55 protein-coding genes and 3 pseudogenes (1 of these 58 running past the window's edge) are annotated in these 57,671 nt (G+C 43.2%); 17 read left to right on the top strand and 41 right to left on the bottom strand.

From position 1 onward, the window contains the following. Positions 1-315: the beginning of a response regulator transcription factor gene (locus tag V7K76_RS01060; protein WP_334779461.1), read on the bottom strand. Its footprint begins 459 nt before the window's first position; only the first 315 of its 774 coding nucleotides appear in the window; the start codon lies at positions 313-315; its stop codon lies off the left edge, out of view. 585 nt (positions 316-900) lie between these two features. On the opposite strand from V7K76_RS01060, the gene V7K76_RS01055 reads away from it, so the two are divergent. Continuing rightward, positions 901-1,149 (top strand): DUF6761 family protein, encoded by a 249-nt coding sequence (locus V7K76_RS01055; RefSeq protein WP_292743052.1) that lies wholly within the window; start codon positions 901-903, stop codon positions 1,147-1,149. 685 nt (positions 1,150-1,834) lie between these two features. On the opposite strand, the gene grxD is transcribed toward V7K76_RS01055, so the two are convergent. The 7 genes from grxD to V7K76_RS01020 all read right to left on the bottom strand — a co-directional run bounded on the left by grxD (position 1,835) and on the right by V7K76_RS01020 (position 5,887). Next, on the bottom strand, positions 1,835-2,158 hold the full coding sequence (gene grxD / locus V7K76_RS01050) for a Grx4 family monothiol glutaredoxin (RefSeq protein ID WP_334779462.1): 324 nt from the start codon (positions 2,156-2,158) through the stop codon (positions 1,835-1,837). A gap of 106 nt (positions 2,159-2,264) precedes the next feature. After that, entirely contained in the window at positions 2,265-2,522 is a 258-nt protein-coding gene (locus V7K76_RS01045; RefSeq protein ID WP_179067608.1) for a BolA family protein, read from the bottom strand. Positions 2,523-2,762: 240 nt separating this feature from the next. After that, complete coding sequence (locus V7K76_RS01040; RefSeq protein ID WP_334779463.1) at positions 2,763-3,371, bottom strand: hypothetical protein; 609 nt, start codon at positions 3,369-3,371, stop codon at positions 2,763-2,765. 411 nt (positions 3,372-3,782) lie between these two features. Continuing rightward, positions 3,783-4,538, bottom strand: coding sequence for a lysophospholipid acyltransferase family protein (locus V7K76_RS01035; protein WP_334779464.1), 756 nt, complete (start codon positions 4,536-4,538; stop codon positions 3,783-3,785). Between the two features lie 113 nt (positions 4,539-4,651). Then, positions 4,652-5,137: a tRNA adenosine(34) deaminase TadA gene (tadA, locus tag V7K76_RS01030; RefSeq protein WP_292853655.1), complete on the bottom strand. Its 486-nt coding sequence runs from the start codon at positions 5,135-5,137 to the stop codon at positions 4,652-4,654. Between the two features lie 163 nt (positions 5,138-5,300). Continuing rightward, entirely contained in the window at positions 5,301-5,615 is a 315-nt protein-coding gene (grxC, locus tag V7K76_RS01025) for a glutaredoxin 3 (protein WP_334779465.1), read from the bottom strand. A gap of 143 nt (positions 5,616-5,758) precedes the next feature. Continuing rightward, positions 5,759-5,887 carry a hypothetical protein gene (locus V7K76_RS01020; RefSeq protein ID WP_334779466.1) on the bottom strand — a complete coding sequence of 43 codons (129 nt, stop codon included), beginning with the start codon at positions 5,885-5,887 and terminating at the stop codon, positions 5,759-5,761. Between the two features lie 209 nt (positions 5,888-6,096). Here V7K76_RS01020 and glpX point away from each other — a divergent pair, with 209 nt between their 5' ends. The 4 genes from glpX to V7K76_RS01000 all read left to right on the top strand — a co-directional run bounded on the left by glpX (position 6,097) and on the right by V7K76_RS01000 (position 9,956). Further along, positions 6,097-7,134 (top strand): class II fructose-bisphosphatase, encoded by a 1,038-nt coding sequence (gene glpX / locus V7K76_RS01015; protein WP_334779468.1) that lies wholly within the window; start codon positions 6,097-6,099, stop codon positions 7,132-7,134. 231 nt (positions 7,135-7,365) lie between these two features. Next, on the top strand, positions 7,366-8,652 hold the full coding sequence (locus V7K76_RS01010; protein WP_334779469.1) for a glutamyl-tRNA reductase: 1,287 nt from the start codon (positions 7,366-7,368) through the stop codon (positions 8,650-8,652). Positions 8,653-8,752: 100 nt separating this feature from the next. Then, positions 8,753-9,319 (top strand): DUF2087 domain-containing protein, encoded by a 567-nt coding sequence (locus V7K76_RS01005; protein ID WP_334779470.1) that lies wholly within the window; start codon positions 8,753-8,755, stop codon positions 9,317-9,319. 46 nt (positions 9,320-9,365) lie between these two features. Next, a complete protein-coding gene (locus tag V7K76_RS01000; protein WP_334779471.1) occupies positions 9,366-9,956 on the top strand; it encodes a Uma2 family endonuclease in 591 nt (196 codons plus the stop codon). A 143-nt stretch (positions 9,957-10,099) separates the two neighbouring features. On the opposite strand, the gene V7K76_RS00995 is transcribed toward V7K76_RS01000, so the two are convergent. From V7K76_RS00995 to V7K76_RS00970, 6 genes and pseudogenes are all read right to left on the bottom strand, one after another. Continuing rightward, the gene (locus tag V7K76_RS00995; RefSeq protein WP_334779472.1) at positions 10,100-10,813 is read right to left on the bottom strand and encodes a Uma2 family endonuclease; all 714 of its coding nucleotides are present in this window, start codon (positions 10,811-10,813) and stop codon (positions 10,100-10,102) included. Between the two features lie 394 nt (positions 10,814-11,207). After that, positions 11,208-11,345 (bottom strand): annotated as a pseudogene (locus tag V7K76_RS00990) (ABC transporter ATP-binding protein); the annotation flags it as partial. Then, the gene (locus V7K76_RS00985) at positions 11,341-11,565 is read right to left on the bottom strand and encodes a type II toxin-antitoxin system HicB family antitoxin (RefSeq protein ID WP_334779473.1); all 225 of its coding nucleotides are present in this window, start codon (positions 11,563-11,565) and stop codon (positions 11,341-11,343) included. The pseudogene V7K76_RS00990 and the gene V7K76_RS00985, both read right to left, overlap by 5 nt. Further along, positions 11,562-11,792, bottom strand: coding sequence for a type II toxin-antitoxin system HicA family toxin (locus V7K76_RS00980; protein ID WP_334779474.1), 231 nt, complete (start codon positions 11,790-11,792; stop codon positions 11,562-11,564). The genes V7K76_RS00985 and V7K76_RS00980 overlap by 4 nt, the downstream gene beginning before the upstream one ends. Positions 11,793-11,846: 54 nt before the next feature. Next, the gene (locus V7K76_RS00975) at positions 11,847-12,629 is read right to left on the bottom strand and encodes an ABC transporter ATP-binding protein (RefSeq protein WP_334952270.1); all 783 of its coding nucleotides are present in this window, start codon (positions 12,627-12,629) and stop codon (positions 11,847-11,849) included. Then, positions 12,619-13,752: a branched-chain amino acid ABC transporter permease gene (locus V7K76_RS00970; protein WP_334779476.1), complete on the bottom strand. Its 1,134-nt coding sequence runs from the start codon at positions 13,750-13,752 to the stop codon at positions 12,619-12,621. The genes V7K76_RS00975 and V7K76_RS00970 overlap by 11 nt, the downstream gene beginning before the upstream one ends. Before the next feature lie 370 nt (positions 13,753-14,122). Here V7K76_RS00970 and V7K76_RS00965 point away from each other — a divergent pair, with 370 nt between their 5' ends. The 3 genes from V7K76_RS00965 (at position 14,123) to V7K76_RS00955 (ending at position 16,339) form a co-directional block, all read left to right on the top strand. Then, positions 14,123-14,320, top strand: coding sequence for a hypothetical protein (locus tag V7K76_RS00965; protein ID WP_179067621.1), 198 nt, complete (start codon positions 14,123-14,125; stop codon positions 14,318-14,320). Between the two features lie 62 nt (positions 14,321-14,382). Continuing rightward, positions 14,383-14,640, top strand: coding sequence for a cytotoxic translational repressor of toxin-antitoxin stability system (locus V7K76_RS00960; protein ID WP_334779478.1), 258 nt, complete (start codon positions 14,383-14,385; stop codon positions 14,638-14,640). A 112-nt stretch (positions 14,641-14,752) separates the two neighbouring features. After that, complete coding sequence (locus V7K76_RS00955; protein WP_334779479.1) at positions 14,753-16,339, top strand: glucose-6-phosphate isomerase; 1,587 nt, start codon at positions 14,753-14,755, stop codon at positions 16,337-16,339. A gap of 400 nt (positions 16,340-16,739) precedes the next feature. On the opposite strand, the gene V7K76_RS00950 is transcribed toward V7K76_RS00955, so the two are convergent. The 7 genes from V7K76_RS00950 to V7K76_RS00920 all read right to left on the bottom strand — a co-directional run bounded on the left by V7K76_RS00950 (position 16,740) and on the right by V7K76_RS00920 (position 28,415). Next, positions 16,740-18,134, bottom strand: a complete 1,395-nt coding sequence (locus V7K76_RS00950) for a cytochrome P450 (protein ID WP_334779480.1) — start codon at positions 18,132-18,134, stop codon at positions 16,740-16,742. 74 nt (positions 18,135-18,208) lie between these two features. Beyond that, positions 18,209-19,024 (bottom strand): TIGR01548 family HAD-type hydrolase, encoded by an 816-nt coding sequence (locus V7K76_RS00945; RefSeq protein WP_334779481.1) that lies wholly within the window; start codon positions 19,022-19,024, stop codon positions 18,209-18,211. Positions 19,025-19,845: 821 nt separating this feature from the next. Further along, entirely contained in the window at positions 19,846-21,540 is a 1,695-nt protein-coding gene (locus V7K76_RS00940; RefSeq protein ID WP_334779482.1) for an alpha/beta hydrolase, read from the bottom strand. Between the two features lie 336 nt (positions 21,541-21,876). Beyond that, positions 21,877-25,101 carry an efflux RND transporter permease subunit gene (locus V7K76_RS00935; protein ID WP_334779483.1) on the bottom strand — a complete coding sequence of 1,075 codons (3,225 nt, stop codon included), beginning with the start codon at positions 25,099-25,101 and terminating at the stop codon, positions 21,877-21,879. An 86-nt stretch (positions 25,102-25,187) separates the two neighbouring features. Next, positions 25,188-26,603 (bottom strand): efflux RND transporter periplasmic adaptor subunit, encoded by a 1,416-nt coding sequence (locus V7K76_RS00930; protein WP_334779484.1) that lies wholly within the window; start codon positions 26,601-26,603, stop codon positions 25,188-25,190. 205 nt (positions 26,604-26,808) lie between these two features. Continuing rightward, complete coding sequence (locus V7K76_RS00925; protein WP_334779485.1) at positions 26,809-27,093, bottom strand: hypothetical protein; 285 nt, start codon at positions 27,091-27,093, stop codon at positions 26,809-26,811. Between the two features lie 50 nt (positions 27,094-27,143). After that, positions 27,144-28,415 carry an NAD(P)/FAD-dependent oxidoreductase gene (locus V7K76_RS00920; RefSeq protein ID WP_334779486.1) on the bottom strand — a complete coding sequence of 424 codons (1,272 nt, stop codon included), beginning with the start codon at positions 28,413-28,415 and terminating at the stop codon, positions 27,144-27,146. Between the two features lie 141 nt (positions 28,416-28,556). Here V7K76_RS00920 and V7K76_RS00915 point away from each other — a divergent pair, with 141 nt between their 5' ends. Then, positions 28,557-29,186 (top strand): TetR/AcrR family transcriptional regulator, encoded by a 630-nt coding sequence (locus tag V7K76_RS00915; protein WP_334779487.1) that lies wholly within the window; start codon positions 28,557-28,559, stop codon positions 29,184-29,186. Here V7K76_RS00915 and V7K76_RS00910 read toward each other — a convergent pair. Both V7K76_RS00910 and V7K76_RS00905 read right to left on the bottom strand, forming a co-directional pair. Further along, the gene (locus V7K76_RS00910) at positions 29,181-29,651 is read right to left on the bottom strand and encodes a DUF29 domain-containing protein (protein WP_334779488.1); all 471 of its coding nucleotides are present in this window, start codon (positions 29,649-29,651) and stop codon (positions 29,181-29,183) included. The two genes, V7K76_RS00915 and V7K76_RS00910, sit on opposite strands and share 6 nt — an antisense overlap. Before the next feature lie 34 nt (positions 29,652-29,685). After that, positions 29,686-30,156, bottom strand: coding sequence for a DUF29 domain-containing protein (locus V7K76_RS00905; protein WP_334779489.1), 471 nt, complete (start codon positions 30,154-30,156; stop codon positions 29,686-29,688). Between the two features lie 138 nt (positions 30,157-30,294). Between V7K76_RS00905 and V7K76_RS00900 the strand changes: the two genes are divergently transcribed. Next, positions 30,295-30,594: a 30S ribosomal protein PSRP-3 gene (locus V7K76_RS00900; protein ID WP_094333099.1), complete on the top strand. Its 300-nt coding sequence runs from the start codon at positions 30,295-30,297 to the stop codon at positions 30,592-30,594. A gap of 9 nt (positions 30,595-30,603) precedes the next feature. Here V7K76_RS00900 and V7K76_RS00895 read toward each other — a convergent pair whose 3' ends face one another. From V7K76_RS00895 to atpD, 5 genes are all read right to left on the bottom strand, one after another. Next, a complete protein-coding gene (locus V7K76_RS00895; protein ID WP_334779530.1) occupies positions 30,604-32,367 on the bottom strand; it encodes a serine/threonine-protein kinase in 1,764 nt (587 codons plus the stop codon). Between the two features lie 187 nt (positions 32,368-32,554). Beyond that, complete coding sequence (locus V7K76_RS00890; RefSeq protein WP_334779490.1) at positions 32,555-33,760, bottom strand: hypothetical protein; 1,206 nt, start codon at positions 33,758-33,760, stop codon at positions 32,555-32,557. Between the two features lie 176 nt (positions 33,761-33,936). Then, positions 33,937-36,054 carry a flotillin family protein gene (locus V7K76_RS00885; RefSeq protein WP_334779491.1) on the bottom strand — a complete coding sequence of 706 codons (2,118 nt, stop codon included), beginning with the start codon at positions 36,052-36,054 and terminating at the stop codon, positions 33,937-33,939. A gap of 153 nt (positions 36,055-36,207) precedes the next feature. Next, on the bottom strand, positions 36,208-36,621 hold the full coding sequence (atpC, locus tag V7K76_RS00880) for an ATP synthase F1 subunit epsilon (RefSeq protein ID WP_094348863.1): 414 nt from the start codon (positions 36,619-36,621) through the stop codon (positions 36,208-36,210). 95 nt (positions 36,622-36,716) lie between these two features. After that, entirely contained in the window at positions 36,717-38,165 is a 1,449-nt protein-coding gene (gene atpD / locus V7K76_RS00875) for a F0F1 ATP synthase subunit beta (RefSeq protein WP_334698122.1), read from the bottom strand. 406 nt (positions 38,166-38,571) lie between these two features. On the opposite strand from atpD, the gene V7K76_RS00870 reads away from it, so the two are divergent. Beyond that, on the top strand, positions 38,572-39,396 hold the full coding sequence (locus tag V7K76_RS00870) for a SirB1 family protein (protein WP_334779492.1): 825 nt from the start codon (positions 38,572-38,574) through the stop codon (positions 39,394-39,396). A gap of 91 nt (positions 39,397-39,487) precedes the next feature. Here V7K76_RS00870 and V7K76_RS00865 read toward each other — a convergent pair whose 3' ends face one another. Further along, a complete protein-coding gene (locus tag V7K76_RS00865; protein WP_334779494.1) occupies positions 39,488-39,928 on the bottom strand; it encodes an SRPBCC family protein in 441 nt (146 codons plus the stop codon). Positions 39,929-40,179: 251 nt separating this feature from the next. Here V7K76_RS00865 and V7K76_RS00860 point away from each other — a divergent pair, with 251 nt between their 5' ends. Next, positions 40,180-41,832 carry a mechanosensitive ion channel gene (locus V7K76_RS00860; protein ID WP_334779495.1) on the top strand — a complete coding sequence of 551 codons (1,653 nt, stop codon included), beginning with the start codon at positions 40,180-40,182 and terminating at the stop codon, positions 41,830-41,832. A 232-nt stretch (positions 41,833-42,064) separates the two neighbouring features. On the opposite strand, the gene V7K76_RS00855 is transcribed toward V7K76_RS00860, so the two are convergent. From V7K76_RS00855 to V7K76_RS00845, 3 genes are all read right to left on the bottom strand, one after another. After that, positions 42,065-42,262, bottom strand: coding sequence for a hypothetical protein (locus tag V7K76_RS00855; RefSeq protein WP_334952279.1), 198 nt, complete (start codon positions 42,260-42,262; stop codon positions 42,065-42,067). Beyond that, complete coding sequence (locus V7K76_RS00850) at positions 42,259-45,159, bottom strand: glycerol-3-phosphate acyltransferase (protein ID WP_334952281.1); 2,901 nt, start codon at positions 45,157-45,159, stop codon at positions 42,259-42,261. Before V7K76_RS00850 ends, V7K76_RS00855 begins: the two co-directional genes overlap by 4 nt. Positions 45,160-45,509: 350 nt before the next feature. After that, positions 45,510-45,650 (bottom strand): hypothetical protein, encoded by a 141-nt coding sequence (locus V7K76_RS00845; RefSeq protein ID WP_041565237.1) that lies wholly within the window; start codon positions 45,648-45,650, stop codon positions 45,510-45,512. Between the two features lie 511 nt (positions 45,651-46,161). Here V7K76_RS00845 and V7K76_RS00840 point away from each other — a divergent pair. The 3 genes from V7K76_RS00840 (at position 46,162) to murD (ending at position 50,982) form a co-directional block, all read left to right on the top strand. Beyond that, positions 46,162-47,124 (top strand): SGNH/GDSL hydrolase family protein, encoded by a 963-nt coding sequence (locus V7K76_RS00840; RefSeq protein WP_334952283.1) that lies wholly within the window; start codon positions 46,162-46,164, stop codon positions 47,122-47,124. 105 nt (positions 47,125-47,229) lie between these two features. Then, positions 47,230-49,383, top strand: coding sequence for a glycine--tRNA ligase subunit beta (glyS, locus tag V7K76_RS00835; RefSeq protein ID WP_334779503.1), 2,154 nt, complete (start codon positions 47,230-47,232; stop codon positions 49,381-49,383). A gap of 84 nt (positions 49,384-49,467) precedes the next feature. Beyond that, positions 49,468-50,982, top strand: coding sequence for a UDP-N-acetylmuramoyl-L-alanine--D-glutamate ligase (murD, locus tag V7K76_RS00830; RefSeq protein WP_334779504.1), 1,515 nt, complete (start codon positions 49,468-49,470; stop codon positions 50,980-50,982). Positions 50,983-51,215: 233 nt separating this feature from the next. Here murD and V7K76_RS00825 read toward each other — a convergent pair whose 3' ends face one another. From V7K76_RS00825 to V7K76_RS00800, 6 genes are all read right to left on the bottom strand, one after another. Next, complete coding sequence (locus V7K76_RS00825; RefSeq protein WP_334779506.1) at positions 51,216-51,362, bottom strand: hypothetical protein; 147 nt, start codon at positions 51,360-51,362, stop codon at positions 51,216-51,218. 88 nt (positions 51,363-51,450) lie between these two features. Further along, positions 51,451-51,675, bottom strand: a complete 225-nt coding sequence (locus tag V7K76_RS00820; protein ID WP_289796608.1) for a type II toxin-antitoxin system HicB family antitoxin — start codon at positions 51,673-51,675, stop codon at positions 51,451-51,453. A 23-nt stretch (positions 51,676-51,698) separates the two neighbouring features. Next, positions 51,699-51,857 (bottom strand): type II toxin-antitoxin system HicA family toxin, encoded by a 159-nt coding sequence (locus V7K76_RS00815; protein WP_334952287.1) that lies wholly within the window; start codon positions 51,855-51,857, stop codon positions 51,699-51,701. A 275-nt stretch (positions 51,858-52,132) separates the two neighbouring features. Continuing rightward, positions 52,133-52,741 (bottom strand): hypothetical protein, encoded by a 609-nt coding sequence (locus V7K76_RS00810; RefSeq protein WP_334952289.1) that lies wholly within the window; start codon positions 52,739-52,741, stop codon positions 52,133-52,135. A gap of 43 nt (positions 52,742-52,784) precedes the next feature. Continuing rightward, positions 52,785-52,994: a hypothetical protein gene (locus tag V7K76_RS00805; protein WP_334952291.1), complete on the bottom strand. Its 210-nt coding sequence runs from the start codon at positions 52,992-52,994 to the stop codon at positions 52,785-52,787. Between the two features lie 113 nt (positions 52,995-53,107). Continuing rightward, entirely contained in the window at positions 53,108-53,695 is a 588-nt protein-coding gene (locus V7K76_RS00800) for a thylakoid membrane photosystem I accumulation factor (protein WP_334779511.1), read from the bottom strand. Positions 53,696-53,982: 287 nt separating this feature from the next. Between V7K76_RS00800 and V7K76_RS00795 the strand changes: the two genes are divergently transcribed. Beyond that, on the top strand, positions 53,983-55,320 hold the full coding sequence (locus V7K76_RS00795) for a Mur ligase family protein (protein ID WP_334779513.1): 1,338 nt from the start codon (positions 53,983-53,985) through the stop codon (positions 55,318-55,320). Positions 55,321-55,448: 128 nt separating this feature from the next. Then, a complete protein-coding gene (locus V7K76_RS00790; protein ID WP_334779515.1) occupies positions 55,449-56,264 on the top strand; it encodes a type 1 glutamine amidotransferase in 816 nt (271 codons plus the stop codon). 303 nt (positions 56,265-56,567) lie between these two features. On the opposite strand, the pseudogene V7K76_RS00785 reads toward V7K76_RS00790, so the two are convergent. The 3 genes and pseudogenes from V7K76_RS00785 to V7K76_RS00775 all read right to left on the bottom strand — a co-directional run. Beyond that, positions 56,568-56,723 (bottom strand): annotated as a pseudogene (locus V7K76_RS00785) (four helix bundle protein); the annotation flags it as partial. Between the two features lie 203 nt (positions 56,724-56,926). Further along, positions 56,927-57,143 (bottom strand): annotated as a pseudogene (locus V7K76_RS00780) (four helix bundle protein); the annotation flags it as partial. 223 nt (positions 57,144-57,366) lie between these two features. Then, positions 57,367-57,549, bottom strand: coding sequence for a hypothetical protein (locus V7K76_RS00775; protein WP_334779516.1), 183 nt, complete (start codon positions 57,547-57,549; stop codon positions 57,367-57,369). Between the last annotated feature and the right edge of the window lie 122 nt (positions 57,550-57,671).

Here is a 57,671-nt window from a genome sequence, read left to right as displayed (position 1 = left end):
AAAAGGTTTGCTCAAATAATCATCTGCACCCGCCTTTAAACCTGCAACGATATCAGCTTCACTATTACGAGCAGATAGCATTAAGATTAGAGGCTGTTGCTGACGATGCAACCAACGACAAAACTCAATGCCATCACCATCAGGTAGGTCTGCATCTAAAATTACCAGTGTTGGTTGGTGGCTTAAAAATACTTCCCTTGCTTGATAAATACTGGCAGCTTGATGCACACGGTATTCCAGTTGTTGCAAGTGCCAACCCAACAACGACCTCAGATGGGGATTCCCCTCAATGATTTCTATACAAACCGAACCCACGGTGGCAAGACCCCTTAGCGTCTGATGACTTTCAAAGTAACAAGCCCATCTCTAAGGTTTTGTAGCCTTTGTTACTTCAATTGCGATTAACTTTACATTTCCTAATAAAAAGGGTGTCAATATCTTTAATTTATGCCTTGCCGAAAGGGTATTAGAAATATTATTAAATTTTTATTAAATTTATCGAAAGTGTTGTTAGACTTATCAAAAGTTCTTTTAGCGTAACATTTGCATGGAAATGGATGTAATGTGGCAAATATCCATAACCTAACCAGCTAACCGTTAATACAACAGCTTTTTAACTTGATGGCAAAAGTAGATTTTTTCGCAAAAATTTAGTTCCCACATCCAGGAACATAACACCAATACAATTGGGCTGTTGATCGTGAAAATTAGAAAAATAACTTAGCAGCTAACTAGAATCGATGTTTTCTGGAATAGGATTAAAGTAGCTTGTACCTGCTACGAGGGTACTACCCAAAAGTAGATGTGTTGACTTTGAGTTGATGCGAAAGTGAAATTACAGTTCACTTTCGAGCGTGAATCATTTACAATTCTCATTCCAAAGAGATTAATACAGCAGTTATGCTCCAAGACACACAAACCATCCGCTATTACCAAAGACTTACCGATGCCTTCATCGAGCTATGGAATCGCGGTTATCGCACGGATGATATGCGGATGTATTTGGATGGATATCTAGCCGCACTGCGACATAGTAATGTCATTGAACCTTTCCTGATTCATCGCCTAGAAGAGGAAGCCAGCCGCTACTTGTACGATGGGTCAAATTTTGCAGTGCCGCAACCACAGCCACAGCCAGATTACTACTAAGTACCATTTGCTTGGTCATTGATAGTAACCGCTAATTACCGCAGATAATTATAGCATATTATCTGTATTGGTCAACGGGTTGCCGTGGTGTGAGATTTTGGAGATATTGTATTGATTAAACGCGTCCCCTCAGCCCCATATTGGTTTTGCCAATGTGACTGAGGGGATTGTTGACGTAACCATAAATGTATTTGGATTAAGACTCTATCCTCCCTCACTCTTCCTAAATTGAATACCTTGATTTTGTCAAGAGTATGAGTGAGAAATTTAGGGAAGTTAGTAATTGAAAAATTATCATCTCAACGAGCAATCTATTTTTGTCAGAAACCTATAGGACTTAGGCACTTTACACATTGATCATTATGTGAAAAGTCAGCTTGTTAAACTAAAAGTCTTACCCTGCCTCGTTCCCAGGCTGTGCCTGGGAATGCGATCGAGTAGGCTCTGCCTACTTGTTTGACGGGAGGCAGAGCCTCCCATAAGAGCATTACAAGGCAGAGCCTTGTAACGAGAGTTAATCCACAGTTGGCTGTCTTTATCAATGCGTAAGTTCTAAGCTATTAAAAAACCTTGAAAGGGGAGATAAATAGTATTTCCCCTTTCAAGGATATTAAAAACAGTACATTGCCTTGATTACAAAGCGCTAATTCAGTAATACACCCTCTAGTTTGTTGTAAACAGGACTTTATGAGGCTATAGCTACTTCTACCTTTTCCTGCAATTCACCTTTCTGGTATAGTTCAATCAAGATGTCAGAACCACCAACGAATTCACCATTGATATACACTTGGGGAATTGTGGGCCAGTTAGAGTATTCTTTAATTCCTTGACGGATTTCAGAGTCTGATAGAACGTCAATCGTCTCGAAGGGAACTCCCAAGGTATTGAGAATCTGCACAACGTTGTTGGAGAAACCACATTGGGGCATTAACTTGTTTCCCTTCATGAAAACCAAAATCTTGTTATCTTTTACCAACTTATCAATTTTGTCTTTGAGTTCTGGCGTCATGGTATTTGTATTTCCTATGTTGCATTAATTAGAGTGAGGAGTGAAGAGTAGGGAGTGAGGGGTTAAAAATTCATAATTCATAACTCCTAACTCATAACTCATAACTTTAGGAACTTGCTGTTGCTTGCCATGCTTCAGGAGTGTATGTTTTTAATGCCAAGGCATGAATCGCTTCAGTTGACATAGCTTGCCCCAACGCACCATAAATTAACTGATGCTGTTGCACTAGTCCTTTACCTGCAAAGCGCGATGAAACTACTGTCACCTGATAGTGGTCTCCGCCACCAGTCAAGTCTTGCACCTGAACCTGGGCGTCTGGCAGTTCCGCCTTGATCATTGCCTCAACCTGCTGCGGACTAATCATCGCAATTCCTGAAAAAACTTACTTTTCTATTATTAACAGATATAGAGCAAATACCTGTGCCAATTTCAGGTTTTCGCAAGGACAGTAATAAATGCGCCTCAGAGGTACATTTATGAGAATGCTGGGGAAAGCTATGGCAGATAATCCTATCCTAGCACTGGGCGTTCTACGGTGCTGTTCAGGGAGAGAATGATGGAAAAGATGAGGGAGATGGGGAAAAACAGGTAACAAAAATTTAATTTATTTTTTTGGGGATGAGGAAGATGAATCACTACCTTCTTTAGGATAGGGAGAATCGACAAAACCCAATTCAAACAACTGTTTATAGGCTTTCTTGCCTAAATCCCGCGTTGGATTTTGACTCTTAATTATTTGAATCAACAACGGTACAGCTAATTCTGGCTGATTTTGTGCGCGATGTACCAATGCTAGCTGAAAGGTGGCTTCGTCTCGTTTTTGGGCTGTTAATAGAGCTTTTTGACGCTGAGAATCAGAAACTCTATTGTCAATTCCCGAAAAGCTAGAATTTAACTCTTGATAAAAATTAGATAGCTGATTATAAACCTGACGTGCTTCTTGCAGTTTCTTGGTAGCTAAGGGGTAGTTTTGAGCAGCAACGGCTTGATCTGCCTCTTTGACGAGGCGATCGCCTCCTGCAATGCTCAAAATGCTGTTACTTTCGGTTACGGGGCGAAGATTATTAGGATCGTTGGGGTCAATGGGTTGTGGTTGGCTGGTAGTGCCTGGTAACTGTGGTACCTGAGCATTCACAGGTGATAGCAGACTCAGGACTGCTATAACTGATAAAACAGTACGGTGCATCAAGGTAACAGCGGCAGCAGTGTTCATGGGATCAATTAGTGCGACAACTAGATAAAAGAGTTATGGAAACTTCGGGTATCTTAACTCTGTTTTGGTCTTGGACAAAGCAAAGTTACATCCTAAGTATCTCTGATTTAGACTAAAAATCGGTTTAATAGAGTTCCCTTAGCCCTGTATACCAATTAACTTCTATCGCAGTGACGAGCGATACCTATAGTACAATACAGTTCCGTTAGCGCCAAAAACCTTAAGTTGTGTAGGTTGGATTGAGGAAGGAAACCCAACATTTTCATAGCTTTGTTGGGTTGCGCTTTGCTTCACCCAACCTACAATTTTTCTTAACTTTTTTATTCTAAGCCGAGTTACTCAGCACTGTTTCGGTGATTTCTCCAGTCCACGCTTCCGAAAATTTTGTTTTTACCAGTAATACTTACGACATTAAGAATTAGTAATTTCTGCAAATGCGTGATTAGTAACTTTTGTTTCTTGATGACTTAATTGTTGCAGTGCCTTGGCTAAATCAGCTGTAATGCTTTTGGCATCTTGTTTTATACAGCCACTCATGTAATCCGTTACTCTGATTGGAGAGCCAATGTCAATACTCACATCTGTACCCCAATTGGGATAAGGTTGGCTGTAGTTAATGCCTATGGGTATAATTTTCACTCCCAGCCCTGAATGACTAGATTCAGCATTCAAAGCAAGACGAGCAATTCCTGGTTTCAACTGGTGAACTTGACCATCACGAAAAATGTTACCTTCTGGGAAGATTACCAGGGTTTTTTGCTGCTGAAGTAGCTCGACTCCATGTCGCAGCGTGCGGATTGATGGATGCTTTGAATTTACAGGAAACCCACCCAAACGTCGGACAAACCAGCCTTGCAAACCTTGGCATTCGTCAATCGTCACCATAAACCGCAAGTCTTGTTTTCTCAGAGAAGCGGTAGCATAGGGTACGAGCAAGGCATCCCAACGCGCCCGATGGGTAGGCGCAAGGATCACAGGCCCAGTTGTGGGGATATTTTTTTGTCCGGTTATTCTAATTTGGCCAAAGAATAATGGTAATAGGCAGTGACGCCCTAATAAATGTGCCAGAGGACTTAACCAAGGAGAAACCCTTGAGGTAGCACTATCTACCTGAGGATTTGCTGGTGTGCGCTGGCAGTTATCGGATGAAGAATAAAATTCCATCATGACGGATGCAGCTGATTGACAGGTAAAAATTTAACGGAAAGTCTGATTAGTTACACCGTAGATTCTCTTGCGTGAATTGTGGCGTAGTAGATGGACAGTTTTACCTCTGTCCGTTATTTTCCCCGACGCCGCCTAGTGGCAAACCAAGCCTGTAATTGCTGACGACAAGCCGACTCCAGAATGCCTCCGATTACTTGTAAGCGGTGATTTGAAGCAGCGCTATCGGGTATGTTAATAACAGTACGAATTGCGCCAGTTTTTGTATCGTCTACTCCATATACAAGTAGTCCTAGACGCGCTTGCAAAATAGCACCTGCACACATCGGACAAGGTTCCAGAGTTACGTAGAGGGTGCATTCATTAAGATGCCAATTTTGTAAAGTTGTTGCAGCTGTCTTGAGAGCGAGAATTTCCGCATGAGCGGTAGGATCTTTGTCGCGCTCTTTTCTGTTTTCTCCTTGTGCTAGCAATTTGCCTGTTGAATCAATGATAACAGCACCGACAGGGATTTCACCTGCATCACCTGCGGTTTTTGCTAATTCTACGGCACAACTCATCCATTTTTGATGTATAAGATATTCTGTATACTTAGTTAGCATCTTCTTATCAATGCATGATGTGCAACTTAATATTCTGATCTCTCTCCAAATCACCAATACTGTTTGGTTAAGGCAAGAGACGCGATGAATCGCCGTCTAATCAGAGACGCGATGAATCGCCGTCTCTACAATAATCTTTCGTATTGACGGCGATTTATCGCGTCTAAATAGCGGCTTGGGCTAAAAGGGAATCGAGTTGACTTTGTGTGTCTAGTTGATAAAGGTCATCGCAGCCGCCAATGTGCTGGTTATTGATAAAAATTTGTGGTACTGTACGGCGGCCGTTGGCGCGTTCTGCCATTTTGGCTCTGGCTGCTTCGTCGCCGTCGATTTTGTATTCAGTAAAATTTACGCCTTTCCACCACAGCAGTATTTTGGCACGAATGCAGTAGGGACAAGTTTGCCATGTGTAAAGTTCGACGTTGGCTTTGACTCGCTCTGGATGGCGATTTAAAAGGGGATTAAGAAAGTCCAGCATATTGATCTTAAGCAAGGTTTTAACTATGTCTCTAGCCTAGATCATTCATTAGACATCTCCAGAAATTAAATATGCGTTATCCAGAACCCTTGTAGAGACGTAGCACTGCTACGTCTCTACATTCATTTTCACTCCTATGTCTATTAATTCAAATTGATGATGCGGATACCGACTACGATCGCAACTGCACCAGCAAAGATGCCATAAATTGCTATTAGTCTATAAATCCCAATTTTGTACCTGAAAATAGATACTGAAGAACTGCTACCCATTTGTAACAGTTTTTAACTTAGTTAATTTTGAACACGCTTTATACTGAAGTACTAAGGGTAAAAAACCAGAATGTCTTAAATGGCACTTTTGTAACCAGTTAGCAGTAAAACTTAACTTTCCTCCACGTGTATCCGCCCTTTGGTAGACTTGAGAACTGAAATAGGCAGATGAAACGACGCAAATTCAAGCAGCTGAGAGGGTAGACTCTGTGGAAAATACACTTGGGTTAGAGATTATTGAAGTAGTAGAGCAAGCCGCGATCGCATCCGCAAAGTGGATGGGGAAAGGCGAAAAAAATATCGCTGACCAGGTAGCTGTGGAAGCGATGCGGGAACGGATGAATAAAATCCACATGCGCGGTCGCATCGTGATTGGGGAAGGCGAACGTGACGACGCGCCGATGCTATATATCGGGGAAGAAGTTGGTATCTGTACCCAACCAAATGCTGAAAGCTTGTGTAACCCAAATGAACTAATTGAAATTGATATCGCAGTTGACCCCTGTGAAGGTACGAACTTGGTAGCTTATGGACAACCTGGTTCGATGGCTGTGTTGGCAATTTCTGAAAAGGGCGGATTATTTGCTGCTCCTGACTTTTACATGAAGAAGTTAGCAGCACCTCCCGCAGCTAAGGGCAAGGTAGACATCAACAAGTCAGCCACGGAAAACCTGAAGATTCTCTCTGAGGTTTTAGACCGGGGTATTGATGAACTTGTTGTAGTAGTCATGAAGCGCGAACGCCACAACGATTTAATTAAAGAAATTCGTGAGGCTGGAGCGAGAGTCGCCCTAATTTCCGATGGTGATGTGGGTGCAGCTATTAGCTGTGGTTTTGCTGGAACTAATATCCACGCGCTGATGGGTATCGGTGCGGCTCCTGAAGGTGTAATCTCGGCAGCAGCAATGCGTGCTTTGGGTGGACATTTCCAAGGTCAACTGATCTATGATCCAGCAGTCGTAAAAACAGGTCTGATTGGAGAAAGCAAAGAAGCCAATATTGAGCGTTTAACCTCTATGAATATCAATGACCCCGATAAGGTCTATGATTCTCATGAACTAGCATCTGGTAAAACTATTCTGTTTGCTGCTAGCGGCATTACCAGTGGTAATCTCATGCAGGGTGTACGTTTCTTCAAGGACGGGGCAAGAACTCAAAGCTTAGTTATTTCTAACCAGTCAAAAACGGCTCGATTTGTTGACACAATTCACTTGTTTGGTGAACCAAAAGTTCTTCAACTGCACTAATTTTTAGGGAATGGGGAATGGTAAAAGTAGGGGCAAAGCATAAGGAAAAAATCTTTCTATAAAACAGAAAAATAGTCACCAAAATGCTTTACCCTTACAGTAGTTAGTAGTTAGTAGTTAGTGATTAATTATTGGTTGCAAAAATATCAACCAAGAAACAAAAATTCCCCATTCCCTATTCTCACTTAATGCCAGATTGCCAACTACCAACTAGTAACTACGATTTAGCAAATGAATATAGCAGTGGTGGGGTTAAGCCATAAGACAGCCCCAGTAGAAGTCCGGGAAAAACTGAGCATTCCAGAATCACAAATTGAAAGTGCGATCGCTCAGTTGGCCAGCTATCCCCATATAGACGAAGTTGCAATTCTTAGCACTTGTAACCGCCTGGAAATCTATATTGTTACCAGTGAAGCAGACCAAGGTATCCGGGAAGTAACGCAGTTTCTTGCAGAATTCAGTAAATTACCCGTGCTTTCTCTACGACAACACTTGTTTATGTTGCTCCATGATGATGCAGTGATGCACGTTATGCGGGTAGCCGGTGGTTTAGATAGTCTGGTACTCGGAGAAGGTCAAATTCTGGCTCAGGTGAAGACTACTCACAAACTGGGACAGCAATATAGCGGTATAAAAACCATTTTGAATCGATTATTTAAACAAGCGCTAACAGCTGGTAAGCGGGTTCGCACTGAAACTAGTATTGGTACTGGGGCTGTCTCGATCAGTTCGGCAGCTGTGGAGTTAGCACAGATCAAAGTGGCAAATTTAGCTGCTTGCCGAGTGGTAATTTTAGGCGCTGGTAAAATGTCGCGGCTGCTGGTGCAACACTTACTTTCTAAAGGTGCTGTACAAATTAGTATTGTAAATCGCTCACGCGATCGCGCCCAAGAATTAGCCAAGCAGTTCCCTCAGCAACCGATCCAAATTCATCCACTATCGGAAATGATGGCAGTAATTGCCGATAGTGATTTGGTGTTTACAAGTACTTCGGCAACAGAGCCAATCCTTGACCGCGCCAAATTGGAAATGGTTTTAGAAGTTCAGCGCTCTTTAATGTTATTTGATATTTCTGTGCCGCGTAATGTTCATGTGGATGTAAATGAACTGGAAAACGTGCAGGCGTTTAATGTGGATGATTTGAAGGCAGTAGTAGCGCAAAACTACGAAACCCGTCGCAAGATTGCACAGGAAGCCGAGCGACTTTTAGAAGAAGAAGTGGAAGCTTTTGATATTTGGTGGCGCTCTCTTGAAACTGTTACCACTATTAGCTGTCTGCGAAATAAAGTCGAAACCATCCGCGAACAAGAGTTAGAAAAAGCTTTGTCGAGATTGGGTTCGGAATTCGCTGAAAAACATCAAGAGGTGATTGAAGCATTAACACGGGGAATTGTCAATAAAATTTTACATGACCCGATGGTGCAATTGCGATCGCAGCAAGATGTGGAAGCTAGACGGCGCTGTATGCAAACTCTGCAAATGCTGTTCAACCTGGATGCAGAGGAACAGTTTAGTTAAATTAAACAACGAGATCCCCGACTTTTCAAAGAAGTCGGGGATCTTTTGTTTTCAATTAGATATACTTCTAATTAGATAGATATCTAATTAGAAGTTAGTTATGCAACCAGAGCAATTTAACATCTTACTGCGCTTTTTCAAGGCATTAGCGGATGATAGCCGATTGAAGATTGTAGGTATCCTGGCGAATCAAGAGTGCAGCGTCGAAGAATTGGCAGTGCTACTGCAACTCAAGGAACCGACGGTATCCCATCATTTAGCGAAACTTAAAGAGCTAAATTTGGTGACAATGCGTCCTGAAGGCAATAGTCGTCTATATCAATTGGATAGCGAGGCTTTGCAAAGCATTAGCAAGGAAATTTTTACACCTGAGAAAATAGCATCCTTGATTGGGGATGTGGATACTGAAGCTTGGGAAAGCAAAGTGTTGAAAAACTATTTCGAGGGCGATACTCAACGCCTCAAAGAAATTCCTGCTAGTCGCAAAAAGCGCCTAGTAATTCTCAAATGGTTAGCAAACCAGTTTGATGTCGGAGTCAACTACCCTGAACGCATGGTAAATGACATTCTCAAGCGCTACCATCCTGACTGCGCTACTCTGCGACGGGAGTTGATTGCTTGCCAGTTAATGCAGCGAGAGCATGGGGTTTATTGGCGTATAACATAGGTATGAAAGATGAATAAGCAACCGCACAATCATAGGTCGTATTTTTATGCAGTTAGAAACACAAAAAATATATTACACACCTGAAGAGTATTTAGAAATTGAAGAAAAAGCAGAATATAAAAGCGAATACCGTGATGGAGAAATTGTACCGATGACGGGTGGCACTACAAATCATAATAAAATTGCAGGCAACTTTTATGCTTATTTGAAGTTTGGTTTGAAAGGCAAGAACTATGATGTTTATATTGGTGATGTACGTTTATGGATACCCCGTTATCGGCAGCATACGTATCCTGATGTGATGGTGATTGAGGGACAACCTATTTATACAGGAACTAGCACAACAACGGTTATGAATCCGATGTTAATTGCTGAAGTTTTATCTAAATCGACTAAAAATTATGACCAAGGCGATAAGTTTCTTTATTATCGCTCTATTCCAGAATTCAAGGAATATATTTTAATTGACCAATATCAGTATCATGTGATGCAATATGTAAAAACTGCGGAAAGTCAATGGTCATTTACTGAACTTGAAGATGAATCTGCAACTTTATCACTGCAAACGGTTGATTTTCAAATTGAATTGCGTGATCTTTACGAGCAAATAAATTTTGCAGAAAATAACGAAGATTGAAACAATGACGTAATTGCGAGCAAGATATGCAAACTCTACAAATGCTGTTCAACCTGGATGCAGGGGAACAGTTTAATGAAACTCAACAACAAGCAAGATCCCCGACTTCGTAAAAGTTGTCGGGGATCTGAACTTTTCGATTTTCACAAGAGTTGTTCTGGGTCAATTCCCCGTTCTTGTAGTCGTGTCAATAAATCTTGATATCGTTGGCGTTCTTCCTCTAGTTGCTGGAGAGCTATTTCTTTAGCTTGACGTTCTTGTTCAGCGCGTTGACGTTCTTGTGTACGTACTTGGTCAAGCTCAACGGGTGTAAGAAATTTATATCCATCAAGGCGATATATTTCTAGGGTTTGTGGGGTGAGTTCAAAGCGGATTCCCAAACGGGGACTTATCCATCCATGAATCTGGTTAATTTCCTGTAACCAATCTTCTGAGCGCAGAAAACCTGTTAATTCATTTCGGTCTGGGTCGTAAATGTAATACTCTTCAACTCCATAGCGTTGATAAAACAGGAGTTTATGTGACATTTCTTTAGTTGTATTACCAGGAGATAATATTTCAAATACCACCTGTGGCGGAATATTATCTTCTTCAAATTGCTTGTAAGAACCCCTATCTACTTTGGGTCTACCAAACACTACCAGAGTATCAGGTGCTTGTTTGATGTTAGGATTACCTGCAACTGGATACCAAAATAAATCTCCGGCGATGAATACATCTGGTTGGGATGCAAATAAAATTTCTAAATTTTCTTTAATAGTTACTATCCAGCGAAACTGCTTGGTATTATCCGCCATTGGTTGTCCGTCGCTTTCGGGGTAGATGACCTCAGATGCGGTATTAGGGGTGATTACCATAATGCTACGCCTCCACTCTTGGGCTTTCTCATAGTTTAGATGGTGGGATGGAAGTTGTGAGCTAATAATGGTAATTATGTACTAATTAAATATTGAGCGATCGCTATAGAATATTGTTGATCGTGCGATCGCCTCTTCTTCAACGACAAACACGCACCGAAAAGTGTAGGAAAATATTTCTACACTTTTGCAATTTAGCGATCACTTAAAACGGCAAACCAGGATTCGAGTTCCATCTGGTAATCTAAACCTGCTTCAGTAAAAGCGGTTTGAACTTGCTAATCTCTGACTGTCATCATTGACATAAAAAGCTTTTTCCACAGTATTCATCTACTTTTATTTACCCGAAATCCAATCACTAAATACATTGCATAAATAGAAAGTCAATCACACTCTATTGTCCCAAATAAACTTCTAAAATTTTGGGATTAGTTTGAATCTCTGCGGGTGTACCGTCAGCCAAATTTTACCCTTCGGCAAGTACTCAAACGCGATCGCACAATGACATAATCACATCCATGTTGTGTTCAAGCCACTTTTAAAGACTTACCTAATGTTTGTGGATCTGGTAAAGGCTGACCATCTTCTAAGTAAGATTCTATTAACATTTCCAAGACTTCCTGAGCATTTTTCAAAGCCTCCTCATAAGTGTCTCCATGAGTACAAGGCTGCATAATATCCGGGAAATCAGGTAATGAAACTACATAACATTCATCTTGGTTTGACCATTGAATTAATATTGTATATTTCATGCTTCTGGTTCCTTCTTTTCCTCTGCTTCTATCTTATTTAATTCTTCTAGTGCTTCATTAACCTGCTTTTCTAAATATAGTTTAGCATCACTACCATCTTTACCAGCAATGATAATAGCTTTAGATAATTTTGGATGTATCCATTTGCTATGACTTCCCTTTGCCTGTTTATAAGTAAACCCTGATCGCAGTAATAAACTTTTCAGTTCTCTAATTTTCTTGGGCATATACTAATTTGCTTTTTACCCAAGATTATTTGGGCATTTAATATGAGTATGAGTTTATTTGCCCAAATAAGCTTCTAAAACTTTGGGGTTGGTTTGAATTTCTGCGGGTGTACCGTCAGCCAAATTTTGCCCTTCGGCAAGTACCCAAACGCGATCGCACAATGACATAATCACATCCATGTTGTGTTCGATAATCAGAAATGTCATGCCATCTTGACGGTTCCAAGTGATAATGCGATCGCAAATATCATCAATTAGTTTCGGATTCACCCCGGCGGCTGGTTCATCCAACAAAATTAACTTGGGATTAGTCATCAGCGCCCGTCCCATTTCTAGCAGCTTACGTTGTCCACCAGACAAGCCACCAGCATAATCGTGTGCTTTTTTTGCTAAACCCACTGATTCTAATAAAAACATTGCTCGTTCTTCGAGTTGCTTTTCTTCCTTGGTGACAATGTGCGGTTGCAACTGCACTTGCCAAAAATTTTCACCCGTTTGTTTTTGCGCCGCCAGCAGCATATTTTCTAACACCGACAACCGCGAAAGAGTGCGTGCAACCTGAAAGGTGCGGATTACTCCCTGCTGGGCGATTTGATATGGTTGCAAGTTGTGAATCGGTTCGCCGTCAAAAATCACTCGTCCCTTATCTGGGCGGATGAAGTTTGAGAGTAAGTTAAATAAAGTAGTTTTCCCAGCACCATTGGGGCCAATTAAGCCCGTAATGCTGCCTTTAGCAACTTCGATTTTCGCCTCATTAACTGCTTTGACACCACCAAAGCTTTTAGAAAGTCCAGTGGCTACCAAAAGTGGAAGTGGCGATGACTGGTTATTTACCAAGGGTGAGTTCCTCCTTTTTCCCTAAGATACCTTGAGGACGCCAAATCATCAGCACCATCAAAATTAATCCGATTACCATGATCCGAAATGCACCCAAACGTGCTTCATCAAGGGGGACGATTCTAGGTAAGACTTCCCGCGTTAGCGCATCGTAAGCAAAGAAAATTACCGCACCTAAGATTGTGCCAATGTTATTCCCAGAACCGCCTAAAATCACCATAATCCAAGTGTCAAAGGTGATTTGGGGTTGAAAGTTATCAGGGTAAATAGCGCCCAGTTGCCAAGCGAAGAAAGCACCAGCGATGCCCGCGATCGCACCTCCTAACATGAGAGATTGTAATTTATACCAAAAGACATTTTTTCCCAGTGCCTTGGGAATTTCTTCATCTTCGCGGATGGCTTTGAGAATTCTACCCCAAGGCGATCGCACCAAAATTTCTAACCGCCAGTATACAAGTGCTAAAACCAGCAGCAATACTAGCATTAAACCCGCTTTTGGGTTGTAATTATACAGTCCAATCACCCCAGAAATATAAATTGCTACTGCCAAAACTGCTAACACAATTCCCACACCCAAACGGGATGCGAATTCTTGCTTGCTAGTTGTCCTTTTACCTAAATCAGTAGTTCGAGATACTTGGGTGATGCGAATCCATCGCCATAACGTCAAAAAAGTTACAGCAGCTAGCAGTGTTAACAACCCGATCATCCCAAATCTGACAAACAAATTTGGCTCCGTAGATAGAGGTATGGGATAACTTTGTACACCAAACGCCCCAGAAACCCAAGTGTCACCCACAGGTAATTCCTGGTTATTTACCACCAAACGAATTAATTCCCCTGTACCAATAGTGACAATTCCTAGATAATCTTCCCGCAAGCGTAGAGTTGCAAAACCAATTATCAAACCCAACAAGGCGGCGACAATTGCCCCAGCTATTGCTGATACCAGTAAGGGTACGCCCCTTAAGCTTAACAATACGGTTGTATATGCTCCCAGAGTCATGAAAGCAACATGACCAAAATTAATTAACCCGGTAAAGCCCCATTGCAAATTGAGTCCGAGTGCGAATAAAGCGAAAAGTGCTGTAGAAATTGCTAAGAAAATGAGATAGTCAACCATGTTTTGGAATGGGGAGTGGGGAATGAGGAATCGGGAATTGGGAAGATACTGTTGGCGAATGGATAGGGGGTCTAACCCATCATTGCAATTGCTCTTGATTTTAGTCCGTTTCAACGGACAGTAGCTCTTAGCCCGCAATTTATTGCAGGGCGGAAAAGCAACGCCAAACCAAGGTTTTAGGGGTGAGGGGTCAAACAAGAGAGAGAATTGACCAACAGGGTCTTGGGAATGGGGAATCGTTATTTTCGCTTGTGCCCCTACTCCCCACTCCCACTCACTAAGCAAATAAATTTTAGCGTAGCTTGAGCGTAGCTAATTTTATGGGAATACTATCTATTGTTGGTGTTTGCTGGTAGGGAATAATTGACGTATGAATTTGCTGCGACTGAGAATGCATCATCTAATCGAACAATTAGGCGATGACGATTTGCAAGACATTTGGAACGTTCTGGAAGGTTTATATTATGACTTTTATATGCTCAAAGCGATACAACAGGTTAAGCGATCGCAGCAACCGTGGGATATATTAACCCATGAAGAAGCGGTAAGACTGTTGATGTTTTTCTGATTCAGCAGCGCTTTCTTTTCTAATGCCAGTGGCCCCTCAAGTTTTGGTGAAGGTAACGCCCAGTGAGTCTGGAAATGCGCTATGCCAGGTCTTTTTTACTAGACCTGAAGAATCTAGAACCTGCCGCCTACGAGCGGGTGCATGATTTTGTTTTTATTGAGTTAGCCCAAAAGTGGCAGTTGAGTGATTTACAAGAACTACGACAGCTTGATGGTGAAGGCATTTTTCACCGCTTCACCCTCGATAATTATCTGATTGGTATAGAAATCAGGGGTGGAATAGTGAAATTTCTGCGTGTCATCCCTATGCCAGATGTTTAAAGTGAGGAGTTAAGGCAACACTGAAAACTGTAAACTGTATAAGGCTAGGCAGGGATCGCTATAACCTTACATTAAACTGGTTTTTGAAAAACACTTTATTTGAGATTTCCCTATGGATGCTAGGGCACTTTGGCAACGATACCAAAACTGGTTATATTTCCACGAGGGATTGGGATTGTACTTAGACGTAAGTCGAATACGGTTCGATGATGCCTTTGTGGAATCGTTGCAGCCGAAGTTTGACAAGGCGTTTGCGGATATGGCTCAACTAGAGAAGGGTGCGATCGCAAATCCCGATGAGAATCGCATGGTTGGACACTACTGGCTGCGAAATCCTGATTTAGCGCCAGCGCCGGAACTTACACAAGAAATAGTCCAAACCCTAGAACAAATCGAAGCCTTTGCGGAAAAAGTCCAAACAGGTGCTATTCATCCTCCCAGAGCAAGCCGCTTTACGGATATTATTTCCATTGGCATTGGTGGTTCCGCCCTCGGCCCCCAATTTGTCGCAGAAGCTCTCGCTCCTGATTTCCCGCCCCTGAAAATTCACTTTATCGATAACAACGATCCCGCAGGTATCGATCGCGTTCTCAATCATCTGCGAAATAGCCTCGCCAGCACTCTGGTATTGGTGATCTCCAAATCTGGAGGAACACCAGAACCCCGCAACGGCATGATTGAAGTTAAAAAAGCCTACGCCGGACACAATTTGGAGTTTGCTCAATATGCGGTAGCAATTACCAGCGTTGATAGCAACCTCGATAAGTTGGCCAAAGAGGAAGGCTGGCTAGCCAGATTTCCCATGTATGACTGGGTAGGAGGGCGTACCTCAGAAATGTCTGCTGTGGGGCTAGTACCAGCCGCATTACAGGGCATTGATGTTCGTGCCATCCTAGATGGTGCAAAAGAGATGGATGACGCTACCCGCGTCCCAGATGTGAAAAATAACCCAGCAGCCTTACTCGCCTTGTCTTGGTATTTTACTGGCAATGGCAAGGGCGAAAAAGATATGGTTGTCCTACCTTACAAGGACAGCTTATTTTTATTCAGTCGCTATTTGCAACAGCTGGTGATGGAATCCTTGGGCAAAGAAAAAGACTTAGATGGCAAAGTTGTTCATCAAGGCATCGCCGTTTATGGCAACAAAGGCTCAACAGACCAACACGCTTACGTCCAGCAGTTACGCGAAGGTGTAGCGAATTTCTTTGCTACCTTCATCGAAGTGTTGGAAGATCGTCAGGGCCCATCCACTGAAATAGATCCGGGAGTTACATCAGGCGATTATCTTTCCGGTTTTCTCCAAGGAACCCGACAAGCGCTTTATGAAAATCACCGTGATTCCATTACAGTCACCATTCCCCAAGTTAATCCCCGAACTGTAGGGGCATTAATTGCGTTGTATGAACGTGCTGTTGGTTTATACGCTAGTTTGGTTAACGTCAACGCCTACCATCAACCAGGGGTAGAAGCTGGTAAAAAAGCTGCCGCCTCCATTCTGGATTTGCAAACACGAGTGGTAGCAGTACTACAAAAAGAAAAAACTCCCCTTTCTCTTGACGAACTCGCCGAAAAAGCAGGCGCATCAGATCAAGTTGAGGCAATTTACAAGATTTTGCGTCATATCCACGCCAATCAGCGGGGTGTAGTTTTGCAAGGTGATCTTCAGAAACCTGGTAGTTTGACGGTTTCTGCTAGCTGATAGCTCTAGTACCGCAAGGCGGAATTCAAAATTCAAAATTCAAAATTCAAAATGAATACAGCGTAAGCGTTTCATCGATTTTGAATGGTGAGGCAGTCCGGTCTTGGGGGTTTCCCCCATGAGGAACTGCCGAACCCGAAGGGGTGGTTTATTTACGCCGTGTTGTACTAGTCCAAATATCACATTTTGTCCATAATTGTTGTATCAGCAACAATTTTTTATTGTGAAGCATCCTAGATAGAAGATATATCTTCCGTCTAGGATGCTTCACCGTATAATTCGTAATTTGTAATTAACTTCTCTCCGGGTTCTCAATACTGTTCGGTTAAGGCAAGAGACGCGATGAATCGCCGTCTCTACAATCGCAATGACAATTGGGCATTTTTTAACGTGGAGTACTCTAAAGGGAACTAGAGCTAGTCTGAAGAATCGGCTGATTTTGAAGACGCTTCCCCTTCACCACCATCTTCACACCACCTGCTGGGCTAAATAGCAAGCCTTTACGTACTGGCTGCACTGGTTTACTATCAGCCAGTTCCATCTCCCAGTGAGACAGCACTGTTGCCAACACCAGCTTCATCTCAAACAAGGCAAATGCCATACCAATACAGCGACGGTTTCCGCCACCAAAGGGTAAATACTCATAAGGAGAAAATTGCCGTTCCAGAAAACGCTCTGGCTTAAATTGCTTCGACTCAGGATATAAATCTTCTCGATGATGGGTCAAATAAATAGAGGGATTGAGCAAAGTCCCAGGCTCAAAGTTGTATTCTCCAATTTGTAGCGGTGATTTGACCACTCGATTTAGTGCTGATACTGCTACTGGATAAAGACGTAGGGTTTCAGAACAGACAGCATTCAAATAAGGCAATCGGAAAATAGCGTTTGGATCTGGGTGTTCACCCAACTTATCTAGTTCTTGCAGCAGTTTTTCACGCACTTGTGGTATATGATGAATCCAGTACAGTGCCCATGATAAGGAAGTTGCAGTAGTTTCGTGACCCGCCACTAATAGAGTCATCAGTTCATCACGTAATTCCAAGTCTGTCATCGGCTCTCCCGCTTCATCACGAGCAGCCATCATCAAAGATAGAATATCAGTTCGAGATGGATCGGGTTGTGCTTTGCGTTCTTGAATCTGGGCGTAGATGAGTTGATCGATTTGCTGCCGTAAACGCAAGTATTTCCCCCAAGGACTCCACGCTCCTAAATCCCGTCGCATTGCTGGGAAAAGCAGCAGAACTGTTCTTAACATAGGGATTTTGGGATTTAGGATTGCAATCAGGAGTTCATTGAGTTTTTCATAACGTGGCCCATCTTCTAGACCAAATACAGCCTTCAAAATTACTTGGAAAGAGATTGCTTGCATTGATGGCAGAACTGCAAAGCTTTCTCCAACCTGCCACTGATTAGTCACTTGCTCAGTGATCTCACGGATTAAATCACCATAAGCAAGCATTCGCTCTCCATGTAAGGGCGGTGTCAACAGCTTTCGTTGTCGCTGATGAGGCTTTCCTTCCAGCGCCAATAGTGATTGCCTTCCTAATAAAGGCGAACTAATCCCTGCTGGCTCACCAGAGTCCAACTGCTTTGGATCTGTAGTAAAAATCTGTTGAATCACTTGAGGATTGCTAATGAAAACTTGAGGAGCAGCATTTTGTCCTAGCTGAAGGGTAAAGATATCACCATAACGTTTAGCACAGTCTTCTATGTATTCTAATGGGTTCGTCAGCCATTGATACGTCTGTACCCAAGGGTGAGTTTGAGGGCCATTAGGCAATTTAAGTGCAGACATTTTTATTAATCTCCCAATGATTAAAGCAAGATTGGTATCAGTCAGTCATTTATGCACCTGTAGCTTGATTAATCTTAGACCACAGATTGGGGAGATGAACTTACCAATTCTTGAATCTGCCTTGGGGTTAATTCTTGCACATTACGCAAAACTACTGCTGCTCCGGCTGCAATTAGTGTTTCACTATAGGCATCACCGCGCGCTGCTGTTTCCTGGACATGGGGTGGTAAAACCCCTACACCAATCCAAGGACGAGCAGAATCTAAACGTCGCGCTTTCTCGACGGTATACATATCTGCTACTGTATCTCCCACATACACTACAGCTAATTTTTGCTCAATTCCATTCTCTAACTTACTAACTGTGGCGAAAAGTCCAGTGGGGTCTGGTTTACCTGGCGCATCTTCCATCGCAATCAACACCGGAGATTCCAAACCCAAGCGTTTTTCTAAGACATAGTTAGCAGAAGCACGAGTTGCACCGCTAAAAAATCCCCAAGCAATCCCCGCTTCGGTAAGTTGCTCTAAATAATTAGGTTGCAATAATAAAGGTTCATTACAGATATACCCAGTAAAATTATTTGGGTCTGTCCCTCGGTAGCGCGATTGAAAAAAAGCCACGATCGCACCATAATCTAGTTGCAGTTGTTCGCGGCTCTGTTGTTGAGTTTCAAAGTAGCGGTAAATTAATTCCTGCGATGCTTCCCAATCGTTATTCCAAACACCTTCAGACTTGAGTTGGTCAATATCTAGTGGGGTTGGCCGATATGCTTGGGTAGTAAAATATTCTACGGTATCTGCGATCGCCCGGCGATAGGAACCGCTCACATCGCGCACAACGCCATCAATATCGAAAATAGCGATCGCTTTTACAGAAGTTGGTTGAGTCATGGGTAGAGAGGTTAACTAAATTGTCATAAAGTTGATTAAAACCATCTAAACTTCACCAAAATAAATAAGTAAGATTTTCTGGTAAAATCTAATTAATGCCGAAAACCAAGGCAAAACTATCTGGTTTGTAAACCACGGTCGCGTCAAAACTAGCAAGCCTTCTTACAGGTCAAACGGGAGTCCACGTTTTGTTAAATCTGCTGAAAATAATGGATGTCCAATGGCTAAAAGCTTCAGAAACATATTAATCAATAAGTAATCGGACAGAAATATTTACACATTAGATTTTAGGCTACATAATAGTTTCAGATCGAAATTTGTGTAATTAATTTTGTCTTAATACTTAGTAGGGTGGGCTACCCCCGAATTACGCTTGTGGACTGTTGAAGCCGTCTTCCTTGGATGAAGCAAGAAGTAGACCCATCTAAAGGAAACTTTAGTTGAATGGCTAACTTTAAATAAGTCTAGCCAAGTTCTGTATAGCAGGAAAAGAGTTTTATAGAACAAAGATATCAAATGGGTTCTATAGAATTTCAAAGTCCCTCTCCCAAGCTTGGGAGAGGGATTTAGGGTGAGGGCGAAAACTACAGTTCTCAACTTAGATAAGGTTTAATTATTTAACCGAGTACGGTGGGTTTAAGTCCCCCGGTTCTCTTCACCGGTAAGTTTTGGGTCGGGGTCTAAATCCCCGGACGCGACGCTCGAGTACTCGCTTGCCGCCGGCGCTATCGCAGACTCGCTTTGCGCGTCGCTTTCACAAAACTTACTTGCGACTTGCGACTTGCGACTTGCGACTTGCGACTTGCGACTTGTTTTAATTCTCATTTCTGACGAACTAATCCTTGGGGAAATCCTGCTGGTAGCGACCTGACGAAATAGACCTTGACTGGTTCATCCCGATTTGAGTTCTTCACATAAGATGTACTTAGAAAAGGACGATATTTAGTCTGGTGAGCAAGATATACTTTCATGAAAGCTGTACTAAAAGCCTGAAAACGAATGCGTCCCAATTCTGGGTCACGTCCAGAGAAACCAGAGAAACGGTTAGAAGATGGTAAAATTACGTTACTCATACCAGCAATCAAATCAGTATGAGTCCCTTTGTCACCAATACCCAAATACTTGTCTTTGGTAGTCAACCAAGAAAATGCTTGTACTTGTTCCAACAAGGCGGGAGTAACCGTGTCTGAGGCTCCACCAGCAATGACTACAGGAATTTCGATTCGGCTCAGACCTGCTTGCCCAAGAATACTACTCGTGAATGGATTGAGAGCAATCACAGCTTTCACTCGGCGATCGCGTAAATCTAGGTTGCTTAAGTTTTGTTGTATCTGTTCATAATCAGGAGAATTTTTTCCCAGTGCTAAAGCACGACACTGCAACAACAAGGACATATTGACCGAATCAGATTCAGATTTACAATATTTGTGCAACTGATTAATATTGATGCGTGCGCCAGCTAAGACTAAGGCTGTGTAACCACCAAAAGATTGTCCAATCACACCGACTTGTTGAAGGTTGATTTTTCCTTGTAGCCAGGGATCAGATGTTGAACGCTGTTCTAATTGATCGAGTATAAAAGTTACGTCTAAAGGTCGGTCAATTAATTCTGTGTCTGCAAATACTTGTTGGCTTTTACCTGTGAGTAGTGCTTCCATTTGGAGAGAATCACTACCAGGATGCTGAGGAACAACAACAGCAAATCCATAGGATGCTAAATTTTCAGCCAAGTAAGCAAAGCTCTCGCGATCGGAACCTAGTCCATGAGAAATGACTACAACTGGTGCAAGTGTTTGACTTTGAGGTAAATAGATATCGGTTTGAATGACTCTAGTTTCAATGCTTCCAGTCAGGGATTTACGATTAGTATCCACAAAGGCGATCGTTCTTTTTTCCCAAGAAAACGACCCTGACTTGTTGTATAACTTCGGTAATTTTGAGATATCTACAGGTGGTTCAGTCGATGCTTCCGTATTAGACTCTTGCTCAATTACAGAGAGAGCTTGATTTGTCTCCTTGTTCAGAGTGGAAAGTTTATTCATCAGTGCCAAAAGCTCTTGGGAGTTAATCCGAATACTCTGTGAAGGGAAGTAGCGCATCGTATTCAGGAGTGTTAATCCCTCTGGATCAGCCGCCGCTAGAATCAACGCCGCACGAATTGCATAAAAACCGTTCTGTCTTGAATCTGTTTGAATCAATTCACCCGCGGATTTTAACATGGATTCTCCAATTTTTGAATAGAGAAATTGAGAGACTGCTACGGGACTTAATTTTTGTTTTTCAGTCAAAACCTGACGCAGTTGAGCAATATCCTCTGGTTTGAGGTACTTTTTATATGATGCTAGTTCACTGCTAATTTTACCTTCTTGAGCATAAGTTTTTAAATCAGTAACAGGAAGAGAAAATTCTAAAAGACTATAAGAAAATTTTATTTGTTCAGCACCGAGAGCTGGCATCATTCCTATACTCAACAACCCAATAGTGGTACCGACCCAAGAAGGAATTTTAAGTTTCATAGCATCGTGTGAATGAGTAATTTGAATCGCAAACAGACTCCAATACGGTTCACTTAAGGCTAAAACTCTTTTTTTACGAACCGCAGAGGCGCAGAGGACACAGAGAGAAGAGAGGGAAGAAATACTTAACTCAACTGTATTTAAACAGACTCGTGTATTCTAAAGTATGGGCAGTACTTGTATAGAAATGGTATTGGTAGTCAAGCTTGAGAGCGATGCCTGCGGCAACTCCTTCGGAGAACGCATCCTAATAGCTTTCAAGAAACAAACTAGAAGGAAAAAGGATTTGACTTGATTTGTTTCATTTGTAGCGTGTGGTGCGCCGCTCTCAAACAGTTAAACAGAGGCATCTCCCTGAAACTTGACGACTGTTCCTTGACTCTTTCCATTGAAAGAGGCTAATTCTCCAGATTGAGTAGGTTCAGGCGATTGGGGTGGCTTACCTTTAGAGGTAAAGTCTGTGAGGTTTTTGACCACCACATAAAGGACAGGCACCAGCAGCAGGCTCATGATCACGGAGATAAATAACCCACCAAACACCGCCGTACCAAGGGATGTCCGGCTGGCTGCACCAGCGCCAGATGACAGTAGTAAGGGAAGGAACCCACACAGGGCGGCAATTGTGGTCATTAAAATCGGGCGGAACCGTTGTTCAACTGCATGGAGTGCAGCTTGGGTGATCGTCATTCCTTTCTCCCGCGATTGGTTGGCAAATTCTACAATCAAAATCGCATTTTTACTCGCCAGACCAATCAACATCACTAATGCCACCTGACAGTATAAATCGTTGACCAACCCGCGCACTGAGACGAATAACAGAGCGCCTAAAATCGCAAAGGGTACGGTCAGCAAGATGATGATCGGGTCGATGTAATTTTCGTACTGAGCCGCTAAAATCAGAAAGACGGCCACAATACCGAGACCAAACAGCAAGATGGCTTGTCCGCCAGATTTGGTTTCTTCTCTGGAAAGCCCTGTCCAGTCATAACCCAGACCGGGCTGCTCAATCTCCTTAAAGGTTTGCTGCATCGCCGCAATTGCTTGCCCAGAACTGTAACCGGGGGCAGCATTGCCTTGAATTTTGATCGAGCGGAATAAGTTGAAGTGGCTGATTGTTTGTGGACCTGTAATGGGAGTCACTTTTGCAACTTCATTCAGTAGCACCAGATTACCACTTCGGGAACGAACATTAATTTGACCAATATCGTCTGGAGAGTTCCGAAACTGTTCATCTGCTTGGATATATACCCGGTAGCTACGCTGGGAGAAGATAAAATCGTTGACATACTGCCCGCCCATGTAAGCGCCCAGGGTATTCATTGCCTCACTAAAATCGACATTGAGGGCTTCTAAGCGATCGCGGTTAATGTCAATCTGGTACTGGGGAGTGCTAGCTGTGAATTGAGTGAAGACTTGGCGCAAGATAGGATTTTGATTGGCTTTGGCAATTATTTGTTGCGCGATCGCCAGAAACTGATCGATACTCAGTTGTCCGTTGCTGCGGTCTTGAAGTTGAAATTCAAAGCCACCCGTTACGCCATAGCCAGAGACTGCGGGTAGGTTGGAGGTAAAGATCAACGCATCTTGATTTTGGCCAAAGATCCCATTCAGCCGTTGCACGATCCCCTTCACCGAATGTTTGTCACCCTGGCGTTCTTTCCAATCTTTCAGCTTAAAGAAAAACGTCCCCTGATTCGGCCCATTGCCATTCAGACCAAAGCCGGCAATGACGAGAGAGGTTTCCATCTCCGGCACTTCTTTTTGCAGGGTTTGAGACACAGTCTTAACAACTTTTTCGGTGGAGGCCAGGGAGACACCATCAGGAGCCTGAATCAAACCGACAATAATACCTTGATCCTCATCTGGCACAAATCCACTGGGGACGGAAACATATATAAATGCTGTTACCGCCAGTCCAAGGATAAATAGCCCCAGCACGAACATCCGGATGCGGATCAGGAACTTGGTCAGACGCTCGTATTGCTCCAGTACCCAGCTAAAGCCCCGGTTGAACTGACGAAAAAACCAGCCCACCGGCCCTCGCCCTTCACCTTCGGTATGATGCAAGAACAGTCCAGACATACTGGGGGTAAAACTCAGGGCATTGAATAAAGAAATGCCGATGGAGAAGATAATGACCAGTGCGAACTGCCGATACATGATGCCGGTCGCCCCTGGAAAAAAGGACACCGGGATAAATACCGCTATCAACACCAATGAGGTGGCAATCACTGCCCCTGAAAGCTCCCCCATCGCCTCAAAAGCAGCTTGTCGTCGGTCTAAACCTTGTTCCATCTTGGCAGCAATCCCCTCGACGACGATGATCGCATCGTCTACCACCAAACCTGTTGCCAGTACTAATCCAAACATGGTCAACGTGTTGAGCGAGAAGCCCAGGAGATAGGCAAAGGCCAATGCACCAATGAGGGATACAGGAATAGCGATCGCCGGAATGATTGTTGCCCGCCAATCTTGCAAAAAGACGAAAATCACCAGCACCACTAGGGCGATCGCTTCCATCAGCGTCTTGACCACCTCTTCAATTGAGACTTCTACAAACTTGGTGGTGTCGTAGGCAATGACGGCTTTCAACCCGGGCGGAAAGTTTTTCTCTAGCTCTGCAATCTGGGCTTCTACGGCTTTGGCTGTATTTAGCGCATTACTGCCTGGAAGTTGATAGATCAACATGGCGGCGCCCGCTTTGCCCTGTACCAGTGCCGAAGTTGTATAGTCCTGCGCCCCTAACTCGGCTCGTCCTACATCCTTGAGTTTAACTAGCGTCCCGTCAGCTTGGCTCTTCAGTACGAGGTTTTCAAATTCCTTAACATCTTTTAATCTACTATTGATGCGGAGCGGGAAATTCGAGTTCTGATTCGCCTTGGTGGGCGCTTGACCGATGGAGCCTACCCCCACCTGAACATTCTGAGAAGTTAGCGCACTGCTGACATCGGTTGCTGTCAAACCCCGACTGGCTAAAGCATTTGGGTCAAGCCACAACCGCATCGCATACTCGCGTTCCCCAACCAGTCTGGTATCTCCTACACCAGGGACGCGCTTGATGGCATCGGTGATGTAAAGGTCAACATAGTTACTCAAAAAGATGTTGTCATACTCGCTATTTTCGGCATAAAACCCATAAACTAGGAGAATGCTGTTGGAACGTGCTAAGGTAGTTAACCCAGTTTGCCGCACAGAGTCAGGTAACGTTGGTTCAGCGATTGCAGCTCGATTCTGCACGTTAACTTGGTCAATGTTGCGGTTACTCTCTGGGTCAAACTGAGTTGAAATGGTGGTGGAGCCGTCATTACCACTGGTTGAAGTCATGTACTGCATCCCCTCAACCCCGTTTATTTGCCGCTCAATCACGGTTGATACAGTATCTTCAACGGTTTGGGCATCTGCACCAATATAGGTGCTGGTAGTTTGCACTTGAATGGGTGCAATTTCCGGTAAGTTGTTGATCGGCAACAAGGGAATGCAAATGCCACCAATCAGCAAGATTAAGAGGGTGCAAACCGTTGATAAGACAGGTCGCTTGATAAAGGTGTCTGCGATCGACATGATAGTTATACGATTTTAGATTTTGGATTTTAGATTTTGGATTGAGAAAGTCCTACTCAGAATGACTTTCACCTAACTATTAACTCCTAAGATTGTGGTTGAACGGGGACACCATCTCGCAGTTTGAGAATGTTAGATACCGCTAGGCGATCGCCTGGTTTAATTCCCTCTAAAATGGGATAGCGATCGTTTTGCACTTCACCCAACTTCACAGGTTTTTGATGCACTACGAATTGTGGTTTTTGTTTTGACTTGTCTTCTTCCACCACCTTTTTCTTTGACTTGTCTTCTTCCACCACATAGACAAAACTCTGTCCGCCAATGCGATTCACCACTTGAATCGGAATCAAAATACCCGGTTGCTGGCTCCAGATAATCCGAGCGCGAACATATTGCCCATCCCGCAATTTGCCATTTGAATTAGCAAATCGGGCTTTGACTAAAATAGATTGGGCAGCTGTAGTTACTTGCGGCGAAATAAAGTTAATGCTGCCAGTAGTTAGACGCTTACCAGTGTTGGCATCCAGTAGCTCTACAGGTAATCCCCGACGCAGTTGAGCCGCATTGTTGGATGGCACCGAAATTCGCATATCCTGGATATCATTTTTGGTAATCGTGGTTAAGGTTCCCCCAGCACTCACGTAATCGCCTACTTTGACTGAGAAATCGCCAACGATCCCATCAAGCGGTGCAACCACCTGCTTCTGCTTCAGATTCACTTGATTTGAAGCAACTTGAGCCTGGGCTTGCTGGACGTTTGATAGTGCCTGATTGACACTTGCTTGGCTCGCATTCACCTGCTTTTTAGCAGCATTTAGGGTAGCGATCGCTGCATCGATGTTATTTTTAGCAATATCGAGTTCTTGCCTTGCCTGTGCGCCTTCAGTTACAAGCATCTTGGTTCGCTGGAACTGCACTTGCTGTAATTTCACATCTGCTGCGGCTTTAACTTGATTGGCTTGTTGTTGTTCAAGTTGTGCCTGGGCGGTTACTACAGCCGCCCGATTGGAGTTAACCGTAGCAATGGCGTTGGAGACATTGGCTGTAGTCTGATCCAAACTTAAAGATAGAATCGGCGTTCCTTGGCTGACGTGATCGCCATTGGATACAAATATACGCTCGATTCGCCCCTGAATTTGCGGCTGAAGCGAAACGCGTTCCTGGGCTTCTAATGTGCCAACAAACTCGGAGGTAGATTGAACTTGACTCGATTCAACAGTCTGCACCTTAACCGGAAGAGGCGGTGGCGCTTTTGCTGGCGGGGCTTTTCGGTTGCCTAATAATTGCCAGCCCACAAAGCCCCCACCCCCAATTAGCAGAACTGCCAGTATGACCCAAAGCCATGTCTTGCGCTGTCTTGGGGGTTTAGAAGCGGTTTCTTCAGTATTGATCGGATCTGTTGACACTGGTGCTAAGACTGAACTAGAGCCGTTTGCAGCACTGTTTTTCAGATCAGCAGTTGGCTCAGAAGATACAGATTCAAATGGGCGATCGAGTGACATAAGATATTCAACTCCGTCAGACAATTTTAGATTTTAGATTTTGGATTTTGGATTGACTATTAAGGAATCATTGGTCAAGATTCGTAATTCAGATTAAATCTGGGTTTCCAGGTTTGAATCTGTCGCAAATATTTTTCAAATTGGTATAAATTACACAATTTTCTGACTTACAGAAATGAAGCTTTAGATAATTATTGACAGGACTTTAATCTCTGCGTTCAGCTGTCATTTGCCAAATTCTTTCTAAGGTTTGAATTTGCCGCAGTCGAATTGCTATTAGTTTATGATGTCTTGTATGCTGCCTGCCAACTCCAACTCCGATACAGAAGAAGATTGCTGCAACACAAAGACAAGCTACAAACAAAACGTTGCCAGATAAACTATCAACCTGGTTGGGTGAATAGGTGAGGTCAAGTTGATCAAGTTGTTCAGTAATTGGAGTTGCAAATTGAGGGTTTGCTGTCAGGTCAGCTGAAGATAACCCGTTCATAGTAGTATGCTTCTCTTAATAAATAGTATTACCAAAGGCTGAAGTTTGCTTTATACACCAGCAATCTGTTTCAAAATCTCCTCGGTAAACCATTCCATTCCGTTGACAAAGTTACGGGCTGGTGTGGGCATGAGTTCGAGATAGGTTGCGAGGCGAATTGCCTGACCCAACTGGCCTTTTACCTCGTAGCGATCAAAGATTTCTACAGCGCTCTGGTGCAGTCCCAGTTTCATCAACGTACCCCGCAGATTTACGCTAGCAGGGGTAGGAGATTTTCCGGCAATCAGCGCCTTGATATTGTGAGCGATCGCTGCTCCTTGTTGATAGGCAACCTGAGCGGTAGCAGGCTGGGGATTCAACAGATCGATGGCACAATCTCCCGCCGCAAATACTTCTGGAAATTCTGGCAGCTGTAGAGTCGGTTTAACTAGGGGGCGATTGTGTTCATCCCGGTTTTCAGGCGCGATTGAGAGCGCGTCAATCACTGGATGCGTCGCATTCCCAGCCGTCCATATCACTGTGGCGGCGGCTAATGTCTCTAATTGTCCATTGCGCTCAAATTCTACAGCTCCCGGATGAACTGCTTTGACCTCAGCACCCAATAACACCTCCACGGAGGCAGTTCGCTGTTGCAGTGCCGACTGTGCAGTTTCACGGAGGCGATCGCTTTTAGACTCTTTGAGAATCTCAGAACCACGCTGCAAAATCACAATCCGAATTTCCTGCGGGTTCCCCCCTAAAGGGATGTACCAAGTTGGCAATAAATCGGCTAGCGTTGCTGCCATTTCCACCCCAGATGCACCACCACCCACAATCGCTACCGTAAGCATTGCATGGCGTTCCTCTATATCTTCGGTTTGAGTTGCAATCTGCAAGCGGTTTCGTAAGTGCTGTCCTAGCGCAAACGTATCATAAGCGGTGCGGAACGATCGCGTATGTTCTTTTGCCCCAGGTATCCCAAGGTAGCTTGTAGTGCTGCCCAATGCCAATACCAAATAACGGTAGGAATACTTTAAGCCAGAGTCTAGCTTGACCTGCTTTTGATCCAGGTCGATCGCTTCTACTGTGCCCAGCACAAAGGTAATACCGCTCTTGTGCAGCAATGCATCGTAGCGGGGACAGATTAACTCCAGTTTGACTTCGCTACTGAGCAGTTCATACAGCAACGGCTTAAAGACGAAGTTCCACGATTGGTCAATCAAAATAATCGGGCCGGAATGTAAATCTCGCAGATGGAGTGCTGCAAACAATCCGGCAAAACCACCCCCTAGAATCAAAATCGGCGGATTATCATTTTCATCAATCTGTGCTGGCGATCGCATTTGTACTCTCCTTGATTGTTTTGATAGACGAAACTGTTTTGTTTAGCATTTCTTTAATGCTAAACAAAACAGTTTCGTCTTGTCAAGGTGGTATAATAGAAATCTGTCAATAGTTGGATGCCCAGCAAACCAGGAAATTAAGTGAAGAGTAACCTTAAGAGTGTTGAGCGGGAGTTATCGCCCGAAAAAACTGAAGCAATTCTGCGTGGAGCGATGCAGGAGTTTATCGAGCATGGCTATGCAGGAGCCAGGATCGATAAAATTGTGGCAGCCGCAGGGGTTTCTAAAGCCACAGTTTACCGACGCTTTGCCGATAAGGAGACATTGTTTACCGCCCTAATCCAACGAATGGCAGAGAGAGTAAACTTTTTTGAGCAACAAGACTTTCCCTCATGCCAAGAAGAACCCCTTGTATTCTTGAAAGGTTATGCTACTAAAATGCTTAACTGTGCTGCCCAAAACCCGCAAGATATAGCACTTTTTAGAATCGTCATTGGTGAATCAGGTCGCTTTCCAGAACTAGGACGCGCTTTTCTCCAAAATGTTGAGAAACCAAATCTTGATTTTCTCACCCAATACTTTGCTACTCATCCTAAACTTCAGCTTGCTGACCCAGAAGTTGCAGCCCGAATGTTTATCGGAACGCTACTCCATATTGTGACTACGCGAGATCTGCTGCATGGTGGAGATATTATGCCAATAGAGAGCGATCGCCTCATCGATGGCTTGGTCGATTTGATTATTCATCCAAGCAAGAGCGTGAGATTATGACTCCGGCAAAAAATCAGAGTCGAGGACTTGCTCTAGTGTAAAGGGAGATTGTTCAGGGAAAGTGGCGATTGCTAATCCAGTTTCAATCACAGCCAGTCGTCTAGCCGTTTGATAGCTTTCATCAAAAACTTGATCAAAGTAAGGCTTCAAACTCGGACTTTCCTTGAGTGCCTTTTGGACTCGCCTGCGGTGTTCTAAAATTGTGTACTGCCAACTTTTTGAGCGTCTTTCAGTTTGAATTTGGTATTTGAGCAGATGCATCAGCAACACTTCCAGATTGCTCTCCAATGCCCGCTTTTCACTTCTGCCCATCGTTTCAATTTCTTCAATCAGGTTGTCTAAGTCCAGTTGTGTGAAATTCTTTTGCTTGAGCAGTTCTGCCGTGGTTTGAATCCACAGGTAAAAGTCTTGCTCATACAAATCTGAACTAGATGTTGTTTGAGATTGGGGCAGTTGGGCAGTCACGTCGCTTCGCTCCGAATTCAAAATTAAAAAGTGATCATGACTCAGGTAAAAAATCAGGGTCGAGGGCTTGCTCTGGCGTAAAAGGAGATTGTTCGGGGAAGGTAGCCACACCCAATTCAGTTTCATCAGCAGCCAAGAGTCTAGCATCGTCATAACACAGCCCAAAAACCTCAGAGAAATAGGGTTTGAGGCTAGGGCTTTCTTCTAAAGCTTGTCTGATGCGTTTGCGATGCTCCCGAATTGTTGCTCGGCAACTACCAGACCGCTTCTCGGCTTGATATTTATACTTCAATAGATGCATCAGCACCACTTCCAAATTGCTTCTCAGCGCTTTCTTTTCACTCCTGCCCACTGTTTCAATTTCATCAATCAAATTCTCTAAATCCAGTTCTGTGAGCCGACCTTGCTTGAGCAGTTCTGCTGTGGTTTGAATCCACAGGTAAAAGTCTTGCTCATACAAAGAAGAACCAGAGATAGTTTGAGATTGGGGCAGTTGGGCAGTCATAAGCATCTTTCGTTAACGCCGACTACACTTTATGGTAGACCATTCTCAATCACTGTTTGGTCATTTGATAGACTATTGCGTTAAAATAAGCGATCGCTATCCTTGTTAAATAATGCCCGGAAATTCCCGGAGGTGTGATTGACCAAGTTTATTTTGAAAATTTTGTGGTTAGACGAAAACGTTGCTCTAGCAGTCGATCAAGTTGTAGGTAAAGGCACCAGTCCCTTGACTAAGTACTTTTTCTGGCCTAGAAATGATGCCTGGGAAGAGTTAAAGAAGGAATTAGAGTCCAAACATTGGATTACTGACCTGGATCGTGTCGAGTTGCTTAACAAAGCAACAGAAGTGATTAACTACTGGCAAGAGGAAGGCAGAAACCGTCCAATGGCAGAAGCTCAGTTGAAATTTCCTGAAGTTGCCTTTACAGGTAGCGCTTGATATTACAAATTAGCTATTGTCATGTTCTACAAGCTGCCACAGTTTGATAGTCTTGTCTCGGCTGCCGCTTGCAATTAATTGTGTAACTTTGCTCACAGCAACAGCAGATACTGAGTCTATATGACCAGAGAGAGTAACAATCTCTTCTGCTGTGCTTACTCTCCAAAGTTTAACTGTTTTGTCGCAACTTGCACTTAGGAGCGTTTCACTATCAGCAGTAAAAGCCACAGCCACCACAGACCAAGAATGGCCTACAAGTGTGCTAATTAGCTGACCAGTGTTTACCTCCCACAATTTAATGGTGTTATCATCACTACCCGTCGCCAAAATTTTTCCATTGGGACTAAAAGCGACTGTCAAAACCGCCCATGCATGACCCGAAAGGGTGCTTAACAAGCTATAGCATGGGCGGTTTTGAAGTTCTTTCTGGGAACTTTCTAATGCAGGTATTTGCCACAAGCGAATTGTTCTGTCATAACTAGCGCTAGCTAAAAGTTTTCCATCGGGACTAAATGCTACTGAATTTACCTGTAATTGGTGTCCAGCTATGGTGCAAATTTCTCTGCCAGTATTGACATCCCAGAGTTTGATTGTCTTATCCCAGCTACCACTAGCGAGAATTTGCCCATCTGGACTAAAAGCAACTGATTTTACCGCGTGGGAGTGTCCCAATAAGGTGCAGATTTCCTTTAATGTCTCAACCTGCCACAATTTAATAGTTTTATCGTCGCTAGCTGTTGCCAGAATTTGACCATCTGGACTGAAGGCAACTGATTTTACAGCCTGGGAATGTCCCAAGAAGCTAGCTAGGACTTTTTTGGTATTTAAATCCCACAATTTGACGATTTTATCATCACTACCACTGACTAAAGTGTGACCATCAGGGCTGATGGCAAGGGTGTTCACACTACTCAATGTCCCAGAATGTCCAGTTAGGGTGTGTAAGCATCGCCAAGGAGAATTTGGGATTTTGAGATTTTGAGTTTTACATTCCATACCCATTGCTTGCATAACTTCATTAGCTGATTGAAAGCGACGGTCAACAGCATTTTGCAGCAGCTTGTCGAGAATTTGCGTCAAGCGTAGACTCTTTGAGTCTTGTCGCCAGACATCCGTAACCTTAGTAGTAAGATATTGTTGCCAGACCCAGCAATCATTTGCAATATCAAATAAATCAAAGGGAGGAATCTGAGTCAGTAAGTAAATACAAGTAACACCCAAGCTATATAAGTCACTCGCAAAAACCGCTTTTCCTCTTGTTTGTTCTGGTGCAGCGTATTCTGGACTGCCGATACTGGTTTCAGATGTTAGCCGATCGATTTCTGTGACGATTTTCGCAGTGCTAAAATCTACTATGACAAAATCCCCCTTCTTGGTAATTGGGGATCTACGGATGATATTGTGGGGTTTGATATCGCGGTGGATAATGTGGCGATCGCTCATTAACTGCAAAACTGGCAACAAATCTTCTAACAGTTGCCAAATCTGAGTTTCATTAAAAGCGCCCTCTTCTTCAACCACCTGAGCTAAATTAGTGCCTACAATAAACTCCTGCACTACATAAAAATGCCCGTTCTGCTGAAAATAAGCGAAAAAAGCCGGAATTTGCGGGTGCTTTCCTAATTCTTCTAGCTGTTGCGCCTTTTGTTCAAAAGTAATAGAACTTCCGTATTCCAGCGATAATTGTTGAACTACACAAGGAACTGGCGGAAATTGACCCTCATCTATAGCAAGGAAGGTTTTGCAGAATCCTCCTTTACCAATCTGTTTCATTAAACGATAACGCTCTTGTAACAGCAAAATATCCTGCCTAATTGAAATTTTTATATTTTCGTTTTTAGGAATTACGCAAAACTACAGGCACTCTGGGGCTATTCATGAATTGCCCCTACGTGAATAAAGCGCAGCCTCACAAAGAAATGGTATTAGTTTTAAAAATTGAATCTAATTCCTACAATCATTACTGTAATTCTAATTTAGCAAAAATATTTTTATGCTTCAAACTGCTTACTTTGATTAGAGAACTCGGTACTTTTGGTGTAGTTGGAGTCCATTCAAAAACACCATCACTAGCTGTTTTAGGGGCAATTACTTGAGTTAGTTTTGAACCTGCGTACAATTCAATTTTTACCCCACCGACTAAATTATCTCTCCACAAAATGAGGTAAGGAAAATTTGGTTTTATTGCAATAGTATTTACAGGTTGACTAATAAAAATTTTTGCCTGTTCTTTCGACTCACCTTTTTTACGAAATCCCAGGTAATGCGGTAGATTTCTAACGTAAGGGTTATCTTTCATATTCACAGGTTGTGGCAGAATTAAATTACCAGTACGGGGATTGGTAATCAATGTAGAACTACCGCCATCCACTGTCATAATATCTCCTTTCACGCCCAACTTTCTGAGCAATTCGGCTGCTTCATCTAACGTAGCCTGATTGACAGTTACGATTAAAATTAATTCATCGCCGCGAGCGTTATCTTTGCTTAATGTACCGATAACATGGTATTTGTTTGCCGGATTTTTACCCAGGACTTTAGCAGGATGGTCATTGTAGCTATAACTAACAATTGCATTCTGCACGCTTTGCTTATTCAGTGGATAACCCAATTCTGGCTGATAATCAGTAATATAAGCACTTTTGTTATTCCAAACCAGCACTTTCAGTTTGATATTTTTGTAGTAATCAGTTGCTGCCTTGCTAAAAGGCCCGTATGGGCTACTTCCTGCTGTAATGACTTGACCATTAAGCTTTATAGGAAATGCTAGTTGCGTACTTGATTTATATTCTTCAAAGAAAGCACAATTCATCAAAGAAAATATTTGCTTGCCGTAAAGCAACTTATACTCATTCCATACATCTAAAAATGGTTTATTTTCAAAATAAGGACTGTAATAATTATTGCTATTTTTATAATATTTACCTTCGTTAATTCCGATGTTATCTACCTCACCAATAAATTGATCTATTTGGATTTTTCGCAAGTCAAAAACTTGCAGGTAGGCTTGATTGCCATCAGCAAGAGGAGTTTTGTATAATCCGGCGCCGTTAATCACATCGAGCGGATAGTATGTATTTGATGGCGTGAATGCGTAAACCTGATGAATAATTATGTTAATGCTTACGAATAAGAATAGGCATATCAATAAAACTTTCTTTATCATGCTTTCTATTAAAGATTAAAAATTTTGTGTAGTCATCTCATATTTACAGCAGTTTTCATGTATTTGAACCACAGATGTCTGTCGTAGGGGCACAGCATGCTGTGCCCCTACCGCGTGGTCTATGCTTATTTTCCAGATAGAGACGCGAGAAGTATCGCATCTCTACCTTTTATAAATTATTGATGTTGCTTATCCACCGGAAAATTCACAACTATCGGTGGCAGACCGTTTTCTGCGGTTGGTTGTGCTTTGGTAACTACTGGTTGTGGCTGCAAAGGCGTTGGTGTCAATTCACCCTTACCAGCTTGATTCCATAAAATCAGGGATAGTAGCCCATCTACTAAGCCGTTATTACTGCCGTTACCGCTAACTAAGACATCTGGAATCAAACGGACATTGCGATCGCCTATAATCTGCATTAGCTGCATTGCTGTATAACCATGTGAACCCAAGGCTTCCACACCAGCCTGGTAAGTTTCAGCTTTGGCGTTACCTGTGGCGCGAATACCTTCAGCCTCAGCAATTGCGCGGAGTTTTGTTCCCTCAGCTTCACCATTCGCCTGTTTAATTTGGGCTTGGGCTTTCAAGTCGGCAATCTGCACACTTTGCTCTGATTGCACCATTTCTTCTTGGATATCAGCTAGTGCTGTCTCCCGGACAAGTTGCTGACGTTGGGTTTGCGCCATCTGCTGAACTTCGTAAGTTTTGCGTTTTTCTTCAGCAATTTTCCGGTCTGTCAGTGTGTGCATTAATTCATCGGGTGGCGTAATCAAACCAATCAATGAATCCACCGCTTGCACGTCATAAGCACGCAAGGCAGATTTAACGTATTCGGAAGCTTCAACTTGACGCTCGCTTCGCGCAGTCAAGAAATCCAAGATAGTGTACTCTTGAGCCGAGTTGCGGAAATAATTCCCCACAATTGGACGCAAAACCTGATCGATGACATTTTGCATCGAACCTAAGCGTGAAATCACTTTCGGCGCATCAGAAGCACCAATATGGATAATTTGGAATATCTCTAAATCAAAGCTGAAACCATCAAATGATAGCAGTTTCAGCGCCTGCAAGTTGGTATCATAACCGTGTTTACCAGTAATCCTTTCAGTGAAGTTTAAGACAATATTTGTTGTTGGTACTAGCTCAATTTTCATCACCTTAGTATTGAGCGGGTGTTTTCCAGGATACAACGGCTCAACCCAAACGCCCTTATGTCCTTGGTTTACCAAATTCCCGTGGGTGAAAGCTGCTCCGCTCACATCTTCGTGTTCTTTCCCTACGAAAGAAATCACCACACCCACATAACCAATGGGGATTTCGGTCATCGGGACTTGTTCAATATTTACCAACCAAGGGTTCAAGTTCCACGAACCCGATAATAATACCTGTTCTTGTAAACCTCGTTGTCCCCCAGCGTCGATAAATTTTTGACCATTTTGGAAATTATCATGCCCGGTAACGATGTGTCCAGCGATTTCACCTGCTGCGATCGATGAACCATCTAAAGTAGTAACAATACCAACCTTCTCTGCTGCTATTTCATAAATGTGCAACTGTTGTGGAGTCATGCCATGAGTAGTAGCATTTGCTGCTGTAATCACTTTAAACAGCGCAGTGTTGATGCGGTAAGTACCTGCGGTCAGAAAACTCATTTGCCGACCTTTTTCGCCACCTTGGGTGAGGAATTTCCGAGCATCTTGGAAGTTGTCACAATCGACGATTTTACCCAAAATCCGCTCTGGTGGGTTGGATGCTCCATCTGCTGCAACAATCAAGGCGATTTCCCCTTGGGGAATGACAATTACCGATTCTTTCTTGACAGAATATTGCCAAGGCCAATAGCCCCAATGCCAACCAGGAGCTAAAGTATCTGCCTGCAAGCCAGCTTCGCCGTTGAGGGCAATCAAACTGCCGGCGGGTAATCCGCGCCCGGAAAGGGTAAATTTCCTCACCACAATGCCGACTTCGCGTTCGCCAATCACCACCAGTCCGCCAAAGAATAGGGGGACGAATATGACTAAACCACCGATAAGTACGATGGGAACCAGTACAAAACCATCAATTCCAGCAGTTTGATATTGAATCTTGCTAGTTTTTAACTGGACAATATTTGGTGTGGTCTGATTTAGCTGTACTGATGCCGAATTGATTTCTTTAGGAGTATTTATTTTTACAGAAGTAGCATTGGCAGAATGCAGACTACCAGCGATCGCTAAGGTTGCGACGATAGATGTGGCAACCTTAGCTAGCTTATTTTGTTTACGTGTACCAAGGGAGAATGAAAAGCTTTTCATAAATTGTGCCCATTAGAGCAACTAATTAGTTAAGTTAACACTTCACCAGGGCAAGCCTTGATTTCTTAAACTTGGTGTAATTTTTTTTAAAATTAATAAATATCTTGTAGGTTGGACATTGCCCAACCTACAAACTTGAAATAGAAATTGAATTTATACTGAACCGCCAGCAGCTTGAAACCGAGCGCGGGCGCGTTTGAAAGCTTGGTTCGCTTGGATTTGGGCTTGGCGATCGTCTGCGGAAACTTGACTCAGACGTGCTTCTGCTTGGTTGTAAGCGGTACGGGCTTCATCAAGGTTAATTTTGTCGCCACGTTCAGCACCGTTAACCAGAATTGTCACTTCATTTTCTTCGACTTCGGCAAAGCCACCCAAAAGAGCGATCGCTTCCCAATTCTGATTTTTCGCGCCACGAACTCGCATGACACCAGTATCTAGAGCAGTCAAAAGTGGGGCGTGTCCAGTTAAGATACCTAGTTGACCAGTAGTACTAGGCAAAACCACTTCTTCAGCTGGAGCATCCCAGACTGTTTTATCTGGGGAAATTACACGAACGGTTAATGTCATTTGTCTTTTGTCTTTTGTCCTTTGTCCTTCGTCCTTTGTCATTTGCCACTAGCCATTAGCCATTGAACTAATGACCAATGACCAATGACTAATGACTAACCTTTGATTTTTTCAGCTTTGGCGATCGCTTCGTTAATATCGCCAACCAAGTAGAAAGCCTGTTCTGGCAGAGCATCCAATTCACCAGACAGAATCTTTTGGAATCCTTTGATGGTGTCTTCCAACTTCACGTACTTACCAGGAGAACCGGTGAATACTTCTGCCACAAAGAACGGCTGAGACAAGAAACGCTCAACTTTCCGGGCCCGCGCGACGATGAGACGGTCTTCTTCAGACAATTCATCTAGACCAAGAATGGCGATAATGTCTTGGAGTTCTTTATAACGTTGCAGAGTTGATTGCACCGCCCGTGCAGTATTGTAGTGTTCGTCACCGACAATATTGGGCTGGAGCATGGTAGAAGTCGAACCCAGGGGGTCAACTGCGGGATAAATTCCCTTAGCTGCCAAACCGCGAGACAGCACTGTTGTACCGTCTAAGTGGGCGAAGGTGGTAGCAGGTGCGGGGTCAGTGAGGTCATCCGCAGGTACGTACACTGCTTGAATGGAGGTAATTGAACCCTCGGTAGTTGAGGTAATCCGCTCTTGCAGTTCCCCTACGTCGGTTCCCAATGTGGGCTGATATCCTACTGCTGAGGGCATCCGACCTAGTAGCGCCGATACTTCTGAACCTGCTTGCACAAACCGGAAGATGTTGTCAATAAACAACAGCACATCCTGCTTGTTTACATCGCGGAAGTACTCTGCTACTGTCAATCCCGAAAGACCAACCCGCATTCTGGCTCCGGGTGGCTCGTTCATTTGACCGTAAACTAGAGCAATTTTTGATTCGTTGAGGTTCTCGTTATTGATCACCCCAGATTCAATCATTTCGTTGTAGAGGTCATTACCTTCACGGGTGCGTTCACCCACGCCAGCAAAAACTGATACTCCACCGTGCTGAGTAGCGATGTTGTTGATCAACTCCATCATGATCACAGTTTTACCAACACCAGCACCGCCGAATAGACCAATCTTACCGCCGCGTCGATAGGGAGTCAGAAGGTCAACAACTTTAATCCCAGTCTCAAACACCGAAGGTTTAGTTTCCAGGTCGGTGAATTTGGGAGCAGAGCGGTGGATGGGTAGAGTTGCCTCAGCATTTACTGGGCCTCTGTTGTCTACAGGTTCGCCAAGGACGTTGAAAATCCGGCCCAAAGTGGCTTTACCAACTGGTACGCTGATGGGAGCGCCTGTATCGGTGACTTCAAAACCGCGGACTAAGCCTTCGGTAGAACTCATCGCCACAGTCCGCACCTGGTTGTCGCCCAGAAGTTGCTGTACTTCAATGGTGATGTTGATTTCCTGTCCAGCTTCGTTGGTGCCTTTGATTTTCAAGGCGTTGTAGATTTGTGGCAATTTCCCGCCGGGAAATTTAACGTCTACAACTGGGCCAATGATTTGGGTAATGTAACCAATGTTTGTTTTTTCTGCGGTTGTTACCATGCTGCGCCTAATGAGTGAAGCTAGATTTCAGATTAAGGTCGGAGAAGACATAAAATTAAACAATGTCACCTTTCAGATTAGCACTGAACGCCCCTACTCTACGCCATAAATTGATCCTTAAGACTAGGGCTTGGGGATCAAGATCAGGCTAACCTAAAATCAGTAGTTGGAGTATTTTTTTATTTGGAAGTCCCTTAGCTGAGGATTGCTGTTGTTATTTGCTCTCTGATAACGCTTTTCAAGTAATTTAACTACACTACTTCTCACCCCCGTCTGAGTTGTAGTTTAAATACCTGAGAATTGCTGTATAAACTTAGATACGAAAAAGCGCTTTTAGCCCAGCCGTGATGCCTGCGGTTTTTGCTAGTCTACGCTTCATCCTCACACTTTCACCGAGCAATAGCTTATGAATTTCTCGTCAGCACGACAATATTTTTACCAGGAGATTCAGCAGTCTGACGAGCATATTGACTTAGCAAAGGCAGCTTTGTATATTGCACAAGAAGAATATCCCAATCTAGACCCAGAAGAATATCTCAACGCCCTTGATACAATGGCCTGGGAGCTTCAAGAACGCCTGCCTGACTCACGATATCCTTTGCGGATAGTTCAAAGTATTAATCAGTATCTCTACGAAGATTTAAAATTTTCTGGTAATAAAATTGACTATTACGACCCGCGCAACAGCTTTTTCAATGATGTAATTGATCGCAGATTAGGGATTCCCATTACCTTAGCGCTGGTTTACCTGGAGGTTGCGCGACGGATTGATTTTCCGATGGTGGGTGTGGGGATGCCAGGACATTTCTTGATTCGCCCAGATATTCCCGATATAGAAATTTTTGTGGATGCCTTCAATGGCGGTGAAATAATATTTGCCCAAGATTGCGAAGAACGCCTGTCTCAACTTTATCAGCAACCTGTGACGCTACAACCAGAATTTTTAGCCGTAGTCAGTAATCGGCAATTTTTGGCACGGATGCTGACAAATTTAAAATTTATTTACCTTAAACAGCAAGAATTAGAAAAAACGCTGGCAGCAGTTGAACGAATTTTGTTGCTATTTCCTGGTTTAACTTTAGAATTGCGCGATCGCGGTTTGATTTACTATCAACTTGGTTATTATCCCCAAGCCATAGAGGACTTACAAAATTATTTAACAAAAATTCCCGATGCCGAGGATGCATCTGTGATTCGGCGGCTACTTAGCGAATTGGGTAAAGGTGGGTAGGGATTGGGGATTGGGGGATGAGGGAGCAAGGGAGAAGAGTTTTCCCCTCCGCCCCCCGCACCCCGCCCCTCTGCCTCTTTTCAATGCCCAATTATGAATTTTCTGCAACTCGTTTGAGGCGGCGCAGCTGGGCTTGCATATCTTGTTTTGTCCAAGATGCAGCAAAGGTGTTGAAGCCCCAACTAACTAAGGGGTTAGGGATATCGTACTCAAAGCGGTTGAGTAGCAGCGTTCCCTTTTCTGTGGGTTGACATTCCCAGCGATCGCGCCCTTGAAAAAATCCCTGGAATTCCCAGACTACCAAACCCGGTTGTCGTTCTACAACTACGCTATTCAATGTAGGTTTTAGTAGAGGAATTTGAATGATAAAACGACTTTTACTGCCGACATCAGTACTCCAAGCTTCGCCCACAGGTTCACAATGGAGAACGGGGTTAAGCCAACGGTGCATGAGAGTTAAATCGCTAATACAGCGCTCCACCACCGTAGCTGTAGCATTAATTTGAATCGATTGTTCCAAAACTTGGGACATTCCACATCTTTGGTGCTGTTGCTGCAATTAGAGTAACGCAAAATTTTGGAGAGTGGGGAATGGGGAATGAGGGAGAAATCAATTCAAAATTCAAAATTCAAAATTAAAGAACTTTTGCCTCCTCTTTCCCAATACCCCATACCCAATTTAAGTAAATTAAATCAATAAATATATGTATTTACTGGTAAATTGATAGGCAAAACACTGACTCAGTGTTTGCGGCGAATACTTAAGCATAATTCCCGAAAACCATGAACACAACTTGGCAAGGAATAACCCAGGTGATAGGAGTTGGGTTGTCTATGAGGGTCGAGCAATTTTTGGCACAATCGCCCAGTCTGCAACCGATACAACCAGCAGTGAATCAAGGAATCGCTAATGTCCAAGGTATTGTGCAACAGTTGATTCTGTTTACGCCTCGTCTACTAGGGGCGGTGGCAATTTTGTTTGTAGGTTTGCTAATTGCCTTCAGCGTAGCGGCACTGACACAAGGAATTCTCAAGCGCACAAACATAGATAATCGCATTGCCTCTGGCGTAACGGGTCGTCAAGATGTTCCCCAAGTGGAGAAATTAATCTCCGGCTTAGTCTTTTGGAGCATTATCTTGTTGACGGCGGTAGCTGTTTTACAGGCATTAGATTTAGAGGTAGCCTCTCGACCCCTGAATAGTTTTCTCGATCAACTTATTGGCTTTTTGCCAAAGTTGGTTGGTGCAGGAATCCTTTTGACAACTGCCTGGTTCTTAGCGACCATTGTGAAGATTATCACTGTGCGCTCATTACAGGCATTTAATCTGGATGAGCGTTTGAATCCAGAACCAGAAGATAGCACACCCAGCCTCAATCAGCTATCTCTGAGTGAGACGATTGGCAATGCTCTGTATTGGTTTATATTTTTACTGTTTCTCGCTCCAGTTTTAGATACTCTCGGACTCAGACAGGCTTTACAACCAGTACAAGCTCTAATTACACAAATTCTGCTAATTCTGCCGAACATTTTAGCGGCGATCTTAATTGCTGTAGTTGGCTGGTTCATCGCTAATGTAGTACGGCGGATTGTGACAAACTTACTGGCGACAACTGGTCTTGACCATTTAGGTAGTCGCTTGGGATTATCTGCAAGTGCGGGGGTGCAACCTCTATCGAATATTATCGGCACAATTGTCTATGTTTTGATTTTGATTCCTGTGGCGATCGCAGCGCTTAATGCTTTGCGAATTGATGCAATATCAATACCTGCGATCGCTATGCTGCAACAGGTTCTTAACGCCCTTCCTGCCATCTTTACAGCCGTAGCAATTTTGATTGTTGCCTATTTCGTGGGGCGGTTTGTCGCAGATTTGATTACAAGTATCCTCACCAATTTAGGCTTTAATAACATTTTCACTATTTTGGGTCTGACTACACCCAGCAGACGAATCGTCATTTCCACAGAATCAACAATCCCGCCGACTCCAACCCGCACTCCATCGGAAATTGTCGGCATTGTTGCCTTAGTGGGTATCATCCTATTTGCCACGGTGGCGGCGGTGAATATCTTGAATATTCCAGCCCTGACAGTATTAGTATCTGGGATTGTAATCATATTCGGGCGGATTTTGGCAGGATTGGTGATCTTTGCCATTGGCTTATTCTTGGCAAATCTGGCTTTTAACATCATTACCAGTTCCGGGGAACGCCAAGCCGAGATTTTGGGACAAGTGGCGCGGATTGCAATTATTGCCTTAGTCTCGGCAATGGCACTGCAACAGATTGGAGTTGCCAGTGATATTGTAAATTTAGCCTTTGGACTTTTACTAGGTGCGATCGCTGTTGCTATTGCCTTAGCTTTTGGTCTTGGGGGGCGCGATATTGCACGAGAGCAAGTTCAAGAATGGCTAAACTCTTTCAAAGGTAAAAACTAAAAGTTGATGAAGGCGCAATTTCATCAGACTTAGTGGTGAGTGCTGAGTGCTGAGTAAGAAGGAGAGTACTCAGTACTCTTCATGTTTCAAGTTCTAAAGCTCAATGATAATAACCCTCTTTTGTCAGAGTCGGAGAATCCAATCGCCCAAATGCTTACAGGGCTTTAATTTCCACGTTTTGTCTATCAATTTTAGTTTCTATTAGAAAATAAAGCCTCAAACCTTGATGAAATCAAAGTCTCAGAGTTTGGCTGAGATTATTGTTTTCCGAGAGTGACAAAACAGGGATAATCAGCGATCGCTCTAGGGAACAAGAGATACAGCAGATTTCAAGTTGGTGAGTTTTGGAAGTGTGTTGCTCGTTTTTCTTGATTGCGGCATTGTGAGAAACAGATTCTTCAGGCAAGTCTTGGAGGGAAGTGGTAATCATTCGGGTCTTAAATCATTAGATAATTCCACAATCCCCCTAGACCCATCAATCCTGACTCGTTGACCATCTTGCAGAAGCCATGTAGCACCGTGAACATCCATCACTGCGGGAATTCCGTACTCACGAGCAACGATCGCACCATGAGAAAGTCTTCCACCAGCTTCGGCAATTAATCCGCCAGCCCTTAATAAAAATGGTGCCCAGCCGGAATCTGTGTAAGGTACTACCAGAATTGTATCCCGATTAATCTCTGGCACGTCTTGTAAATTTCGCAACACCTTCACTCTGCCTTCAGCTTGCCCATGACTGGCTCCAATACCTTGTAAAATTTGGTCAGAGTAAACCTCAGAGGGGGCTAAGGGGTGAGGAGGTGTATTGCCGTAGACTAAAAGAGGTACTTGAATAATCTCACTATCTTGCAGAAATTGCGATCGCCTAAATTCCACTAACTCATTTAAGTTGGAATCTTCACCTACAACTAAACGCCGCACTTCATCAAACTCTAGAAAAAAGATATCGCCTGTTTTTTTCAGTAAACCAGACTCTAACCAGATTTTCTCTAAAGCCAGAAAACTCCAACGCAATTCAGCTAAAAGCCGCGAATAAACTTCGGTGACTCGTCCTTTAATATCTACACGCTTTTGGACAAAGCCACGTTTGCGCTTACTGGCAAAGATACTATTAATCGCATCTTTAGCGCCTGCTTGTGGTTCGTTCCCCTGCATTAACTGCACAAACATCTGCTGAATCATCTGGGGATTCTCCCGCCAAGTGGGAACGGAGATATCGGTTCCTACTTCACTTAGGTAGCCGTAATCCTGAAGCAATTCGTTAAATTCTTGGAGGATTTTTTCACCCTCTGGGGTTTGCTTTAATTGCTCAAATACCTGCTGTGGTTCAAACTCAGCCAATATCTGCTTGGCATCGGTTGCGATCGCACTGAGCGATCGTAATGCTGCAATCTCTGGTGTGACGCTATGATCAATTTGCCTATCCTTCACCCGGAAAATCGCCTGTCTCAGAGCAGCACTCAAGGGAGCTAAAATACTGTAATATGTTCCTCGGTGCAGCAACTCCAGAATAAAGTCAATTCTTGCTAACAACTTGGAAATATCCAAGTTATCGGCGTTTTCTTGTGCTAACTGCGATAACCCAGGAATGAACAGTTTATAATAATCCTCCTTGAAGTCTTTTTCTAAACTTAATTCCCGCTTCAGCAACTTCCCTAGTCCTGGCAAATTTTTCCAAGTTGACTGCAAGGATGGTTTACTTAATTTAGCTCCTCTGGTTAAAAATTCCAGACTTTCCGGTGGCAATCCCATACGGAGAAAAATATCTCCTAAGAGAGAGGCATTAAAATAGGCTCTGGAGTAATGCAGACTTGCTGTTTCGGTGAAATCTAACCCCAAGACGCGATCGCCCAAAACTAAAGTAAAAAATTCTCCCCAAACTCCACAAGTTAAGGGACGATTAATCGACCATGTTAAGGGGTGAATAACTCCGGGAATCACTTCGGCGGCGATTTTGCGTGTCCAGATGGGCAGTAGAGTAGTGATTGGTCGAGATTGCAATACCCAAAGCGTTTGACCATCATAACTCCACTCGATATCTTGAGGAGTCCCATGATAACGTTTTTCTAGTCGGTAGGCTAAGTATGCAACTTGTTTGATTAATGCCTGTGGGACTCGTCCTTGACCCTCTAATTGTACAGAGTAAGAATTTTTTGTTTCAATAACAAAAGCGCGATATTGTTCTGGTGTGACTTTTCCCGAAACGACTTGCGTCGCGCTACCTGGAAGGGCTTCAATGATAATTGCATCACCTTGCTGGGTAATGGGATCGCGGCTGAAAGCAACACCAGAAAATACACTCTGGACTTGTTGTTGAATCAACACAGCCATTGCTGTATCATTTGAGCCGCGATCGCGCCGATATTGGATAGCAGAGGGATGATTGTAGGAAGCTTGAACTTGAGCGATCGCTTGTTGCAATCCCTCTACACTAGTAACATTTAGAACTGTTTGATACTGTCCGGCGGCGGAAGCGCGTTCAGAATCTTCTCCAATCGCAGAGGAACGCACTACTAAGGGAGATAATTCTGATGGCTGGAGAAATGTCAACAGTTCGGGATTATCGATTGGCGCGAGTACCCACCCCTTCGGTACTGGATAGCCCCAGCGCTTGATTTGCGATAACGTCGCCGCCTTTTCTCCGACAATGGCAGCATCCAACTCTTCATCTAAAGAAACCATTGTGCGTTGGCGTAGCCCGTCGTAGACATCGCCGCGTAAAAATTCCAACATTGCCTGCGATTCTGTTTGTGCCTCTTGGGCTGGCAATTTCATATCATCAGGAATTTGGCGATAAATCCAGCCCATTAAACTCGCTAAGGCAACAGCAAGAAGTATTCTGGGAATATCGCTAAAGTGCAGAATTGCCACAAACACAGGGAAAAGCAGCAAAACCCCAAATTTGACTACCTTTCTTGATTGCAGAATTGTAAAACTAATACCTGCAAAGAAAGACACAAACATTGCCACTAGTGGATCGTGTACGACAAATCCCCAGACAACATTTGTCGTACCTGCCCCTCTACCGATCCAGTATCTACCAATTACTAGAGCAATCAGGGCAACCAATTCCCAAGACGATCCATCAGGAAAGAAAGCGCGGGTGAGTAAAACTGCCGCAACTCCTTTAAAAGCTTCTGACAAGACTGCCAAAATGCCGACAAATTTACCACCATGATAGAATGCAGCCGATACACTGATATTTCTTGTACCAACTTGTGATAATCGCTTCCGCTTGAGGGCGTAAGTAATCCATTCAATCAGGGGTAATCCGCCCAAGAGGGGGCAGATAATTACAATAGCTAAGACACCCCAAGATTCAAACATTCTGGATTTTGGATTTTAGATTTAAATTTTCCATCTAAAACCTCAAATCTAAAATCTAAAGTTTTTCTGAAATTTTTGATGGTTATTAGGGGGCTTTTTATAGAAAGAATTCAGGAGTCAGGAGTCAGAATTCAGAATGATTGCTAGGGCATGAACACAGGAGTTAAAAAACAATCCAAATTGTAGATTTAGAAGTCTACAATCAGCTAGTGGTTTGAATCCCCCAAGGAAAAGCATTCTGGATTCTGGATTCTGGATTCTGTATTCTTCTTCAATTACTAGTTGCTAAATGGACACTTGGCTAAGACGGAAACCGTTTTTACCAGTGTCCTTCTAGACTACTAATGGTTTTAGTTTAGCGCATAGGCCGCTTGCAGCGCCCAGATGATCAAAGCAGCGATCGATCCCAGAAGCAACACGGTAGAGATAGTGACTACTTTTGGGGAATCTGCACCCTCAAATTTCATAATTCCTCGATTTAAGTCGGACATAGCTTTGTAATCCTCTCTTTTTGGAGCATGAAACATTTGTCCGTTTTGATTGTAGTCCTTCTCTTTGCTGATGATGTTAAATTCATTCTAAGAATTTAGGAATGGGGGCTGGGGATTGGGGACTGGGGGCTGGGGACTGGGGGACAGGGGACTTGGGAATCGGGACTGGGGACTGGGGACGGGAACATCCCAATTTTGTAAATTTACCAAAATCGTTACTTGTCATTGCGTACTCCTTCGGAGAACCCGTAGGGTATGAAGCGGAGCGGAATAAAGCAATCGCAAACTACAGATGTTGCGATTGCTTTGCTTCACTGCGTTCCGCTCGCAATGACAAATTATGTTTTTACACATTTGGGATGCTTCCTTGGGGACTGGGTACTGGGGGAGACAAGGGGACAAGGAAAATAACCATACCCAATCACCAATCACCAGTACCCAGTCCCCAGTCCCCAATCCCCAATCCCCCAGTATCATTGAGAAGCAACTTGGTATAAGAGGGTGTGGGTAGGTGAAAATAGCACTGATCGTAATTTCGGCGGTGGTTGTGGGGTTGTTTGTGGTAGTTGAGATCGGACTGCGATCGCTCTTCGGTTTTGGTAATCCCCTAATTTATATTGGTGATGAGCAGATTGGTTATTTGTTGGCTCCTAACCAACGTACCCGCCGTTTTGGTAATCGCATTGAAATTAATGAATATTCTATGCGAGGTAGTCCGATCGAAAAGATACCTGCACCTTCTGGGTTGCGAATTCTACTTTTAGGTGATTCTATCGCTAATGGTGGCTGGTGGACAGATCAGACGAATACAATATCTAGTTTGATAATGTGTTCTCTAGTATCATTCACTAATAATAGTAATTACCACAAAGTAGAAGTGTTAAATGCTTCAGCTAACTCTTGGGGGCCAAGGAACGAATTAGCTTATTTAGAGAAGTTTGGCAATTTCAACGCGCAAGCAGTGGTGTTATTAATTAATACCGATGATTTGTTTGCTACTCCTCCTACTTCTTTGCCGGTAGGACGCGATCGCAACTATCCAGATCGGAAACCGCCTCTGGCATTAGCGGAAGTGTGGCAGCGTTATATCCTTAAACAAAAGCCAATTCCTGAACTACAAGCCGTGCAAAATGAACCAGGCGATCGCGTGGGAATTAATTTGGAGGCGATCGCTAAAATTCAAGCCTTGACTCGCCACAGCAACAGCCAATTTCTGTTAGTCATGACTCCCTTACTACGAGAAATTGGTGAACCTGGCCCCCGCGATTATGAAATTAAAGCACGTCAGCGCTTGAGCGATTTTACCAAAGCACAGCAAATTAACTATATAGACTTTTTGCCGAGCTTCAATTCAACTACCAACCCGCAAGGTTTGTTTCACGATCATATTCACCTCAACTTGCAGGGCAATAAATTTGTCAGTGAAGTTATAGAGCGATCGCTTTTGAAAATCCTAAATATCTCCAAAAATTAAAAAAGCTTCTGCCGCAAGCTAGAACTGCCCTCAGCTAAAAATCACGAGCGATCGCCTGAGAATAACTGATAAAGTTGAGCTACGCAAAGTTGAAAACAGTGTTATATGCCTGGGTTTCTATTAGAAGTTGGTACAGAAGAACTACCTGCAAGTTTTCTCAGTGATGCTTTAGTGCAATGGCAGGAACGCATTCCCCAAAGCCTGGAAGCAAACAGCCTCAAGGGCGCAAGTGTCCAGGTGTACGGTACTCCCCGGCGGCTGGCGGTATTGATTACAGGGCTACCATCGCAGCAACCAGACCGAGAAGAAGAAATTAAAGGGCCCCCCGCCCAAGCTGCCTTTAAAGATGGTCAGCCGACAGCAGCAGCAGCAGGCTTTGCCAAAAAGCAAGGTGTGGAACTGGATGCACTATCTGTTCGCCCCACTGATAAAGGGGAATTTGTCTTTATTCTCAAAAAAATTACCGGTCGTCCGGTGGCGGAAATTTTGACAGAACTTGTTCCCCAGTGGATTTGGGGTTTAGAGGGTAAGCGGTTGATGCGTTGGGGTAATGGGGATGCGAGGTTTTCCCGACCAATTCGTTGGCTGGTAGCTTTGTTAGATGAGACAGTGCTGCCTCTAGAATTAGTGAATGGTTCTAAAACGGTTCAGAGCGATCGCATTTCTCAAGGTCATCGGGTCTTACATCCTGAACCTGTGACAATTGCCCAGGCTACTGATTATCTTACCGCCCTCAAGTCTGCTTATGTCAACGTTGACCCAGAAGAACGGGCAAATCTGATCAAAGAGCAAGTAAATGCAGTAGCAGAAAATTTAGGCGGGTATACAGTAATTTACCCCGATTTGTTAGCAGAAGTAACTAACCTTGTAGAATATCCTTCCGCAGTTGTCGGGAAATTTGAACCAGAATTTTTAGAATTACCAACTGAGGTAATTACTGAAGTTATGGTTACTCATCAACGTTATTTTCCTGTATTCAAACCAGGGAGTTTTGAGCAAGAATTATTGCCCAACTTCATCACCATTTCTAACGGCGATCCGAAAAAATCAGATATTGTTGCCGTCGGTAATGAAAGGGTAATTCGTGCCAGATTAGCTGATGGCAGATTTTTCTACGAAGCTGATTTAACTAAACCAATAGAAAGCTTTTTACCCCAGTTGGAAAAAGTCACTTTCCAAGAAGAATTGGGTTCGGTGCGTGCCAAGGTAGATAGAATAGTTCAAATTGCCGAGCAAATTAGCAGCCAATTAGAATTAGCGGAAGATCAAAGCCAAAGAATCCAACGTGCTGCTTTATTGTGCAAAGCAGATTTGGTGACTCAAATGGTGTATGAATTCCCGGAATTACAAGGTATTATGGGGGAAAAATATGCCTTAGCTAGTGGTGAAGATGCCGAAGTAGCAAAAGCAATTTATCAACATTATTTGCCAAAGGGAGCCGGTGATATTTTACCAGGAACACTCACAGGTAAAATTGTCGGTTTGGCAGATAGATTAGATACTTTAGTGAGTATCTTTGGTTTAGGTTTAATTCCCTCCGGTTCTTCTGATCCCTTCGCTTTGCGCCGTGCGGCTAATGCTGTAGTTAAAATTGTTTGGTTTGATAATTTGCCGATAAATTTAGATGATTTATTGAAGCAGATAGCAACAGATTTTGCAGCCAAATATCACAAAGAACAGACATCATTAACCACAGCATTACAAGAGTTTTTCTTGCAACGCATCCGCACTTTACTACAAGAAGAAAAGCAGATTGATTACGACTTAGTAAATGCAGTTTTGGGAGAAAATGACCCAGAATACACAGAACGGACGTTAAAGGATTTATTGGATGTACGCGATCGCGCCTTATACTTACAACAAATCCGCAACGACAGTACCTTAGATAACATCTACGAAACCGTTAACCGTTCTACACGATTAGCCGCCCAAGGTGATTTGGATACAAAACAGCTAGAACCAACAACCGTAGTTCGTCAAGAATTATTCCAAAAATCCTCTGAGAGTGCTTTGTATAATGCGCTAATCGAATCAGTACCACAAACTCAAGCAGCACAGCAGACCCGAAATTATCAACTATTAGTAGCAGCACTCACAAAAATTGCTCCAGCAGTTAGTAACTTCTTTGATGGCCCAGATAGCGTTTTAGTTATGGACTCCGATCCCGAAATTAAGCGTAATCGCTTACATCTGCTGGGATTAGTTCGCAATCATGCCCGTGTTTTAGCTGACTTTGGTGCGATCGTTAAAAATCTGTAGCGTAGGTTAACAAAAACTGGTGTAATTTTTGCCAATAAACGCTAGTATAGGGAGTGCTTAACCAGGGACACTCTGCTGCAATCTATGCCTAGAGCTACTGTTATTGGATTGGGAAAGTCCGGTGTTGCTGCGGCGAGATTGTTGAAACGGGAAGGTTGGGAGGTAGCGCTGAGTGATGGCAACACCTCCGAAACCCTCCTAAAACAACAACAACAACTCGCTGCCGAGCAAATAACCGTAAAACTCGGCCAATCTCTAGAATTAAATGGTGCTAATTTACCCCAATTAATAGTTGTTAGTCCTGGCGTGCCTTGGGATATTCCCGTGTTAATTGAGGCGCGCCAATTAGGTATTGAAACCATTGGCGAAATGGAACTCGCTTGGCGAAATTTACAATCGCTACCTTGGGTAGGAATTACCGGCACTAATGGCAAAACTACTACCACAGCTTTAATTGCTGCCATTTTCCAAGCAGCAGAATTAAATGCACCAGCTTGCGGGAATATTGGCTACGCCGCTTGTGAAGTTGCCCTATCCCAGGGGGGCAGAGGGGCAGAGAGGCAGAGGGGCAGAGGCGAAGAAACTGCAATCCAAAATCCAAAATCTAAAATCCAAAATTGTATTGATTGGGTAATTGCGGAAGTTAGCAGCTATCAAATAGAGTCTTCGAGTTCTCTTGCTCCCCGGATCGGTGTTTGGACGACTTTCACACCGGATCACCTCAGTCGCCATAAGACTTTAGAGAACTATTACAACATCAAAGCCAAGTTATTACGTCAGTCGGAGTTGCAAGTATTCAATGGCGATGATGCCTACTTAAGCCAGTTAGGTTTAAGTGCTTGGCCTGATGCTTATTGGACAAGTGTCAGAGGCAAAGATTTTCTGATTAGCGAAAAAGGTTTTTACATTGAAGATGGCTGGGTTGTGGAAAAATTAACTGCAACCTCTGCACCAGAAGCAATTGTGAAAGTATCTACTTTGCGAATGGTGGGAGAACATAACCAGCAAAATCTGTTGATGGCAGTAGCAACAGCAAGATTAGCAGGAATTAATCGTGATGCGATCGCACTTGCAATTCGAGAATTTCCTGGTGTTGCCCATCGTTTGGAGCATATCTGCACATGGGAAGGTATTGATTTCATTAACGACAGCAAAGCTACTAACTACGATGCTGCTGAAGTTGGTTTAGCATCCGTTAACAGTCCAGCGATTTTAATTGCTGGTGGAGAAGCCAAAGCAGGAGATGATACTGGCTGGTTAGCACAAATTCAAACCAAAACTGCTGCTGTGTTATTGATTGGTTCTGCTGCACCCGCATTTGCTAAACGTCTGCAAGAGGTAGGATATCATAACTACCATATTGTGGAAACAATGGAAAGGGCAGTTCCCAAGTCAGCAGAATTAGCCAAGCAGTATGAAGCGCCTGTGGTGTTGCTATCTCCGGCTTGCGCGAGTTTCGATCAGTACCCAAATTTTGAGGTGCGGGGCGATCGCTTCCGTCATCTATGCCTTGCTTGGGCGGGAGGCTGGAAACCTGCCAAAGTAGAATTTCCCGAACTTGAAAACTCTAGTCAAGAGTCCATAGTTCAAAGTCGATAAAGTTCGTAGTAAGGACTTTAGTCCTTGTTTTCTAAGCACTAAAGTCCTTACTACAAACTCTCAAAATTAACTTGACCGAATTTTAGATTTTAAATTTTGGATAATGGAATTGAAGATTCAAAATTCAAAATTTAAAAAGGTCTCAGAGCAAGCGAATTTAAACGCGAGAATAAATCTAAAATCCAAAATCTAAAATTAAATTACAAGCCCCTGACTTCAGGCATGGGGTAAATCTAAAATCTAAAATCCAAAATTGTGTGACAAAACACTAAAAGGATATTTAAACCTCGTCTACTTTGAGAACCGTAGTTTTGTAGGTTGGGTGCAGCGATCGCGTAACCCAACATAAAATTTGGTGGTAATGTTGGGTTGCGTTTCACTCCACCCAACCTACATAAATATATCTTTTAAAAAACTCTAGGTTTCAACATAGATGAGGTTTAGTACTAATTTAGTAATTTTAAATTATTATATTTTGCTGTAGTTTGCAACTTCAACCTCATGAGCGATGCTTGTAGGTTTAGGAATAGGTAAACCATCTTCTAGCATTCCTTCTATATGAAATTCAATAGCTTCTGCAATCATCTGCTTGACTTCTTCTAAAGTTTCGCCCACAGCAACACAACCTGGTAAATCAGGGACATAAGCAGAGTAATTACCTTCAGCCTTTTCAATCACCACTACATACTGCATTGCGGTTCTCCTTATAACTGTGCTTACCTCCAAATACTACTGAGAGTACCAGGGGCTAAATCGTCAGACAATTTATCTGGAACTGTAACCACACCGAGTTTATCAGGATGTTTGAACTGTCGATGAATACCTTTAGTTCTATCAAGATACCAACCATCAGCTTCCAGTAAGTAGATAAACAAAATTAATTACACAATGTCATTGCGAATGCAGCGAAGCGAAATGAAGCAATCGCAAGGGCTGGGATTGCTTCGCTTCGCTCGCAATGACTGTAATTAATTTTGCGTGGTTACTTAGCTTGATTACATCACGTACTTTCATGTTACTACTTATCTGTACAGGTAAAATTTCTGTTACAGATAGAGTGCCTTATTGAGGCAGCAAAGTAAACACAATTATGTCGCAATTCTGTCCGTCATTTTGTCATGGGTTTTAGTATTCCTACCCTACATATAAATCAACCAATGGGGCGATTTCCGGGATTGACTGCGTGAATATATTCACTACCCGATCGCGGTCTTCCTCGTTTATAATAAGCTTCTTCTGGTTTACCCCATCCTAGCTGCAAAATCATTTCCAAAAAGCTAGAATTTTCCCACTTGCACAAACTTGCCCATTCTGTTCTTTGAACAATTCTTTCTACATCAGATGTGACAATTTGTTGATGTTGTTTACTATTATTGAAACTCAAATATAAATCCATCCCAATAGTGACTTCATACCAAAATTCTACGATGGAATTTTTAGCGGCTTTTAATATCTCTAAGTCACCATTGAGAGCAATTAACTCAGTATCTATTTCGGGATAGTGCAAGTTTTTTCCTTTAACTGTCAATTCCCGCCAAATAATACCAGAAACTCCATTTTCTTTCTGATACTCGTGAATTGCAGTTTTGAAATCTTGATAGGCAGTAAACTGTTGCAACCCATCAGTGCTGATAAACTGGTCAATTACCGGATTGCCAGAGATTTTTATTTCTAACTTTAAGCGTTTTCCTTTGAGGCAAGCTTGGCGTTCGGCTGCCAAAATTTGAATTAGTTCTTGGGTGGTGTAAACCTTTGACATCAGAATACACTCTATTTAGTCATTGGTCATTGGTCATTAGTCATTAGTCAGTTGTTACGGACTTATAGACGAATGGCACTAAGAAAAGCCCAAAGGCTTGTGTCACCTCGTTCCCAGCCTCCAGGCTGGGAATGTATTCAAAGGGGCTGCTGCCTCTCGTCAAGCTACTTGAGGCGGAGCCTCCCAGAATGGGTTCCCAGCCTGAAGGCTGGGAACCAGTCAGAGCAAGGGCTGTATCTTTTCTTAGTGCCATTCGACTTATAGACTATAGATTAACTTTCTAATCATTATGCTTTGACATCGGCGGCAATGTAGTAACAGATATCACTAAAAATTAGGGCAGACCAATTTGGTCTACCCCATAAGTTATTTAGCTAACTCACTGCTAAACTCATTAAAGGCTCGCCGTTTTAGCTGTGCTGTTTCAGTGCGTGGTAATAAATCAAAGATTTTGCGAAATTGATCGTCTATCTCTTCAAAAGGTACTTGACCCTTTTTATTCAAAACTACCTCACCTGATTTATTAAATACCAGGACTTGAGGAACACTCCCAGCATAGTAATATCCTGGTTCTGTTGGATCGTAGGTCTCTTTAGGCGGGATAGTATCTACATTAATCGGCATAATCTCTGCTACCCGACCATAGAATTCCTGTACCCGTGAAATGGAAATGGCATATCTTTTGGAATCGCTACTATCATCCAGATAAAAAGCCAAAAATACGGGTTTATGTTCCGCTAAAGTCTGTGCTAGTGACTGTCTGGGAGGAACCAAGGAGCCATTGCCAGCATAAACGACAAAGATGTTGCCGTCATATAAATCATTATTGAGACCAGCAGATGCAGGCTGCATACTTATAATGAAAAGACTTGCAAGCAACAACAGGCATTTGGACAACCACCTTCCCCAGCCAGTAATTTGTTTATGTAAAAAAAGAAACTTTGTGCTATTCATCAAAAGGAACCTTGCAAGCTACTACTTGTCGTGAGTTTGTACTGAATTCGGCAAACTGGGTTGGATATGTAATTACGCCCACGCACTATTTTTTAAGATAACGCCTACTGAGATTATCTCTCGTAAGTGGTTGGTACTGCTATGCGGAAGTCAAAACAAAGGCGAAGTAGTGCAACAATCCAAAATTCAAAATTGGTATGGCTGGCTTTTTCAGCTAGGATTCGCTAAACTCACAAGATTAAATTTGCACTTTTAATTAGCAACTGCCAGAAGACTAGGGTACAGATGTGGGAAACAAAATACAATTCATAGATAGGCTGCGATTGGGTTTCGCGGTGTCAGTGGCAAAGAGTGTGACATTTATTGTGAAATCGCTCCGTCTCGGTGCTGCTAGTGTATTACCAGGCGCGATTGCTCGTCGCATTGAACCCCGCCTTTTACAATTATTGAGTCAGCAAGTTAAAAACGGAGTGATTTTAATTGCTGGTACTAACGGTAAAACTACTACAGCGCTGCTTTTATGCACGATACTAGAACGCAAGGGTTTTCGTGTCACTCATAATTCTACAGGTGCAAATCTGGAAAATGGCTTGATGACGGCGCTATTAGAAAGCACTAACTTACTAGGTACGCTAAATTCTGATTACGCCATTTTGGAAGTTGACGAAAATATTGTACCGAAAGTATTAGCGCCACTCCAGCCGCGAATCATTCTCTGTTTAAACTTGTTCCGCGACCAACTCGATCGGTACGGGGAAGTAGATACAATTAGTAAGCGTTGGACAAAAGTTATTTCTACCCTACCAGCAGAAACGGTGGTAATTCCTAATGCTGATGACCCAACTTTATCTAACCTCGGTCAGCAGCTACCCCAACGGGTGTTATTCTTTGGCTTGAATGAACCAGAACATTATCTAGAAGCAATTCCTCACGCTGTTGATTCTATCTATTGTCCAAAATGCGGACATTCTCTAGATTACAAGGGTGTTTATTTGTCTCATTTGGGAGATTTTACTTGTCCTAAGTGTGGTTTTACAAAAAGTAAACCGACTCTCGAAAGTAGTGAATGGTCGCAAATTCTAGTTGGTTTATACAACAAATATAATACTTTGGCGGCTGCTACTGCGGCTATCGAATTGGGAATTGATGAAGCAACAATTAGAGATACTATTAACAATTTCCAAGCTGCTTTTGGTCGGGCGGAAGATTTAGTAATTAATGGTAAACGAGTGCGGATATTATTATCAAAAAACCCTGTGGGAACGAATGAAACTATTCGCGTAGTTACTCAAAGCACAGATAAAACCACACTGCTAGTATTGAACGATCGCACGCCCGATGGCACTGATGTATCCTGGATTTGGGACGTGGATACCGAGAAATTAGTCGAGCGCGGCGGCACTTTAGTAGTGAGTGGCGATCGCGTCTACGATATGGCACTACGTCTACGTTACAGCCAAAAGTCCACCGAGAGTAACTTAAATTTAATTGTCGAAGAAGATTTACGACAAGCGATCGCTACTGCATTAGAGCATACACCAGAGAATGAAACTCTGCATATTCTACCTACCTACTCAGCCATGCTAGAAGTGCGAGAAGTTCTGACTGGTCGAAAAATTCTTTAAATTTGTCATTTGTCATTGGTCATTTGTCATTGGTCATTTGTCATTTGTCATTTGTCATTGGTCATTGGGCATAGGTTATTCTCCCCCAGTCCCCAATCCCCAGTCCCCAATCCCCAGTCCCCAAATTTATGAGTTCTCAAAATTTAGAATTAACAATAGGTTGGCTTTATCCGACGCTGATGAGTACTTATGGCGATCGCGGTAATGTAATTACTATAGAACGTCGCGCCGAGTGGCGGGGATACGATGTGAAAGTGTTACCCCTCGATCAAAATTCCACAGCCGCAGATATTAAAACTGTAGATGTAATCGTTGGCGGTGGCGCACAAGACCGTCAGCAAGAAATTGTCATGCGTGATTTGCAAGGTGCGAAAGCTGATGCAATGCGCGAAAAAATCGAAAATGGCACACCGGGAGTATTTACTTGTGGTTCACCCCAATTACTGGGACATTATTATGAACCAGGCTTGGGACAACGAATTGATGGTTTGGGAATACTCGATTTAGTTTCCGTCCATCCTGGTGAAAATACTAAGCGCTGTATTGGCAACTTGGTAATTGAAGTGACAGCTTCACGCCTAGCGCGAGATTTAAAAGAGATGACGGGTAGCACACCATATTTGGTAGGCTTTGAAAATCACGGCGGACGCACCAAGTTGGGAAAAGTCGAAGCTTTGGGGCGAGTGGTGTACGGTTTGGGAAATAATGGTGAAGATGGGACAGAAGGAGCGTTTTATCAGAATGCGATCGCTACTTATTCTCATGGCCCTTTATTACCGAAAAATCCCTTTGTCGCCGATTGGTTAATTCAAACAGCACTGCGACTGAAGTATGACGAAGCGATCGCATTACAACCTTTAGATGATAATCTTGCTGTACAAGCACGAGAAGCAATGTTTAAGCGGTTGAAAGTGAGTTTACCAAGTGCTGCTGCGAAAGTTTAACGCATCTAACCTAACTACCTTGTCTACCTTGTCCCCCTCCTCCTATTGGATGCAAAAATTGAGTAATTTAATTTTTGGATGTCCCTTATCAAGGAGAGGGAAGCTAGAGACAGGATGAAATTTTGCATCTTTCTTATTTAATCCACGTTCCTTAGTGCAGTTTTGCGTAAAAGCGTAGCGTTTTTAATGCAACCCAACGCATTAACAGGTTCTTGGCAACTTTTGGTGATCTTGGTTGGGGGAAGGCAGAGGGCAGAGGGCAGAAGGCAGAAGAAAGAAGAAAGAAAGGAATAAGTAGTAAGTTCAAGCTTTAAGTTTGTTTAAACTTGCAACTAATATACTTTGCATTTCCTCAACTTCATTCAATAGAGGAGTGAAAAGGTTTTTGTCAGCTAAATCTACAACTTTTGCAATGATTAATTGGGTATCAAGTTCTCTCAAAGAGCCTAATGCAATATTTCAGAAGGCAGAAGTACGAAGGCAGGAGGCTCAGTTGGAACCCACGTTTAAAAACGTGGGATTGATCTTGGACGCTTTGTATCTCGTGGCACTTTCCGCTCGATACAATTCTTTTTTTTAACTGGGCAATAACCCTGCAACTAAAGTTTTTATTAATACTTCTTTCATAAAAGCCTTCTGCCTTCTGCCCTCTGCCTTTCTTGTAAAAACTGTATGTATTCTGGTTTTGAGCGCCTTCCATAGCCTTCCCTAACGGGACGCTACGCGAACTGCTATATTAGATGCTACAGATACAGAAGAACGTCGAATTTGGCTGGTTAAACCATATAATTCGGACTGAGGAAATAGGCGTGTAAACTTATAACAATTAATGGACAGTTGAACTGCCCTTTGCCAGATAAACTGATTTCTATAACTCATAACTAAGTTTGAAGTCAGAATTCAAAAGTCAAGAGAAAGTTTGAAGTACAAGAATTATACCGAAGAAAGGCAGAGGGCAGAGGGCAGGAGGCAGAAGGAAGAAAATATATTTTGCTCTCTACCACAGTGTTTAAAGCATCTGAATTTATGAAAAGAAGATAAGAAAATTTATTAAAGAACACATAACATGAGAAAAATTGTATGCTTGTTGAACTCCCTAAATTTATTTATCAGTATTTCCTTCTGCCCTCTGCCCTCTGCCTTCTGCCTTACCCCAACCAAGATCACCAAAAGTTGCCAAGAACCAAGAATCTTGAAGCAATTCATGAGAGTTGCCACGATTACAAACACATGAGCAAAAGCGCAAGCTAAGAACATCGGGAGCCGTGTGCAGTGAAAGCTGCACGCACGGATCTAACTGAGAGGTGCGGGAGATAAGCGCGACTTGAAAGGTCGTTTAGGACGGAGAGCCGACTCTCCTAGAGAATTCACACTCTCTACCCTCATGTAAAAAGACTCTCAAAAAGA

This window comes from Nostoc sp., from assembly GCF_036917975.1.
Taxonomy (GTDB): domain Bacteria; phylum Cyanobacteriota; class Cyanobacteriia; order Cyanobacteriales; family Nostocaceae; genus Nostoc.
The sequence above is the reverse complement of the archived record's forward strand: the minus strand, read 5'-3'. Positions and strand labels throughout refer to the sequence as shown.

Excerpts from the sequence above, each read along its gene's own strand:
- tadA (WP_292853655.1), bottom strand. The coding sequence starts at position 5,137 with ATGCTAACTAAGTATACAGAATATCTTATACATCAAAAATGGATGAGT.
- V7K76_RS00995 (WP_334779472.1), bottom strand. The coding sequence starts at position 10,813 with ATGGTAATCACCCCTAATACCGCATCTGAGGTCATCTACCCCGAAAGC.
- V7K76_RS00925 (WP_334779485.1), bottom strand. The coding sequence starts at position 27,093 with ATGAACGGGTTATCTTCAGCTGACCTGACAGCAAACCCTCAATTTGCA.
- V7K76_RS00920 (WP_334779486.1), bottom strand. The coding sequence starts at position 28,415 with ATGCGATCGCCAGCACAGATTGATGAAAATGATAATCCGCCGATTTTG.
- V7K76_RS00980 (WP_334779474.1), bottom strand. The coding sequence starts at position 11,792 with ATGCCCAAGAAAATTAGAGAACTGAAAAGTTTATTACTGCGATCAGGG.
- V7K76_RS00860 (WP_334779495.1), top strand. The coding sequence starts at position 40,180 with ATGAACACAACTTGGCAAGGAATAACCCAGGTGATAGGAGTTGGGTTG.
- V7K76_RS00870 (WP_334779492.1), top strand. The coding sequence starts at position 38,572 with ATGAATTTCTCGTCAGCACGACAATATTTTTACCAGGAGATTCAGCAG.
- V7K76_RS01055 (WP_292743052.1), top strand. The coding sequence starts at position 901 with ATGCTCCAAGACACACAAACCATCCGCTATTACCAAAGACTTACCGAT.
- V7K76_RS00865 (WP_334779494.1), bottom strand. The coding sequence starts at position 39,928 with ATGTCCCAAGTTTTGGAACAATCGATTCAAATTAATGCTACAGCTACG.
- V7K76_RS00820 (WP_289796608.1), bottom strand. The coding sequence starts at position 51,675 with ATGCAGTATGTAGTGGTGATTGAAAAGGCTGAAGGTAATTACTCTGCT.
- V7K76_RS01045 (WP_179067608.1), bottom strand. The coding sequence starts at position 2,522 with ATGATTAGTCCGCAGCAGGTTGAGGCAATGATCAAGGCGGAACTGCCA.
- grxD (WP_334779462.1), bottom strand. The coding sequence starts at position 2,158 with ATGACGCCAGAACTCAAAGACAAAATTGATAAGTTGGTAAAAGATAAC.
- V7K76_RS00895 (WP_334779530.1), bottom strand. The coding sequence starts at position 32,367 with ATGAAACAGATTGGTAAAGGAGGATTCTGCAAAACCTTCCTTGCTATA.
- V7K76_RS00885 (WP_334779491.1), bottom strand. The coding sequence starts at position 36,054 with ATGAAAAGCTTTTCATTCTCCCTTGGTACACGTAAACAAAATAAGCTA.
- V7K76_RS00935 (WP_334779483.1), bottom strand. The coding sequence starts at position 25,101 with ATGTCGATCGCAGACACCTTTATCAAGCGACCTGTCTTATCAACGGTT.
- V7K76_RS00955 (WP_334779479.1), top strand. The coding sequence starts at position 14,753 with ATGGATGCTAGGGCACTTTGGCAACGATACCAAAACTGGTTATATTTC.
- V7K76_RS00965 (WP_179067621.1), top strand. The coding sequence starts at position 14,123 with ATGAATTTGCTGCGACTGAGAATGCATCATCTAATCGAACAATTAGGC.
- V7K76_RS00805 (WP_334952291.1), bottom strand. The coding sequence starts at position 52,994 with ATGGCACTAAGAAAAGATACAGCCCTTGCTCTGACTGGTTCCCAGCCT.
- V7K76_RS01005 (WP_334779470.1), top strand. The coding sequence starts at position 8,753 with ATGCAACCAGAGCAATTTAACATCTTACTGCGCTTTTTCAAGGCATTA.
- V7K76_RS00800 (WP_334779511.1), bottom strand. The coding sequence starts at position 53,695 with ATGAATAGCACAAAGTTTCTTTTTTTACATAAACAAATTACTGGCTGG.
- V7K76_RS00940 (WP_334779482.1), bottom strand. The coding sequence starts at position 21,540 with ATGAAACTTAAAATTCCTTCTTGGGTCGGTACCACTATTGGGTTGTTG.
- V7K76_RS00855 (WP_334952279.1), bottom strand. The coding sequence starts at position 42,262 with ATGATTACCACTTCCCTCCAAGACTTGCCTGAAGAATCTGTTTCTCAC.
- V7K76_RS00890 (WP_334779490.1), bottom strand. The coding sequence starts at position 33,760 with ATGATAAAGAAAGTTTTATTGATATGCCTATTCTTATTCGTAAGCATT.
- V7K76_RS00850 (WP_334952281.1), bottom strand. The coding sequence starts at position 45,159 with ATGTTTGAATCTTGGGGTGTCTTAGCTATTGTAATTATCTGCCCCCTC.
- V7K76_RS01000 (WP_334779471.1), top strand. The coding sequence starts at position 9,366 with ATGCAGTTAGAAACACAAAAAATATATTACACACCTGAAGAGTATTTA.
- V7K76_RS00930 (WP_334779484.1), bottom strand. The coding sequence starts at position 26,603 with ATGTCACTCGATCGCCCATTTGAATCTGTATCTTCTGAGCCAACTGCT.
- V7K76_RS00985 (WP_334779473.1), bottom strand. The coding sequence starts at position 11,565 with ATGAAATATACAATATTAATTCAATGGTCAAACCAAGATGAATGTTAT.
- V7K76_RS00970 (WP_334779476.1), bottom strand. The coding sequence starts at position 13,752 with ATGGTTGACTATCTCATTTTCTTAGCAATTTCTACAGCACTTTTCGCT.
- V7K76_RS01010 (WP_334779469.1), top strand. The coding sequence starts at position 7,366 with ATGAATATAGCAGTGGTGGGGTTAAGCCATAAGACAGCCCCAGTAGAA.
- V7K76_RS00790 (WP_334779515.1), top strand. The coding sequence starts at position 55,449 with ATGAGTTCTCAAAATTTAGAATTAACAATAGGTTGGCTTTATCCGACG.
- V7K76_RS00945 (WP_334779481.1), bottom strand. The coding sequence starts at position 19,024 with ATGACTCAACCAACTTCTGTAAAAGCGATCGCTATTTTCGATATTGAT.
- atpC (WP_094348863.1), bottom strand. The coding sequence starts at position 36,621 with ATGACATTAACCGTTCGTGTAATTTCCCCAGATAAAACAGTCTGGGAT.
- atpD (WP_334698122.1), bottom strand. The coding sequence starts at position 38,165 with ATGGTAACAACCGCAGAAAAAACAAACATTGGTTACATTACCCAAATC.
- V7K76_RS00950 (WP_334779480.1), bottom strand. The coding sequence starts at position 18,134 with ATGTCTGCACTTAAATTGCCTAATGGCCCTCAAACTCACCCTTGGGTA.
- V7K76_RS01035 (WP_334779464.1), bottom strand. The coding sequence starts at position 4,538 with ATGATGGAATTTTATTCTTCATCCGATAACTGCCAGCGCACACCAGCA.
- glyS (WP_334779503.1), top strand. The coding sequence starts at position 47,230 with ATGCCTGGGTTTCTATTAGAAGTTGGTACAGAAGAACTACCTGCAAGT.
- V7K76_RS01040 (WP_334779463.1), bottom strand. The coding sequence starts at position 3,371 with ATGAACACTGCTGCCGCTGTTACCTTGATGCACCGTACTGTTTTATCA.
- V7K76_RS00810 (WP_334952289.1), bottom strand. The coding sequence starts at position 52,741 with ATGTCAAAGGTTTACACCACCCAAGAACTAATTCAAATTTTGGCAGCC.
- V7K76_RS00905 (WP_334779489.1), bottom strand. The coding sequence starts at position 30,156 with ATGACTGCCCAACTGCCCCAATCTCAAACTATCTCTGGTTCTTCTTTG.
- grxC (WP_334779465.1), bottom strand. The coding sequence starts at position 5,615 with ATGCTGGACTTTCTTAATCCCCTTTTAAATCGCCATCCAGAGCGAGTC.
- V7K76_RS01020 (WP_334779466.1), bottom strand. The coding sequence starts at position 5,887 with ATGGGTAGCAGTTCTTCAGTATCTATTTTCAGGTACAAAATTGGGATT.
- murD (WP_334779504.1), top strand. The coding sequence starts at position 49,468 with ATGCCTAGAGCTACTGTTATTGGATTGGGAAAGTCCGGTGTTGCTGCG.
- V7K76_RS00845 (WP_041565237.1), bottom strand. The coding sequence starts at position 45,650 with ATGTCCGACTTAAATCGAGGAATTATGAAATTTGAGGGTGCAGATTCC.